56 protein-coding genes and 1 pseudogene (2 of these 57 running past the window's edge) are annotated in these 56035 nt (G+C 50.6%); 33 read left to right on the forward strand and 24 right to left on the reverse strand.

Going from position 1 to position 56035, the window contains the following annotated elements; translation table 11 throughout:
- Window positions 1-381 carry the end of an alanine/glycine:cation symporter family protein gene (locus ACSZLD_RS13395; RefSeq protein WP_444685525.1) on the forward strand. It extends 1026 nt beyond the left edge of the window, so only the last 381 of its 1407 coding nucleotides appear in the window; its start codon lies off the left edge, out of view; it ends in the stop codon at window positions 379-381.
- 227 nt (window positions 382-608) lie between these two features.
- Here the strand turns inward: ACSZLD_RS13395 and ACSZLD_RS13400 are convergent, their stop codons facing one another.
- Window positions 609-1055, reverse strand: a complete 447-nt coding sequence (locus ACSZLD_RS13400; protein ID WP_444685464.1) for a hypothetical protein — start codon at window positions 1053-1055, stop codon at window positions 609-611.
- A gap of 105 nt (window positions 1056-1160) precedes the next feature.
- On the opposite strand from ACSZLD_RS13400, the gene ACSZLD_RS13405 reads away from it, so the two are divergent.
- Window positions 1161-1727: a sugar O-acetyltransferase gene (locus ACSZLD_RS13405; RefSeq protein ID WP_444685465.1), complete on the forward strand. Its 567-nt coding sequence runs from the start codon at window positions 1161-1163 to the stop codon at window positions 1725-1727.
- 31 nt (window positions 1728-1758) lie between these two features.
- Here the strand turns inward: ACSZLD_RS13405 and ACSZLD_RS13410 are convergent, their stop codons facing one another.
- Window positions 1759-2082, reverse strand: coding sequence for a hypothetical protein (locus tag ACSZLD_RS13410; RefSeq protein WP_444685466.1), 324 nt, complete (start codon window positions 2080-2082; stop codon window positions 1759-1761).
- A 98-nt stretch (window positions 2083-2180) separates the two neighbouring features.
- Window positions 2181-4166, reverse strand: a complete 1986-nt coding sequence (locus ACSZLD_RS13415; protein WP_444685467.1) for a penicillin-binding transpeptidase domain-containing protein — start codon at window positions 4164-4166, stop codon at window positions 2181-2183.
- A gap of 234 nt (window positions 4167-4400) precedes the next feature.
- Between ACSZLD_RS13415 and rlmH the strand changes: the two genes are divergently transcribed.
- On the forward strand, window positions 4401-4880 hold the full coding sequence (gene rlmH / locus ACSZLD_RS13420; protein ID WP_444685468.1) for a 23S rRNA (pseudouridine(1915)-N(3))-methyltransferase RlmH: 480 nt from the start codon (window positions 4401-4403) through the stop codon (window positions 4878-4880).
- 250 nt (window positions 4881-5130) lie between these two features.
- Here the strand turns inward: rlmH and istA are convergent, their stop codons facing one another.
- Together istA and ACSZLD_RS13430 are read right to left on the reverse strand one after the other, a co-directional pair.
- A complete protein-coding gene (istA, locus tag ACSZLD_RS13425; protein WP_444685469.1) occupies window positions 5131-6180 on the reverse strand; it encodes an IS21 family transposase in 1050 nt (349 codons plus the stop codon).
- Window positions 6181-6448: 268 nt separating this feature from the next.
- On the reverse strand, window positions 6449-6799 hold the full coding sequence (locus ACSZLD_RS13430) for a hypothetical protein (RefSeq protein ID WP_444685470.1): 351 nt from the start codon (window positions 6797-6799) through the stop codon (window positions 6449-6451).
- A 686-nt stretch (window positions 6800-7485) separates the two neighbouring features.
- On the opposite strand from ACSZLD_RS13430, the gene ACSZLD_RS13435 reads away from it, so the two are divergent.
- Window positions 7486-8769 (forward strand): sigma-70 family RNA polymerase sigma factor, encoded by a 1284-nt coding sequence (locus ACSZLD_RS13435; RefSeq protein ID WP_444685471.1) that lies wholly within the window; start codon window positions 7486-7488, stop codon window positions 8767-8769.
- A complete protein-coding gene (locus ACSZLD_RS13440) occupies window positions 8759-12052 on the forward strand; it encodes a DEAD/DEAH box helicase (RefSeq protein ID WP_444685472.1) in 3294 nt (1097 codons plus the stop codon). The genes ACSZLD_RS13435 and ACSZLD_RS13440 overlap by 11 nt, the downstream gene beginning before the upstream one ends.
- 629 nt (window positions 12053-12681) lie before the next feature.
- On the opposite strand, the gene ACSZLD_RS13445 is transcribed toward ACSZLD_RS13440, so the two are convergent.
- From ACSZLD_RS13445 to ACSZLD_RS13455, 3 genes are all read right to left on the reverse strand, one after another.
- Entirely contained in the window at window positions 12682-13461 is a 780-nt protein-coding gene (locus ACSZLD_RS13445; protein ID WP_444685473.1) for a hypothetical protein, read from the reverse strand.
- Between the two features lie 205 nt (window positions 13462-13666).
- Complete coding sequence (gene adhP, locus ACSZLD_RS13450; protein WP_444685474.1) at window positions 13667-14683, reverse strand: alcohol dehydrogenase AdhP; 1017 nt, start codon at window positions 14681-14683, stop codon at window positions 13667-13669.
- Between the two features lie 138 nt (window positions 14684-14821).
- Complete coding sequence (locus ACSZLD_RS13455) at window positions 14822-15190, reverse strand: hypothetical protein (RefSeq protein WP_444685475.1); 369 nt, start codon at window positions 15188-15190, stop codon at window positions 14822-14824.
- 152 nt (window positions 15191-15342) lie between these two features.
- Between ACSZLD_RS13455 and ACSZLD_RS13460 the strand changes: the two genes are divergently transcribed.
- Together ACSZLD_RS13460 and ACSZLD_RS13465 are read left to right on the forward strand one after the other, a co-directional pair.
- On the forward strand, window positions 15343-16035 hold the full coding sequence (locus ACSZLD_RS13460; protein WP_444685476.1) for a response regulator transcription factor: 693 nt from the start codon (window positions 15343-15345) through the stop codon (window positions 16033-16035).
- Window positions 16028-17356 (forward strand): sensor histidine kinase, encoded by a 1329-nt coding sequence (locus ACSZLD_RS13465; RefSeq protein ID WP_444685477.1) that lies wholly within the window; start codon window positions 16028-16030, stop codon window positions 17354-17356. The genes ACSZLD_RS13460 and ACSZLD_RS13465 overlap by 8 nt, the downstream gene beginning before the upstream one ends.
- 49 nt (window positions 17357-17405) lie before the next feature.
- On the opposite strand, the gene ACSZLD_RS13470 is transcribed toward ACSZLD_RS13465, so the two are convergent.
- Genes ACSZLD_RS13470 through ACSZLD_RS13480 form a run of 3 tightly spaced genes read right to left on the reverse strand, consistent with a single transcriptional unit; the run spans window position 17406 to window position 19820 of the window.
- Complete coding sequence (locus ACSZLD_RS13470; RefSeq protein WP_444685478.1) at window positions 17406-17813, reverse strand: hypothetical protein; 408 nt, start codon at window positions 17811-17813, stop codon at window positions 17406-17408.
- Window positions 17813-18928, reverse strand: coding sequence for a DUF58 domain-containing protein (locus tag ACSZLD_RS13475; protein WP_377908942.1), 1116 nt, complete (start codon window positions 18926-18928; stop codon window positions 17813-17815). The genes ACSZLD_RS13470 and ACSZLD_RS13475 overlap by 1 nt, the downstream gene beginning before the upstream one ends.
- On the reverse strand, window positions 18894-19820 hold the full coding sequence (locus tag ACSZLD_RS13480; RefSeq protein ID WP_444685479.1) for an AAA family ATPase: 927 nt from the start codon (window positions 19818-19820) through the stop codon (window positions 18894-18896). The genes ACSZLD_RS13475 and ACSZLD_RS13480 overlap by 35 nt, the downstream gene beginning before the upstream one ends.
- Window positions 19821-19957: 137 nt before the next feature.
- Here ACSZLD_RS13480 and ACSZLD_RS13485 point away from each other — a divergent pair, with 137 nt between their 5' ends.
- From ACSZLD_RS13485 to ulaA, 6 genes are all read left to right on the forward strand, one after another.
- Window positions 19958-20758, forward strand: coding sequence for a hypothetical protein (locus ACSZLD_RS13485; protein ID WP_444685480.1), 801 nt, complete (start codon window positions 19958-19960; stop codon window positions 20756-20758).
- Window positions 20698-21348, forward strand: a complete 651-nt coding sequence (locus ACSZLD_RS13490; RefSeq protein ID WP_444685481.1) for a hypothetical protein — start codon at window positions 20698-20700, stop codon at window positions 21346-21348. The genes ACSZLD_RS13485 and ACSZLD_RS13490 overlap by 61 nt, the downstream gene beginning before the upstream one ends.
- A 190-nt stretch (window positions 21349-21538) precedes the next feature.
- Window positions 21539-23386 carry a PTS sugar transporter subunit IIA gene (locus ACSZLD_RS13495; protein WP_444685482.1) on the forward strand — a complete coding sequence of 616 codons (1848 nt, stop codon included), beginning with the start codon at window positions 21539-21541 and terminating at the stop codon, window positions 23384-23386.
- A gap of 12 nt (window positions 23387-23398) precedes the next feature.
- Window positions 23399-23857 (forward strand): PTS sugar transporter subunit IIA, encoded by a 459-nt coding sequence (locus ACSZLD_RS13500; protein WP_444685483.1) that lies wholly within the window; start codon window positions 23399-23401, stop codon window positions 23855-23857.
- A 17-nt stretch (window positions 23858-23874) separates the two neighbouring features.
- Window positions 23875-24144, forward strand: coding sequence for a PTS sugar transporter subunit IIB (locus tag ACSZLD_RS13505; RefSeq protein ID WP_377908947.1), 270 nt, complete (start codon window positions 23875-23877; stop codon window positions 24142-24144).
- Window positions 24145-24167: 23 nt separating this feature from the next.
- Window positions 24168-25436: a PTS ascorbate transporter subunit IIC gene (gene ulaA / locus ACSZLD_RS13510; RefSeq protein ID WP_444685484.1), complete on the forward strand. Its 1269-nt coding sequence runs from the start codon at window positions 24168-24170 to the stop codon at window positions 25434-25436.
- 123 nt (window positions 25437-25559) lie between these two features.
- On the opposite strand, the gene ACSZLD_RS13515 is transcribed toward ulaA, so the two are convergent.
- Both ACSZLD_RS13515 and ACSZLD_RS13520 read right to left on the reverse strand, forming a co-directional pair.
- On the reverse strand, window positions 25560-25865 hold the full coding sequence (locus ACSZLD_RS13515) for a nucleotide pyrophosphohydrolase (RefSeq protein WP_444685485.1): 306 nt from the start codon (window positions 25863-25865) through the stop codon (window positions 25560-25562).
- Window positions 25862-27505 (reverse strand): DUF2075 domain-containing protein, encoded by a 1644-nt coding sequence (locus ACSZLD_RS13520; RefSeq protein ID WP_444685486.1) that lies wholly within the window; start codon window positions 27503-27505, stop codon window positions 25862-25864. The genes ACSZLD_RS13515 and ACSZLD_RS13520 overlap by 4 nt, the downstream gene beginning before the upstream one ends.
- A 272-nt stretch (window positions 27506-27777) precedes the next feature.
- On the opposite strand from ACSZLD_RS13520, the gene ACSZLD_RS13525 reads away from it, so the two are divergent.
- The 7 genes and pseudogenes from ACSZLD_RS13525 to ACSZLD_RS13555 all read left to right on the forward strand — a co-directional run bounded on the left by ACSZLD_RS13525 (window position 27778) and on the right by ACSZLD_RS13555 (window position 34074).
- Window positions 27778-29283, forward strand: a complete 1506-nt coding sequence (locus tag ACSZLD_RS13525) for a malate:quinone oxidoreductase (protein WP_444685487.1) — start codon at window positions 27778-27780, stop codon at window positions 29281-29283.
- A 66-nt stretch (window positions 29284-29349) separates the two neighbouring features.
- Window positions 29350-30147: a carbon-nitrogen hydrolase family protein gene (locus ACSZLD_RS13530; RefSeq protein ID WP_444685488.1), complete on the forward strand. Its 798-nt coding sequence runs from the start codon at window positions 29350-29352 to the stop codon at window positions 30145-30147.
- Between the two features lie 68 nt (window positions 30148-30215).
- Complete coding sequence (locus ACSZLD_RS13535; protein WP_444685489.1) at window positions 30216-30875, forward strand: MBL fold metallo-hydrolase; 660 nt, start codon at window positions 30216-30218, stop codon at window positions 30873-30875.
- An 80-nt stretch (window positions 30876-30955) separates the two neighbouring features.
- Window positions 30956-31534, forward strand: a pseudogene (locus ACSZLD_RS13540) (M15 family metallopeptidase); the annotation flags it as partial.
- Window positions 31531-32661: a hypothetical protein gene (locus ACSZLD_RS13545; RefSeq protein ID WP_444685490.1), complete on the forward strand. Its 1131-nt coding sequence runs from the start codon at window positions 31531-31533 to the stop codon at window positions 32659-32661. The pseudogene ACSZLD_RS13540 and the gene ACSZLD_RS13545, both read left to right, overlap by 4 nt.
- Window positions 32662-32818: 157 nt before the next feature.
- Entirely contained in the window at window positions 32819-33049 is a 231-nt protein-coding gene (locus tag ACSZLD_RS13550) for a hypothetical protein (protein WP_444685491.1), read from the forward strand.
- A 35-nt stretch (window positions 33050-33084) separates the two neighbouring features.
- Window positions 33085-34074 (forward strand): glycoside hydrolase family protein, encoded by a 990-nt coding sequence (locus ACSZLD_RS13555; protein WP_444685492.1) that lies wholly within the window; start codon window positions 33085-33087, stop codon window positions 34072-34074.
- A gap of 151 nt (window positions 34075-34225) precedes the next feature.
- On the opposite strand, the gene ACSZLD_RS13560 is transcribed toward ACSZLD_RS13555, so the two are convergent.
- Complete coding sequence (locus ACSZLD_RS13560; RefSeq protein ID WP_444685493.1) at window positions 34226-35614, reverse strand: RQC-minor-2 family DNA-binding protein; 1389 nt, start codon at window positions 35612-35614, stop codon at window positions 34226-34228.
- A gap of 222 nt (window positions 35615-35836) precedes the next feature.
- Here ACSZLD_RS13560 and ACSZLD_RS13565 point away from each other — a divergent pair, with 222 nt between their 5' ends.
- From ACSZLD_RS13565 to ACSZLD_RS13585, 5 genes are all read left to right on the forward strand, one after another.
- Complete coding sequence (locus tag ACSZLD_RS13565) at window positions 35837-36592, forward strand: alpha/beta hydrolase (RefSeq protein WP_444685494.1); 756 nt, start codon at window positions 35837-35839, stop codon at window positions 36590-36592.
- 26 nt (window positions 36593-36618) lie between these two features.
- Window positions 36619-37662, forward strand: a complete 1044-nt coding sequence (locus ACSZLD_RS13570; protein ID WP_444685495.1) for a 2,3-butanediol dehydrogenase — start codon at window positions 36619-36621, stop codon at window positions 37660-37662.
- 20 nt (window positions 37663-37682) lie between these two features.
- Window positions 37683-37964 (forward strand): hypothetical protein, encoded by a 282-nt coding sequence (locus tag ACSZLD_RS13575; RefSeq protein ID WP_444685496.1) that lies wholly within the window; start codon window positions 37683-37685, stop codon window positions 37962-37964.
- 185 nt (window positions 37965-38149) lie between these two features.
- A complete protein-coding gene (locus tag ACSZLD_RS13580) occupies window positions 38150-39793 on the forward strand; it encodes a flotillin family protein (protein WP_444685497.1) in 1644 nt (547 codons plus the stop codon).
- Window positions 39794-40002: 209 nt separating this feature from the next.
- On the forward strand, window positions 40003-40884 hold the full coding sequence (locus ACSZLD_RS13585) for a glycine betaine ABC transporter substrate-binding protein (protein ID WP_444685498.1): 882 nt from the start codon (window positions 40003-40005) through the stop codon (window positions 40882-40884).
- Window positions 40885-41082: 198 nt separating this feature from the next.
- On the opposite strand, the gene ACSZLD_RS13590 is transcribed toward ACSZLD_RS13585, so the two are convergent.
- Window positions 41083-42522, reverse strand: coding sequence for a protein adenylyltransferase SelO (locus tag ACSZLD_RS13590; protein ID WP_444685499.1), 1440 nt, complete (start codon window positions 42520-42522; stop codon window positions 41083-41085).
- Window positions 42523-42586: 64 nt separating this feature from the next.
- Complete coding sequence (locus ACSZLD_RS13595) at window positions 42587-42742, reverse strand: hypothetical protein (protein ID WP_377908978.1); 156 nt, start codon at window positions 42740-42742, stop codon at window positions 42587-42589.
- A gap of 192 nt (window positions 42743-42934) precedes the next feature.
- On the opposite strand from ACSZLD_RS13595, the gene ACSZLD_RS13600 reads away from it, so the two are divergent.
- The 4 genes from ACSZLD_RS13600 to ACSZLD_RS13615 are packed head-to-tail and all read left to right on the forward strand — an operon-like array spanning window position 42935 to window position 44985.
- A complete protein-coding gene (locus tag ACSZLD_RS13600; protein ID WP_444685500.1) occupies window positions 42935-43516 on the forward strand; it encodes a DedA family protein in 582 nt (193 codons plus the stop codon).
- Between the two features lie 56 nt (window positions 43517-43572).
- The gene (locus tag ACSZLD_RS13605; RefSeq protein ID WP_377908980.1) at window positions 43573-43818 is read left to right on the forward strand and encodes a glutaredoxin family protein; all 246 of its coding nucleotides are present in this window, start codon (window positions 43573-43575) and stop codon (window positions 43816-43818) included.
- Window positions 43815-44240 (forward strand): WapI family immunity protein, encoded by a 426-nt coding sequence (locus ACSZLD_RS13610; protein ID WP_444685501.1) that lies wholly within the window; start codon window positions 43815-43817, stop codon window positions 44238-44240. Before ACSZLD_RS13605 ends, ACSZLD_RS13610 begins: the two co-directional genes overlap by 4 nt.
- On the forward strand, window positions 44230-44985 hold the full coding sequence (locus tag ACSZLD_RS13615) for a VOC family protein (RefSeq protein ID WP_444685502.1): 756 nt from the start codon (window positions 44230-44232) through the stop codon (window positions 44983-44985). Before ACSZLD_RS13610 ends, ACSZLD_RS13615 begins: the two co-directional genes overlap by 11 nt.
- A gap of 66 nt (window positions 44986-45051) precedes the next feature.
- On the opposite strand, the gene ACSZLD_RS13620 is transcribed toward ACSZLD_RS13615, so the two are convergent.
- The gene (locus ACSZLD_RS13620; RefSeq protein WP_377909159.1) at window positions 45052-45501 is read right to left on the reverse strand and encodes an Lrp/AsnC family transcriptional regulator; all 450 of its coding nucleotides are present in this window, start codon (window positions 45499-45501) and stop codon (window positions 45052-45054) included.
- 156 nt (window positions 45502-45657) lie between these two features.
- Here ACSZLD_RS13620 and ACSZLD_RS13625 point away from each other — a divergent pair, with 156 nt between their 5' ends.
- Window positions 45658-46254, forward strand: coding sequence for a hypothetical protein (locus tag ACSZLD_RS13625; RefSeq protein WP_444685503.1), 597 nt, complete (start codon window positions 45658-45660; stop codon window positions 46252-46254).
- Between the two features lie 46 nt (window positions 46255-46300).
- Here ACSZLD_RS13625 and mgtE read toward each other — a convergent pair whose 3' ends face one another.
- The 6 genes from mgtE to ACSZLD_RS13655 form a co-directional block, all read right to left on the reverse strand.
- Window positions 46301-47659 (reverse strand): magnesium transporter, encoded by a 1359-nt coding sequence (gene mgtE, locus ACSZLD_RS13630; protein WP_444685504.1) that lies wholly within the window; start codon window positions 47657-47659, stop codon window positions 46301-46303.
- Between the two features lie 129 nt (window positions 47660-47788).
- Window positions 47789-48502 (reverse strand): FadR/GntR family transcriptional regulator, encoded by a 714-nt coding sequence (locus ACSZLD_RS13635; protein WP_444685505.1) that lies wholly within the window; start codon window positions 48500-48502, stop codon window positions 47789-47791.
- Window positions 48503-48596: 94 nt separating this feature from the next.
- Window positions 48597-49298 carry a LutC/YkgG family protein gene (locus tag ACSZLD_RS13640; protein ID WP_444685506.1) on the reverse strand — a complete coding sequence of 234 codons (702 nt, stop codon included), beginning with the start codon at window positions 49296-49298 and terminating at the stop codon, window positions 48597-48599.
- Window positions 49282-50709 (reverse strand): LutB/LldF family L-lactate oxidation iron-sulfur protein, encoded by a 1428-nt coding sequence (locus ACSZLD_RS13645; protein WP_444685507.1) that lies wholly within the window; start codon window positions 50707-50709, stop codon window positions 49282-49284. The genes ACSZLD_RS13640 and ACSZLD_RS13645 overlap by 17 nt, the downstream gene beginning before the upstream one ends.
- Window positions 50706-51440 (reverse strand): (Fe-S)-binding protein, encoded by a 735-nt coding sequence (locus tag ACSZLD_RS13650; protein ID WP_444685508.1) that lies wholly within the window; start codon window positions 51438-51440, stop codon window positions 50706-50708. Before ACSZLD_RS13650 ends, ACSZLD_RS13645 begins: the two co-directional genes overlap by 4 nt.
- Window positions 51441-51458: 18 nt before the next feature.
- Entirely contained in the window at window positions 51459-53207 is a 1749-nt protein-coding gene (locus ACSZLD_RS13655) for an L-lactate permease (protein ID WP_444685509.1), read from the reverse strand.
- A gap of 263 nt (window positions 53208-53470) precedes the next feature.
- Here ACSZLD_RS13655 and ACSZLD_RS13660 point away from each other — a divergent pair, with 263 nt between their 5' ends.
- Window positions 53471-54169, forward strand: a complete 699-nt coding sequence (locus ACSZLD_RS13660) for a Na-translocating system protein MpsC family protein (RefSeq protein WP_444685510.1) — start codon at window positions 53471-53473, stop codon at window positions 54167-54169.
- 52 nt (window positions 54170-54221) lie between these two features.
- Here ACSZLD_RS13660 and ACSZLD_RS13665 read toward each other — a convergent pair whose 3' ends face one another.
- Entirely contained in the window at window positions 54222-54416 is a 195-nt protein-coding gene (locus ACSZLD_RS13665; RefSeq protein ID WP_168007144.1) for a hypothetical protein, read from the reverse strand.
- A 338-nt stretch (window positions 54417-54754) separates the two neighbouring features.
- Between ACSZLD_RS13665 and ACSZLD_RS13670 the strand changes: the two genes are divergently transcribed.
- Entirely contained in the window at window positions 54755-55768 is a 1014-nt protein-coding gene (locus ACSZLD_RS13670) for a zinc-binding alcohol dehydrogenase family protein (RefSeq protein ID WP_444685526.1), read from the forward strand.
- A gap of 200 nt (window positions 55769-55968) precedes the next feature.
- Window positions 55969-56035: the 5' end (the start) of a sulfate adenylyltransferase subunit CysD gene (gene cysD / locus ACSZLD_RS13675; protein WP_444685511.1), read on the forward strand. 824 nt of this gene lie beyond the right edge of the window; the window shows 67 of its 891 coding nt (coding positions 1-67); the start codon lies at window positions 55969-55971; its stop codon lies beyond the right edge, outside the window.

Genomic DNA, 56035 nt, shown 5'->3' on the forward strand with positions numbered 1-56035 from the left:
TTAGAAGGAGGCGCGCTCACAAGCGCAGCATTCGCCTCCGTTCTCGGCGGCATCGGGGAATACATCGTTGCCTTCTCCGTCATCTTTTTCGGCTTCTCGACGATCGTCGGCTGGTACGTGTACGGGGAAAAATGCTTCGAGTACATTGCAGGACCAAAAGGAATCGCGGGCTACCGCGTCGTCTACGTCGCAGCCTGCGGCATCGGCACCGTCGCGAACCTCGCGACCGTCTGGGCATTTGCCGACATGGCTAACGCACTCATGATGATCCCGAACCTGATCGCCCTGCTGCTACTCTGGAAGGTCATCGTCGCCGAAACAAACGACTACTTCCAGCGCTTTTACGAACAAGCCGAACAGGCTGTACGAAAAGCAGGATAAGATGAAAAACTGCCTTTGCGGGCAGTTTTTTTGCTTCGAGAGCGTTATTCGCAAGTGAAAGGGACTAATCGCAGAGGGGAGGGCGTTTATGAGCAGGGAAAGCCGCTATGTGAGGAGGCAAACGTCGTTTACGAGGAGGTTTTTGCTCGTTATGAGGAAGCAGACCGCATTTATGAGAAACTGCCAAACAGAAAAAAAGGCTTCCGGTCCGTGCCGGAAGCCTTTCGTTACGTCTCTGCCTGCCGTTTTTGCCCGGAGGACTGGAAGACATTGCGATACAATCCTCGTCCAAGCCGCAGCAGCACATAAAAGCAGAAGACGTTAAGCGCCAGAGCAAGCATATCCACTGAGGTGCGGCCGCTGATCGGCTGAATGAAAATCCATTGAGCAGGGATTCCGTAGCTGCTCGCGCTTAGGTGGCTTGACGGGACATAAATAAACGCTGTAACGAGCGTGAGTATATAGCCGATAAAGGGGAGGTTTGTGTGCAGGCGCATATTGCCACCAAACACGTAGACCCCTAGAACACCTGTCAGAAAAGCCACGATAAGACCGATCGCCGCAAATAAACCGAATGGCATGTCAAGCGGGCCGAGCATTGCGATAAAAAGTAATCCAATCACGAGCAGAAGATAGAGAAGCTGGTGAGAGAATTTCATAAAAGCAGCGAACATCCTTTCCTCTTCCAGTAGTATGGTAATTGTAACATAATTGGGAAATGCCTGCAGGCCACTGTCTTTGCTATACTGAAGGCAGCTTGAAGAAAAAGGAGACCGCCTATGCAATCAGAAAAGGAATTAATGCTGGCAGGGGAGATGTACCGCCCGGAGGACCCGGAGCTCGTGCGGGACCGCGAAACCATTCGCCAGCGTGTACAGGATTACAACGCGACAACGGTTTATGAAACGGAAAAGCGGACGGCGATGCTAAAAGAGATGCTCGGCTCGACCGGAAGCACAGTCGTGATGGAGCCGAACATTCGCTTTGACTACGGCTATAACACCCACGTCGGTGAGAACTTTTTCGCGAACTTCGACTGCACGATTCTTGACGTGTGCGAGGTGCGTATCGGCGACAACTGCATGATGGCGCCGAGCGTGCATATTTACACGGCGACGCATCCGCTTGATCCCGTGCTGCGCAATTCCGGCCGCGAGTTTGGCAGACCGGTGACGATCGGAGACAACGTCTGGTTCGGCGGCGGAGCGATCGTCAATCCGGGTGTGACGATCGGGGATAATGCCGTGATCGCCTCCGGTGCTGTCGTCACGAAGGACGTGCCGGCGAACACTGTTGTCGGCGGTAATCCCGCCAAGGTTATTAAACATATCGCACCGAACGAATAAACAGCCGGGGGGATGCCCTCCGGCTGTTTCCTTATGACTCCACGTGCAATTCTCCGCCGGATGTGTCCAGCTGGGTGATCGCGCCTGATTCATCCAGGCCGTAGCGGTACCATTCGCGCGGCTCATTGTAAAAGGAGACCTTCGTTACGTGCGCCTTGCGCTCTTCCAGCACGTAGTCGTATTTCGTGTGGATCACCGTGTAGTCCCTGGCTTCGTAGCCCATTTCCTCTTCCAAATAGCGCACCGTTTCCGCCTCGACCTTTTCAAGCTCCGCGTCTGTCGATTCCACAGTAATCGCATAAAAGTTGACGGCAGCGAGGCAGAGGACGAGCGCTGCTATGATTACCTTCTTCATCCGCATCTGACCTTTCCGAAAAACATCTGTCCATCCTGTACGTAATCAAGTAAGCAACTGCAACAACCGGAGCGGAAAAGCCTATTCGTTCACGACTATCAGTCGATCGTTTCCCAGAACGATTCCGCAAGATCAACTGCGTAGCTGCTGCCGCCGACGTCCTCGGCGTTTTGGATCATAAAGGTGGCTACATATTCATCGTCGTAGCTCGTAAACCAGCCGATCTGCTCGCCGTCCTCGACAGTTTGATCGCTCTTCAGCTCCGCGGTACCGGTTTTTCCGGCAATGTCACGCGCCCAGCTGCTGCGATAGGCCGTGCCGTCTTCTTCCTGCGTCACCGCCTCGAGCGAGTCATGCACGACCGCGGCCGTTTCCGGACTGAACAGCTCGGTTTCGCCGCCGTCGCCGAACAGCACCGGCTCGATCATCGTACCGTCATTGACGAATGCGGTATAAAGAGCCGTGATATGCACCGGAGCTATTTCAACTTCCCCCTGGCCGTAACCGGAGTCCGCCAGCAGAATCTCGGTATCGAGTCCGTCATTTGCCAGCTGGGCGTCATGTACCGGAAAGTCATAGCTGAAGCCGCCGTCCATCCCGAACGTTTCCCCCCAGCTTTCCATTGCATCCGCTCCGATTTCAAGCGCCTCCTGAGCAAAATAAATGTTGTCGGACAGCTGCATGGCGGTCGTGAGATCTACCTCGGTTTCGCTGTCATTCACGCGCGTAATCGAATAGCCGCCCCAGCTGTCGTCCGCCTGCCACTGCTCGCCTTCGATCGTGCGCGTCGCTGACGGATCGAGCGTTTCTTCCTCCAGCCCGATCGCGGCAGTAAACGGCTTCCAGATTGACCCTGGCGAATACGCGTTTTGGAAACGGCGCTCAAACAAGACATCGGTCGTCTCCAGCTCATCGGCGCGCGGGTCCGGGAGCTGCAGGTAGCGCAGGTTGGCGTCAAAGGCCGGAGTGCTCACAAGCGCGAGCGTGTCGCCAGTTTGCGGATCGAGCACAACCGCCGCACCGGAGTCTTCCTCTAAAATCTCATGGACGTCCGCCTGCAGCTCCGCGTCAATCGTGAGCGTTACGTTTTCACCGTTTACTGGCGCTTCTTCCTGAATCACGTCACGCACGTCGCCGTCCTCATCGGTCACCGCAAGCCGGAAGCCGCTTTGTCCGCGCAGCTCTTCTTCAAGCAGAAGCTCCACGCCGTTTTTCCCGATATAGGACTCCGACTGGTAGCCGGTCGTCTCCTCCATCTCCTCTCCGGTGATCGGCCCGATGTGACCGACCAGATGCCCGGTTTCTGCCCCGTACGGGTATTCCCGGCCATCTTCACGGTTTAAGAGCACCCCGGGAATGTCCGTCAGCTCGTCAACACGGTCGTCGGTGAGCGCGATCGTCTGAATCGGTGCGAACCATTCCGGGTTATCCGGATACATCTCCGCCCGGGCGAGCGCGTCGTCGGCGTCAATGCCAAGTACGTCCGCAAAGGCTTCAGCGCTCTCCTCAACATCTTCTGCTGCTTCCGGCACGATGCCCGCTTCATAAATCTCACCGTTGACCGCAAGCGCTTCGCCGTTTCTGTCCAAAATCTCGCCGCGGATTGGTTCCTCACGGCTGATCGCAAGCCGGTCGTTTGGCTGCTGCATTCCGTAAAAGAAGTGCGCCGGCTCCCAGATGACTTGCCACTCGGTTTCCTCCTCAGCTACTTCCACCTGCTCCACGAGCACGTCTGTTGTAACAGAAATATCGCCGGCTTCTGTCGTAAACACCGTTTCGACTTCGTAGGTGATGCTGTCGATTTCGCCGTAGTCCGGCGGCTCTTCCTCTGTGTACTCCGGTGTTGTGATGCTGCCGGTTTCCACTTCAATACCCGCGTCCCCGTACACCGTTTCATAGCGCTCCGCAAATTCCCAGTCAATATCGGCTATCGAATTCGCATCAATTTCTGCTTCCATTGCCTCGAAGTCACCGGACGACCAGGCGTTTATGTAAGGCGTAAGCGTCGTTTCCTGCGGGTTTTCCGGCTCCTCCGAGCAGGCCGCAAGCAACACGACCAGACCAAGTGCTGCAGCTTTCTTCATGCTAAATGCCCCCTTAAAGCGATCTCTACTACGTACTATACAGGAGTATAGACGGAAACTCGATGCAGAAGGGTGCGCAAATCCGGAAGAAAAAGGAACATTTTTCATGCAAGTAGACGCGTCTACATGTAGATCCGTCTACAAGTAGCCCACCGGGAAACGTGCTGTTTCACGTGAAACAAGAAACTTCCAATATGATAAGCTGGAGAAAACAAACGGAAAAGAGGGACGGTCATGCAGATCACGATTATCAGCGTCGGCAAGCTGAAGGAGAAATACTTAAAGCAGGGAATAGCGGAATTTGAAAAGCGGCTCAGCGCTTACTGCAAGCTGCAGCTTGTGGAAGTGAGCGACGAGCAGGCACCGGAGACGATGAGTGAGAAGGAAATCGAGCAGGTGAAGGAGAAGGAAGGGGAGCGGATCTTACAAAAGATCAAGCCGGGGCAATACGTGTACGCGCTCGACCTTGGCGGCAATCAGCGCACATCGGAAGCCTTCGCCGATGAACTCGACAAACTCTCCATCCACGGCAAAAGCCAAATCGCCTTCGTCATCGGCGGCTCCAACGGCCTAAGCGAAAGCGTGCTTAAGCGAGCAGACGCCAGCATCAGCTTCTCAAAAATGACCTTCCCGCACCAGCTCATGAAACTGATCCTCATCGAGCAAGTGTATCGCGCGTTTCGGATAATGAAGGGAGATCCGTACCACAAGTAGATGAGGTTTCTGTTATTGAATTACCAGAAATAATGTTATGATTATACTTTCAAATTATGATTAAGTTTGTGCGCCGCAAAACAATTATGCTTCTATTATTTTAAATAATTTTTGCGTAGCTTATAGAGAACGAACGTTCGCTTTATGTTATAATGAATTAAAAAGGGAGGGTTTTTAGTGAGTGAAATTGCACTAAATACTTTAACAAAGCCTGAAGCAAACGTGCTTTTAGATTTTATCACAGAGAAATCTAATCGAAATAAGGAATTAGAATGGAAGCGCCCCACTCCAACGCATGTTGTGGCGTTTGTTCGGTATACTGCCGATGCGTGTCCGGCATATGTTCCGGCACCGTCCGGTGCTGGCCATACGTTCCGATCAAGGTGGGATGAGAAGCAATTCTCATATGATTAAAATAGATTTCTAAGCTCTCTTCCGATACTTTGACCTCTACCCAGTATCCAATATAGTCATAGGGAGCGGAATAAAACATGCCTTTCTCGGCAATGTGATAATCCGGCTGTACTTTCGCTGTCCGCCATTCGGCAAGCGAGTATCGTGTTTCTGGCATAGGAAGGAGGGCAAATTGTTCTTCTTCGAGAAATGCTGACCAGCGCGATCCTTCTTTTTTGGTAAATGGGTGGTGGTTGAAAGCCTCCAGTTTTGTGCGGATCTCTTGATTGAGTTCGTCTAATGAAAAGCAAGTCGTCGATCGAAGAGCAGCGATGATCCAAGTAAAAACGGCCTTGACAGAGCTTTCCACAGAAGCCTTGTCATGCGGCGAACGGACTCGTGTCGGCATGACCACAGTCCCATAGTGCCGAGCCATCTCGGCATATGTTTTGTTAATGACTAATTCTTTGGAGGTATGTTTGGTAATGCCTGTCTTTAAATTATCAGGAACGAGGATGTGGGAAACGCCGTTGAAATAAGCGAAGTAGTTCTGATGAAGCTTGATCCAGGCAGGTAAATCCATTGAAAAAGAACCTTCAACATAGGCAAGTTGGGAACAAGGGAGGGACGCAACGAAAACATAAACGGGGATCCTTTCTCCAGAATCTGGATCCTGAACGAACAATGTCGTTCCAGCCCAATCCACTTCAATCAATTCTCCTGGTTTTCGTCGGATCCGCATGGTGGCCTTATGCTTTCGTGCAAAGTTGTGATAATGTTCGGTGAACGTTCGATAGGCATATGGAATAGCACCCTCTTCCTGTGCCTGACGGAGATACACCTCATGAAGTAGTGTAAGTGTCACGTGGGGCTTGGCCAGTTCCGTATGAATGTAATCAAAATCCATCCGGTGACGACCTGAAGCTTCGACTTTCTTTTCTGGATACAGAAAATCTTCTAACCAGGGGGTCGGTCATGTCATCATCCAATGGCAACGACAACCCCTGCTTTTCTGCCAACCGAATGACTTCTGTTACTTTCTGACGGGAATGCCTAGTCATGGCCGCGATCGTCCGTAGACTTCGCTCTTCTCCGTGTAGTTCCAGCATATAGCGGTATGGAAATATAAAAAACCTCCTGTAAACAAATGTCACACCGAAAAAAAGCAGGCATGCTCATTTAGTATACAGGAGGTTGGTACACGACTCCGCAAAAGGCGGTACAAAGCTCTGCAAGGACTGGTACAAATCAAATGCAGTATTCATTCGAAAAGGCCGATCCAGCCACTCAACATATTTGTACCGGGAATGGGACAAGATGAAGGCAATAAAGTAGAGGCGTTTCCTTCCGCCTATCGTTGTTTCGACGACCGTTTGGCCAAAATCCACCTGGGCCTGCTGGCCCGGCAAACTTTCTGGAATTGATGCATACTCCCGCTCTCTCACCGTTTTTGGAATGTGGTAGATCTCCCGTAACTCCTTAACGTAATTTCGTACCGTATTCTCTGTTGTCTCGTTGAACTGCATTCGTTCCTCCAGTCAGTCATAAATTTGAGCGCTCTTAGATCTGGATGCTCCTGCAGCCACTTGAGAATCTCATCCCGAAAGGGATCCAACTTCTTAGAACGTGTACGCAGGGAAACAAGAAAATCTTCAAACTCCTCTGGCTCCATGCCTATGTATTCCTTCACCGTATTTCTCGACATCTTCAGTTTCTTAGCAATGGCATTAATAGAAAAACCTAGATCTTGCAGCTTACGAACTTCTGCATATTTCATGAATCTGCTCACTCCAATTTCCTCACCTTCAATAAACTAGGATAGCCTATTGAAAGTGTCATATTTGTAAGGAAATTGGTCAATCTTATTTGTGGAATATTGCTCTCCCTTAATTGTGATAAATTGCTCTCTCTAGTTTAGCGTTTACAACCATCGTAGCCATACTGGATCCAACTTATATCAAAACAGCCAAGGAAACAGGTTCGTTTACCATGCTGTTTATCTTTATTTGCCTATTCTAGTTTCATCACATGTAATATAATCGATCTCGAAGCAAAACATCAACCATTAAGTGGTTAGTTAACTATAAGATGTATAAAGTGGTAAAATTGACTTAGGAAGTGCTGAAGTAATCCCATTTAAAAATACTGACCATTATATGTTTGAGAGCGATTACATTATTACTGCTAGTCTTGGTGTAAAGGAGGTGATGCAATGAATAAAGAGCTAGATGATCTACTTTCACATATTAACGACAATTTTCGTTTTGGTAGTCAAATAAGACAGGGGATTGTGGACCAGTGGTTTAAAGAATATTCACTTAAAATCGAAGAAAAACTTACTATTTATGATGAGCTAGATGCTTTACAAATTAACATCGTTGATCATCCCAAAACTGTATTAAAGGCAAATTTATTGAAGTTGTTTAAATGTATCGAACTAGAAAATGAAATTAGTAGAAGTCTTCTTATAAATTGGTTCAATCAAAATAATATGGATAAAAGTATTCGTGAAAATATTCTAATCAATCTAACAAGCAAAGGATATAAAATAATTGACGATACACAGCAAGAGAAAAATAAAATTGACTTTGATTTGGCTCTGCCAGATGATTTATTCGACAATGATTTGAATTCTTTATTGGATAGTGACAGTTTTATTAGTCATATTGATTCACTAGAAAATGTTATCGATAAATCATGGAATATAAAATATTTAAACCAAATTAATTCAGGTGATGAATTAAAACGAAATAAATCACTTAGTAATCTAGTAGAAGCAAATAGCAAATTAGTTTGGAAGATTGTAAAGAATTATTCAGGCTTAGCAACTGTTGGATTCAATGAAAAAGATATGTATCAAGTTGGCGTTATTGGATTACTAAAGGCTGCAGAAAAATTCGACGTTTCCTTGGAATACCAATTTTCAACTTATGCAACCTGGTGGATAAGGCAGGCGATTACTAGGGGGATAGCAAATTATTCAACCTTAATACGAATTCCGGTTCATTATCGTGAGAAAATGAATAGATTCATAAAAACGGAGAATGAATTGTGGGATGAATTAGCTAGACCAGCTACCACATTTGAAATTTCTAAAGCAATGGAAGCACCAATTAATGTCATTGAAGATTTGCGGTTTTATATTTTGCAAAGTAACTTAGACAGTCTCGACCGTTTAGTTGGGGAAGATGGAAGTACAGCATTAGGTGAACTAGTGTTAGATGAACATTTAAATTCACCAGATGAAGAGTATTATAAGGTTGAGCTAAGAAATGTAATTGATGATATTTTTCAGGGAGAATTAACAGAGAGGGAAATCCAGGTTTTATATCATCGTTTAGGCTTTAATAATGATGAAACAATGACACTAGAAGAAATCGGACAATTATTCAAGGTAACAAGGGAAAGAATTCGCCAAATAGAAGCAAAAGCGCTTAGAAAGCTTCGAAAATCAAAAGCGATCAAAGTTCTAAAGGAGTATATGTATGAATATTGAGAATAGAATTGAAGAAATAGTGAAGGAAGAGGGTTCATCTATTGTTGTATTAAAAGGCTTTAATACAAGCGAATTAAAAAAAGACAAAAAGTATTTTTCGTTTAGTATAGACTACTTCGATAAAGTGGATTTGTTAACGCTACAAAAACAGGTAATAGATGATATTATTAAACATCGTGCGTTTACTGATGCTTATTTGTGGATGACAATTGAAGAATATCAATTATTTAAAGACCATGAGGATATTAGTAAAATGCCTTTATTAGTAATCGAAAATAATCTGTTCGATAAACAATATCCATTCAGAGATACACTATCAAATGTAGATAGTATTTACCATTATTTATATTATCAAGAAGATAATGAATTAGAAAATGATCAGTTAAAAGTATTAGAGAATGTCTCGAAATTTTACGGACAAATAGATTATTCAAAGTACAGCGGAAATTATTATGTGACGTATCCAGAATTTGATAAAAAACCTTTGACGTTCAAATATTATGATGAGATGGAATATGAATTTAATTTCAGTGAGGATTACCCGACGGAACATATTGTACAAATAGAATTATCAGATGATGAACTTCCATTTTTAGATCTTATTATGAATATGGTTTTAAAAGGAGATACTAAGAATGTTTTATTCGTTTTATCAGGGGCAAGTGAGTCACTACCTCATAATTATTTAGCACGTATTAATATTATCGCTAATATTTCTGATATTAAAATTCACTTTACAATGCTATCAATAAGAAGAAAAGTATTAGAGAATGAGGATGCCTATGTAAAAATATTGAATAGTATTTATGGTTACGATAATTACAAGGAAATTGAGTTTTATAAAAATATAGAGAGTCAATCTAAAGAAACGATAAAAATTTCTCAAGCTCAAATTATAGATGATATAGTCATACAAGCAGAAAAAGCAATGTATGGTGAAGATTTTCGTGATATATATATAACTGCTGCAACTGGAGCTGGAAAGTCAGTAATGTTTCAAGTGCCTGCGTTATATTTATCAAATAAATATTTAGATGATAAGCCTTTAACTTTAGTTATATCGCCATTAATTGGTTTAATGAATGATCAAGTTGGAAGTATGCATAGAAAAGGTATTCATAATTCAGCTACGATAAACGGGAATACTCCACCTTACCAAAAAGAAAGCATCCTTGATAAAGTTCAAAGTCAGCGTGTTGATATCTTATACCTATCACCTGAAACGTTACAAGCTCGATCCGATATTAAAATGCTAATTGGCAATAGAAATATTGGTGTGGTGATTATTGATGAGGCTCATATAGTAACTACTTGGGGGAAATCATTTCGTTCAGATTATTGGTATCTAGGTATTTATCTAGCTAAATTGCGGAAGGAATACAAATTTCCTATCGTTACTTTCACTGCAACGGCTATATATGGTGGCCGAGAAGATATGTATTTAGATACGAGAAACAGCCTTAATATGATTAGTCCTATTTCTTACTTCGGAAAGGTTCGTCGTGATGAGTTAATTATGGTTGTTCAAAGTAGTGATAAAGATCTGGAGAAAGAAGGAAGGGATTATCGAAAAACTAAGCACACATTAGCGTTGAAACATCTAAAAATGGCCCATAAAAACAAACAAAAATCGTTGGTTTATTTCCCAACAGTAAAATTGTTAACGGATTTCAGTAATTTTTTAACACAAAACGAACCATATATAGCTAAAATTACAGGTAAATATTACGGAAGCCTTCTTAAAGAGGAAAAAGATGAGGTTTTATATCAATACAAAAGTGGAGATTTGCAATTTGTTTTAGCAACTAAAGCTTTTGGAATGGGTATCGATATTCCTGATATTACAAATGTGTACCATTATGCTCCTACTGGAAATGTTGTTGATTATATTCAAGAAATCGGAAGAGCAGCTCGTGATAAGGATAAAATAGCTAATGGATTTGGTTTAATTGATTTTTTAAACCGAGATATGAACGAAGTTAAACAGCTATACGGTATGTCAGCGATCCGAAAGAGTCAAATTATAGAGGTCATGAAAAAAGTCTTATCAGTACATAAAGAAAAAAATAATAACCGTAATTTAATTATTAGTCCAGAGGATTTTAAATATATCTTTGTTCAAAACAAACGAGACGAAGATTCATTAGATAATAAAGTGAAAACAGTGTTACTTATGATTGAAAAAGACTTTTCATCTCCAAACAAGCTTGGATACTCTCCATTTGTAGCAAGACCAAGAAGTCTATTTGGAAATGATTTAATATTTGTTACCCCAAAATTAGAAAGGACATTCATTCAATCCAATTTAGGGAAATATTTTAGCAAACTACACAAAATACAAAGTGAGACTTATTCTGCTATATATCAGGTTAACTTGAGTGGAATATGGGAGAAATATTATAGACATATTTCTTATCCAAGCTTCAAATTTGCATTGCACAAAATGGAAGAAAGGGAGAAACTGAAGCATAGATCTATTTTTGAAAAGTTTACATATGCTTCAGGAGTACATGTAGGATTAAATAGCCATGAAACAGATGAGTCAATTATTTCTAATTATAACTTAATATTACAGGCATTTGAAACATTCGTTAATAGTTATAAAATATCTGGTAAACATTTTTCAGTCGATAATCTTGGATACCATTTTATGAAAGCATTAAAAATCTCTGATAAATTTGAAGCATTGACGTTTGCACAAACGATTATTAACGCAGCGTTTGAATATTCAAAAATAAAAGAGGTTAAATTCATATCTGAGCGTGCAAGCAGTGTAGATGATAAACCGAGGTATATCATTCATCTAGATGGAGATTTATTCACAACATTTATTAAAAGAGGTTTGGTAGCAACATTGAAGCCGAATGACAACTTTGTTCAGAGCGATGGTGATATACTCACATTTTATATGAGGGCAAATAGTATTGAATTGGATGCTAAAATAGCAGCACTGGGAATTGGAGAAAGTCGAAGGTTATTGAACTATCAAGTTGTTGGTGGAAATAACCCACAAATATATTTAAGAATGAACTCTATTTATCCATTAGAAAAAGCTATTAAACAAGGTGATTTTTATCAGAATAGTATATTAAAAGATGTCCAAGATAAACATTATACAAGCGTTGAAATGTTGAAGTATCTTTTTACTAAAGAACAAAAAGGGAATTCCCCAAAAGAGAAAATTTTAAATTATTCAAAGTGGTTTTGGGATAATATAGAATACTATTTTATGGGGATTCTACCAAGCGAAGTAAAGAACGCTTTAAGTAAACTGAAGAAATAAATTTTATCGTTTTTTAAAAGTTGAGCTTTAAACCGCCTGCACTTTCTAAATAAAAGAAAAAAGTCTGTCCCCACCTAGAAGATAATTCTTTAGCGTTGAGGAGGGACTGCCTTTTCTGTTATGAAAATAATATCAATATGGGAGATCTAATATTTAGTTTGTTCTCTTCAATAATTGCTACAGAATTAAAATCTAATTATTTCTAAAACCGAGTTCACTTGATGTTTATGAAATGAGGTCAAACTTTTATTAATGAGCAACACCTAATACATCTATCGCCTTTTTTATGTTATTGCATCTGCAGTGTCAGAGTGAAAATTTTAAAACAGTATATACTTTGGATTGATCAAATAGTTCTAATAACCCCTGTATACTAACTGAATATTGCATCGCTGTTAGAGCCAAAAGTGCGAAGTTTAGAGCCATTGCTTGCTGGGGAGAAAGTCGTCTATTACGGATAAAGTTCCAACCGTACTTCCTGCAATAGCGCATCAAAAGTTAGATAAAAGCCTTAGATTTTCCCCACTAATTGCGATGAATATGGCTCTATCTTTACGAGAAATTTAACAGTCTGTATTATTAAGATCTGAAATATATAAATAACATTTTAAAAATTGGAAGTGTAGCAATTACTTTTTATTACCTTCACAAATTTTAATCAAATCTCTCATGTTATTTATATAATTTCCTATTTTATTCCAATCAAACGAGAATGGACGAGCATGAGCAATTTCATTTCTTAAATCAATTAAGCTGCTAGTCATTTTAGTATATTGAGTCTTTGAAGAAAAATTTAAGATAGCTAAAAGGTTTTCATTTCTTTTGATTATATTTATTTTGTCAGTAAAAGTGAAATACCAAACAAAGCTAATTTCTTGATTTTTTAATTGCTTTTCATTATACCGCTCTTTAGCCATAGCATAATTAATATCATTAATATATTTAGAGTAGTCGGCTTCATATACGTGTGTATGAATCAAATAAGTTAATTCCGTTTCCAGTAAGTTCAGTATACTGAAAATCATCATTCTTACAGGGGGTTTTTCTAAATCAGCGATAGTTGCGATTGAAGCCACATTATTTTTATCTAAAATAAATATTCGCTTTTGTACTGAAATAATCGTAAGAGCAAGAGAGAGAGGGGTATTCGCAGATATTAAATCAATACTTTGGAAGTTCATAATCGGGCCTAAAACAGAATTATCGGATTTATCATATTCGATATATCCAATAACCTTTTCTTCCTTAGTTACACCGATAAGATCATAGTTATTTTGTTCCATAATACCAATGGTATGCCCTTTTGGTGTTCGAATATCGATTGTATTCAATGGTTCTGCTATGTGGTTGACCGTAACGCCATCGTCCAATAACGTTAAAAGCTGATTATAATTAGGAGATATACTCAATCAAAATCTTCCTCTCTATTGAAGGTTAATCTTATTATATTAAGGTTATTTTACCATTATTCTCAACAATCCGCATTAATAGTCTGAATATTATGAATTTATTATAGCGTTCTCATTCGTATTGAGGAAGCTTCAATAGTCACTCTTTAAAGAAATCACAGACAATAAAAAGACAGCTCCCGCTCTGGAAGCTGTCTTCTCTTCTTTACATCTTAAAGTCGATGACCATCCGGCCTTGGATTTTACCTTGCTCCATCTCTTCGAAGATGTTTTGTACGTCGTCGAGCGGTCGGGTTTTGACGACGGGAACGACTTTGCCTTCAGCGCCGAACTGGAAAGCTTCTTCGAGATCTTTGCGGGTGCCGACGAGGGAACCGATGACCTCGATGCCGTCCAGCACGAGCCGCGGGATGCTGAGGTCCATCGTTTCCGTCGGCAGGCCGACAGCGACGACTTTGCCGCAGGCGCGTACGGCGTTTACAGCGGAGTTGAAGGCGGCTTTAGAGACGGCGGTTACGACAGCGGCATGGGCACCGCCGCACTGCTCCTGCATGATTGCCGCGGCGTCTTCTGTTGCAGGATTAATCGTCATATCCGCGCCGCTTTCTTTAGCGAGCGCCAGCTTGTCGTCGTTGATGTCTACCGCAACGACATTTGCGTTAAATACGTGCTTCGCGTATTGAATCGCCAGGTTACCAAGGCCGCCGCAGCCGTAGATCGCGATCCATTCACCCGGCTTGGCGTCTGCGACTTTGATTGCCTTGTACGTCGTGATGCCTGCACACGTGATGCTGCTTGCCTGCGCCGGGTCCAGTCCGTCCGGCACCTTCACGGCATAGTTTGCGGTCACGATGCATTTTTCCGCCATGCCCCCGTCGACGCTGAAGCCGGCGTTCTGCACGCTGCGGCAGAACGTTTCGCGACCGGTGGTACAGTATTCACAGCGTCCGCACGCTTTATACAGCCAGGCGATGCTGACCCGGTCGCCGACAGAGAGACTCGTCACGTCATCTGCAATTTCCGTGACGATCCCGATGCCCTCGTGGCCGAGCGTGCGGCCGGCTACGTCGCCGAAATCACCGGCAGCTACGTGCACATCCGTATGGCAGACGCCGCAGTACTCGATTTCGACTAGTGCTTCCCCGGACTCAAGCGGACGAAGTTCCTTTTCCGTGACTTCCACATTGGCTCTGCTCGCTGGATTAACCGTAACTGCTTTCATTGGTGATCACTCCTTTTTTAGGTAGAAAACACGACAGCTTTTACACCTTTACTATAGCACGCAATTGGTAAAATATGATTGTGAAATATTGAACAAATTCGTAACGTTCAGTCGTGTTTTCCCACAAAAAAGAGCCGCTCACTGCGGCCCTCCGTTTGCCTCGTGGCAGGCTTCCATGCGCTCATACATGTCCTCGTGAAAGGCCTCCCAATCTGCGTCCTCCATGTGGGTTTCCCAGTCATCTCCGTACATCATCGGTCCGAAACGCTCTCCCATCATGCGTCCGTAATCCTCATCCATCATGTGGCCGCGACCGTTCATCATCCCGCCGCCCTGCATCATCTCACCAGGCTCTGCGTCCTCCATCATGTCGTCATTCATCATTTGCCCGTGTCCGCCCGTCATCCACGGCATGCCGAACGTTCCATTTTGCTGTGCAGCGGTTGCACCAGCTGCAAGCAGACCAATCACAACAATCACAACGATGGCAATGATCCAGTTTCGCATGCTGACCGCCTCCTTTTTTAATTTCAGGAAGGGGATCCCTTCCTTCTGTCTCCAGTATAGAAAAGAGTTATGTAGATCGTATGAAGATGCGGCCGCTTTTTTCATTTGCATGCTATACTTTTGCTAACAACTCAGCGGGGGAGGGGAGCGGCATGCACGTGCTTGTGATTGAGGATGATCCGACGATGGCCGAGGTGATGGAAGCGTATCTGAAGCGGGAAGGGCATGAGGTAACGTGTGCCGCTAACGGGCAGAAGGGTCTCGACCTGTTTCGAAGCCTCCACCCGGATTTTCTTATTTTGGACTTGATGCTTCCGGATCTGTCCGGAGAAGCAATCCTCACCGCCGTGCGCAAAGACTTTGACACACCGGTGCTGATTTTAAGTGCCAAATCGGCAGAGGAGGAGCGCGTGCAGGGCATGGTGCTCGGCGCGGACGATTATGTCGTGAAGCCGTTCAGCCCGCGTGAGGTGATCGTACGCATGCAGGCAATCATGAGACGCGTCGGAAAACGAGATACAAGTGAGGTCTGGTCTTTTGCCGGCAAAGCACTCGTCATCCACCTGCAGGAGCGGAGTGTCAGCGTAGAAGGCAGCGAGGTCCACTTGACCCCGATCGAGTACCGGCTCCTCACCGCGATGGCGGCGCATCCGGGCTGGGTGTTTGAACGGGCAGAGCTGCTGGAGCGCGTGCAGGAAGATCTGTTTTTTGACGGCTATGAGCGGAGCATTGACGTGCATATAAAAAATCTGCGTAAAAAAATCGAATCTGACCCAAAGCAGCCGCAGTTTATTGAAACGGTGTTCGGCATGGGCTATCGCTTTAAAGGTGAGCGCGATGTTTAATACCGTGCAAAAACAGACCTTTTTCTTTGCTATGCTGATCGCCGTTTCCGGCATTCTGCTCATGGGAGCGGTGCTGCTTTGGGCGGTGGAGCGAAACTTTGGCGACTACGTCAGCGACCGGCAGGAGCAGCTCGTTGAGGAAGCGGCAGCTCAGATCGAATCAGAATACAGCGAGCGGGGATCGCTTGAGAACATCCCGCCGATGCTGTTTCATTCGCTCATGATGGAAGAGGGGATGAGTGCAAGACTTTATGATGAAGCGGGAAATCCGGTGCAGACGGGCATGATGCATCAGCAGATGATGACCCAGGGAGACGGGGAAGAGAGGGCCTACCGCCTGGAAGCAGACGGTGCTCTGATCGGCGTGCTTGAAGTGAGGTATCCGTCGGGGCTCGGCGGAGCGGAGCAGCAGTTTCTGGAGGACATGGTGCTGTCGATGCTGATCGTTCTGCTCGTGCTGATCGGTGCCGCTGCATTTTTCAGCCACGTCGCTTCGCGCCGGATGACGCGCGGACTGCGAAGCGTGGGGGAGGATGTCCTCGCGCTGCAGCATAAAGAGCGGCAGATTCCAAACAGGACGTACGGCGTTCAGGAGCTGGATGATCTGGCGGCCGGTGTCGCAGCACTCGCCCGCTCGCTCGAGGAGGAGGAGGAGCGCCGCCGCCGTTTTACCGGAGACCTGGCACACGAACTGCGGACACCGCTTGGGGCGCTGCGAAGTCAGCTTGAAGCATTTCAGGATGGCGTGCTAGAGCCGACGGAGGAGCGGCTCGAGCGCAGCCACGACGAACTGATGCGTCTCGTCCGTCTCGTCGGAGAAATGGAACAGCTGTACGAATCGGAGCGGGAAGACAAGCCGCTGCAGCAAAAGCGCGTTGACCTTCCTGCTTTTATCCGGTCACTGGAGGCCGACATGGAAGCAATGTTTCAGGCAAAGGGAATCGCGCTGCAAACAGTCTGTGACGCTGATGCCGTGCAGGCCGACCCGGATAAGCTGAGGCAGATCGTGACCAACCTGCTGCATAACGCCTGGAAGTTTACTCCGGTATCAGGAACCGTCGTGCTTGAAGCAACAGACGAAGCAGACCGCGTCGTGATACAAGTAGCTGACGAAGGTCCAGGTCTGTCCCCGGAGGAGGAGCATCGCGTTTTTGACCGGTTTTACCGCGGCGACGCCTCGCGCAGCCGCGAAAAGGACGGTCTCGGCATTGGTCTCTCCATCGCCGCTGCACTTGCCCGAGCCCAAGGCGGCACGATAACTGCTGAAAACAAAGCAGCAGGGGGCGCTGTGTTCCGACTCAGCCTGCCGAAAGAAACGTAAAGCCCCGATCATTCGCTCAAAATGATCGGGGCTTTTTTTTAGGAGTGTTTCACGTGAAACGCGTTTCATCCTGCATGGCCTGTTTGACCTCTGTGACAGCCTTCCGGAACAAAGCGGCTTCTTTTTTCGTAAGGGTGGCGCTGCTGTAACGTACTTTTTCATACATTAACGCTGCTTCCTGCATGGCATGCAGAGGAGCTTTTATTGCGATAAGAGCGAGCAGAAGGAACAGCCCGCTGATTGCAAACGACAGCCACCCAGCGGCCAGGTAGAGTACGAATGTCCAGCCAAGCAGGAGCAAGACCGCCTGTTTTCCGAAGGGTGGAGTGTTCTGCTTTATGAGCGGAAGAATCGTTCCAGCGAGCAGGATAATCAGACCGGCTGCGACTGGCGGAGACAGGGAGAAAGCAGCCGTGGCACTCCAGGCAAATAATAAAGCTCCGTAGACAAAGCGCATCAGCGGTCACCTCCAGCCGCGGAGTAAACAATGGTCTGAGGAGAGAGCGGTCCGGCGGGCTTTTCTCCAATATAAACCATGACTTTATCGGGCGGGAGCTGTTCTAGTATGACGGACACCGGCGACAGCGGCAGTCCTTTGTGCAGCGTGGCCAGCAGCTCTAAAAAAGCAGACAGCTGACCGGTCCCCTGTGCTGCTGGCAGGTGCAGCCAGTCTCTGCCGGCGGACGCATCATTGATATAGGCTTCAAACGTGACGTTCCGCTTTGTAAAAGACTCAGCCAGGCCAGCAGCACGCTCCAAAAGGCTCTCTGCATGAGGCGTCCACTTTCGTTCCTCTCCTTCCATATGCAGTGCAACGACCAGACAAATCTCTGTTTCACCAGGAGCACTGCTCTTCCAGCTGACTAATTCGTCTTTGGCCGCGAAGTCGCGCCAGGAAATCCGCCGTCCTTTATCACCAGGCTGATACGGACGGACGTACAGCTTCTCCTCTTCTACCTGTCCCGCATGTGGTGCGTGGTTGTCCGCAGCTGCTGCCAAGGTCTGAACTGGTGCGGGGAGCGGAAACACGGTTAACTGGATCGAAGGGGAGAGAGGCTCTTCCACCTTGCAGACCGAGAAAGAGAGCCAGTCCCGTACGTCCATCTCCATCGACGTCATTCGTGCCTGTCCGCGCCTGGAACCCGTTACCACAAAGCGCCAGGAGGATACAGTGGCAGGTGCTGCTGTTCGTGCTTCGTCCGGCACCGTTATCTTTGCACAGTCGTGTGCAGACAAACTGGAATAAAGCGCAGTCATCAAAAGCGGATAGCGGCTCCTGTTCTCCACTGTCACTACCACAGCAGCCGACTCGCCGGGGAACAGCGCACTCTTTGTTTGAACAGCGGTCAGCCGGCTTTGTTGAATCGCTGCCTGCAGCGTAAGGCGGGAAGCGGCCGGAAGCATAAGTAAAAACAAGCCGGAGCCGCTTAGCAGCAGATCGAGCCGCAGCAGACTGGCTAATAAAAAGAGGATCCCGAGCGCGGCTGCCGTTTTTCCTGCTGCTGTGTAGCGGAAGGTTACTGCAGCCAAGCCTTGATCAGTCTGCCGGAACGGAAAGGGAATCGAGCGCATGCTGCACCACATCTTTCGGATCTGTCGTCAGCACGGCCCGGCTGTTGAGTATAAGACGATGAGCAAGCACTGGTTCTGCAAGCATGACGATGTCCTCGGGTTTCACATAGCGGCGGTCCTGAATAAGCGCCCGTGCCTGTGCGGCCCGGAGCAGGGCGACGGCTGCACGCGGACTTGCCTCGAACAATGTTTCTTCCACTGTGCCCGTTGCTTCAATCAGCTGAAGCAAATATGTTTCAACGTCCTCATGCACCTCCACGTGACGAACCTTATCACGAAGCGTACGAATCTCCTCCATAGAAGTCACCGCTGTGACAGGTCGCACGGGACCCCGGTGCTGCTCCAGCATGGCACGCTTCTCGTCAAATCGGAGCGTCTTCATCGGAAGCTTCATCATAAAGCGGTCAAGCTGTGCCTGCGGGAGCTTAAAGGTTCCTTGCTGAACATCGACAGGGTTTTGTGTCGCGATTACAAAAAAAGGATCGGTCAGCGCATGTGTGGTGCCTTCAACTGTCACTTGCTTCTCCGCCATCGCTTCAAGCAGACCTGCCTGTGCGCGGGGCGAGGCTCGGTTAATTTCGTCCGCCAGCAGCACGTGGTGAAAAACGGGCCCTGGACGAAACGTAAAGGCGCCTGTCTGTTTATTGAAATAGTCGAAGCCGGTGATGTCAGCAGGTGTGACATCAGAAGTACCTTGAATTCGTCCGCTCGTTGCACCGATCGCGGCTGCAAACGTACTGGCAAGCTCTGATTTTCCTGTGCCGGGAAGGTCATCGAGCAGCACATGCCCCTCAGCGAGCAAGCTGATCCAAAGTAATTCGACTGTCTCGTCTTTGCCGATCAGTTTCTGTTGGATTTCATGTTTCATTTGAGTTGTTAGTTGTTCGGTCATCGTGGTTCCTCCTGTCTGACTATCCACTGTTTTTAGCTTAGCATGAGAGGAAGGAGGAGACAATAATTGGAAAGTGTTATGGGAGAGACTTTCCTGTATGATACACATATACACATGAAAACGAGGGGGACGAGGCGATGGCGGACAAGAAGGCTGCGGAGCTGGTGGGAAAGCTGAAAAAAGAAGAACTGCTGGATCTCGTGCGAATGTGGATGCATGCATATCCGGAGCTTGAAAAGGACGTGGAACTGCGGCTGGGTGACGGAAAAGATGAGGTGAAGCTTGCGGGGGAGCTGATTACGAAGCACTTTACCAGTGCCAAGGGCTCCTATGGCTTTATCACTGCTTCCCGCTCTCATGAGGCATTTTCCGGTATTTACCAAGTGCTGGAGCATGCAAAGGCCCTTGCCGATCAAGGGGAATACGAGCGGGCGGTGAAGCTGGGACTAAAGGTGCTCGGCCGTGCGGTTGATTCCCTGCAGTTTATGGACGACTCCAATGGAGAAGTATCGACTGCAGCCAGTCTGACGATGAATCAGTTGACGCGCTGTGCCGAGGAGGCAGACGACAGCACGGCAGGCACGCTCTTAACGCTAATACTGAAAGAGGCACGCTTGAAACGCTACAACGGCTGGAGCGATTTCCGCATCGAGCTGCTCCGAGTTTCCCTGCCTGTGATGCGTGGCGAGAAAAAACGGCACGAGAAAGTAGAAAAGGCGCTGGATGACGCGGCAGAGGCGGCGAGGCAAACGTCTTATCCGGATTACGAGCTGGAACAGCTGGAGCTGCTACGCGCCTGTATCCTTGATGAAGCGGAGGGAAAAGAGGCAGGAAATGCCTTCCGTCAGGAGCGGATCAGAATGAGCATCCGGACTTCGTGCTGGAGCTCGCTGCCTACTACCTGGATCGGGAAGAGTGGGACAATGCCGAGGCGATGATCGAAACGGGAAAACGTCATAAAAAGCTCGTGCACATTCAACAGTCCCTGCTGGAAACGGAGCGCCGGCTTTACAGTCTTACCGGCAACCGAGAGAAAGAAAAAGAAGCACTTCGGAACATGCTCCTGGCACGAAACATGATGCTTGAGATTGAAAAGACGTATCAGCAGTGGAAGGAACTGCACGAGGATAGCGAGTGGGATACTGCAGTGAAGCAGCTGTTAAACGAGCTTTCTGCCAGTGATCCGCTCGCGATTCATATCGGTATGGAAGAGGACAAGCCGGAGGTGCTGCTTGCTGCCTGTGAAAAGGATTTGTGGAAGATTCGGGAGCTCGGTCCACGTCTGCAGCCGGTTTATCCGGACATAGTGCGGGAAATGTTCAGCCAGCTAGTTGATCACGGGGCTAGGATGGCAACGAACCGCAAGCAGTACCGGGCGCTCTGCCGGCTTGTGAAGCAGTGTGCCAAAGTAAATGGCAAGGCGCAAGGAATCGAGCTGATCGCCAAGCTTCGAAACGAGTACCCAAGGCGGTCAGCCTTAATGGAAGAACTCGCTAAAATAGAACAAGCTGTCGCCCGTTTCACGTGAAACGGAAACATTGCCCGGGGAAAATCCCGGGCTTTTTCGCGCTGAATGAATTCCAGTAAGAAGCCTTTAATGACAAGGGTTTCCACCGTTCAGAATCTTGCAGACAATTCTGAACCTATTCGGAATGTAAGCGTATTCATTTTTTATGAAAGCCCTTGTATACTTTGATTACAGCAGGGAGGTGAGCAACGTGAATGCAAGAAGGCGTCAGCTGGTGCAGATGATGATCAACGGCCAGACGCAATTTAAGCTGAAGGACTGCGAGGCGATGTTCAACGTCGGCGAGCGGACGGTCCGCTACGATTTAGAGCATGTAGCCGGGTGGCTGGAAGATTATGACGTGACGTTTACGCACGCATCGGGACAAGGCTACTGGGAGCTTGCCGGAGCACTTGATGCCGATAAACGGCGCGAGCTGGATGAAGCGATGAATTTGTACGGAAGATCCGACGCAGCAGAGGAACGATACCTGTTAATCGCGTACGAGCTGCTGATCGAAACGCGCAGTCAGTCGCTTAGGGAGCTGGCAGAAGAGCTGGAGGTCAGCCGCGGAACAGTTTTGCAGGAAATGGAAAAGGTCGAGCAGCTGACAGACATGTTTTCATTAACGCTGGAACGAGGGCGCAAAGGCTTTGCCATTCTCGGCTCTGAAAAAGCAAAGCGGCTCGCGCTTCTAAGTGTGATGAGCAGGTTGGAAGCAGCTTGGAACAGCATGAATCCGGTGCCGTACCTGAACTGGTCGGAAATTTCGATGAAGGAAATGGAGAAAGCCGTGGCGCTGACAGAGGAACTGCCGGAGACGGTCAGTCCGACCGCCTTTTTAAAGGTATGGATGCTGCAGCTGCAGCGAATGCGGACAGGCGAGATGCTGCAGGAGGAACAGCCGAAAGCGGAACCTTGGTTTGAAGAGGTGTGGCACGAGTTTTGTCAGACGGTCGGTGTGGATACGACAGAGCGGAATATGGCGTTTGCCTGCTGTTATTTGAAAGCGACTTCAAACCTGTATCCGAAGAACGTGCCGGACTACAACGACGATCCAGTGTTTCTTGCGTTCGTTGAAGAAACCAGTACGCGTATGGGTTTAACCGGTTACAGCGACGAACAGATCCGCTACATTTACCGCGAATGGCAGGCGTTTCACTACGCAGGTGAGTGCGGCATCCGCTATTTGCACCCGCTGAAAAAGAAAGTCGAAGAACAGTATCCCTTCATCGTCTTCCACGTGCAGGAGGCGCTCGGCACCGGTCCGGAACGAACAGCTGATGACATTATTCCTATTGCCATGAGCTTTGCGGCGATTTATGAAAAGGCTTCCTTTGACAATGAGCGTTACCAAATCTGGGTTATGTGCCCGGGCGGTATCGCAGCGGGACGATTGTTAACCGCGTCCCTCATGAAGCATTTTCCGCAGCTGGACGTCAAGCGCACCGCAGCGGTGTCGATGCTGCATAAGGATAACGGCTGGGACAAGCCGGACTTTATCGTATCTACGGTGACGCTGCCCGATTCTCCGTACCCGTACGTGACGATCAATCCCGTCATGACGCGTGACGAGATCACGAAGGTTGAACACTTTATGAAGGATCTTGAAGAGAAAAGAGGCGCGGCCAAGCTGACGGAGACGACCCCTTCTGTGCAGGCGCTCATTCCGGCGTCGCGCACGGCGGTGATGGACACGACAGATCTGGACAAAATCCTGGAAACCGGCGTTGATCTGTTGAAAGAGGACGAGGTCGTTGAAGTGGCTTTCCTTGAGGATATACGCAAAACGGTGATCGACAAGGCGTACTTATATGAAATTGTCCCGGGGCTCTTATTCGTTCACACGCACTCGGATCATGTGAACCGGCCCGGATTCAGCCTCGTGCAGCTAACGGCGCCTTACCGATCGGAAAAATTGCATTCACACGCGGTCCTGTTTATGGCAACACCTGACAAGTATGCACACCTTCCGCAGCTGCAGTATTTGTATCAGCTGCTTACAAACAGCGATAGCATGCAGCAGCTGCTGCACGGCGAAATAAAACATGAACAATGAGGTGGAACAATGATGACAGATTTTCAAGTGGATACGCGCTGTATCCAATGGCAGAAGGAAGCGGTCAACTGGCGCGAGGCGATTGCCGTAAGCGCAGAGCCGCTTGTACAGAATGACTACATCGCCGACTCCTACGTCGAGGCAATGATCTCCAACATCGACGAGCTCGGACCGTATATTTTGATCGCGCCGAATGTGGCACTGCCGCATGCCCGTCCGGAAAACGGCGTGAGCCGGGCAGGCATCTCGCTTACGGTGTTTCAGGAGCCGGTTCCATTTCCGGCAGACAGCGAGGGCTCGGTGAAAACGGCGCGGGTGTTTATCTGTCTCGCGGCAGTCGATTCCGACTCCCACCTGAACATGCTCCAGAAAATATCCGGATGGATCGATGACAGCAATCTGATGAAGGACCTGCTTCATGCAGGCTCCGAAGACGAAGTGAAACAGCTGCTCACAAGCAGCCAAAATTAAACGAAGAGGTGACGAACATGAAAGTATTATGTGTATGTGGAATGGGATTTGGATCAAGCTTGATGCTGAAAATGACGGCAGAAAAGGTGCTGAAAAACAAGGACGTAAAAGCAGACGTGGAGGCAGTAGATTTTGGAACGGCGCAGAGCGTTACGGCGGACTTGATTTTGACGAACAATGAATTTGCATCCCAGCTGCAGGGCGGCCAGGCGTTTGTAAAAGCGATTGTCAACATGGCAAGCGAGCAGGAAGTAGAAAGTGCGATTGAGGAGTTTTTGAACAAATAGGCTTTAAGGGGGCATGATCGAGGATGGGGTTCTTTGAATTTTTGATGAATGAGATTTTGAGCCTGCCGGAAGTGCTGGTCGGTCTGATCGTCATGACCGGGCTGCTTCTGCAGAAGGCTAATTTCTCGAAGGTGTTCGCAGGTACAACGAAAAGCATCATCGGCTTCCTGATTCTTGGTGCTGGTGCCGGCGTCGTAATCGGCTCGCTCGATTCACTCGGCGGCATCATTCAGGACCGGTTTAATATCCAAGGGGTTATTCCGAACAACGAGGCGATCGTCGCGATTGCCCAGCAGACGCTCGGAACGGAAACGGCGCTGATCATGGGCTTTGGTTTCCTTGCTAACATTTTGTTCGCGCGTTTTACACCGCTGAAGTACATTTTCCTGACTGGTCACCATACGTTTTTCATGGCGGCACTGTTATCCGCGGTGCTCGGAACAGCCGGCATGAGCGGGATTACGCTTGTGACGACCGGGTCACTGATTCTCGGCGGGGTGATGGTACTGATGCCGGCACTTGCGCAGCCGTTTATGCGTAAAGTAACCGGCGGCGATGAAATCGCGATGGGCCACTTTGGCACGATCGGCTACGTTTCTGCAGGACTTGTCGCAAAAGCAGTCGGCAACGAGAAGAAGACGACAGAGGACATAAAAATTCCAGAGCAGTGGTCCTTTTTACGTGACTCCCTCATTTCAACAGCGCTCACGATGGTTGTCATGTTCCTGATTCTTGTTCTCATTGCCGGTCCTGAGGTTGTCGGCACGTATGCAGGCGACCAGAACTATATTATGTTCGGATTGATGCAGGGGATCACGTTCGCAGCAGGCTTCAGCATCATTATGTACGGGGTACGCATGATCCTGACAGAAATCGTACCAGCGTTTAAAGGGATCGCTGAAAAGCTTGTTCCCGGTGCGAAACCGGCCCTTGATGTACCAATCATTTTCAACTACGCGCCGACAGCTGTTATCATCGGCTTCATCTCCAGCTTCATCGGCGGACTGATCGGCATGGCGATGCTTGGCATCTTCTCGCTGGCGCTCATCATTCCAGGACTCGTGCCGCACTTCTTCACAGGTGCCGGAGCTGGTGTCTTCGGAAACGCCGTCGGCGGACGTGTCGGAGCCGCGGCAGGCGGATTCACAAACGGGATTCTTATCAGCTTCATCCCGGCCTTCCTGCTCCCGGTTCTTGGCGGACTGGGCATTGAAAACACCACGTTCGGCGACTCCGACTTCGGTGTCATCGGGATTCTGATTGGCTCACTCGCTAACTTGTTTGGCGGATAATAAAAACGACCGGTTCTGCATGAAGCAGGCCGGTCGTTTTTTATGACGGACTGTATGTTATGGATACAGACCAGGTGACAAATAGAAAAGCGGTCGTTCGGCGGAGTCGGGGAGCCGGCGCAGTCAGCTCTGTTCCGGATACTTCTTGCCGTTTTTCTGAATTTTGTCCTGAATGATCTCCTGCACGTCGAGCTCGAGCTCGTCGCACATCATTAGGGCGTAGATCATGACGTCGGCAATTTCATCGCGTATGTTGTCGATGTTTTTTGTTACAGCGTCCTCGCTTGAAAGCCACTGAAAATCCTCCAGCAGCTCAGCTGCCTCAATCGAGAGGGAGAGGGCAAGGTCCTTTGGGTTGTGGTACTGTCTCCAGCCGCGGGCATCGCGGAAGTCGTTGATCTGATTGATTAACTGCTGCCAATCCTTCATTGTCGCTCCTCCTGTAGTTCCAGCATACGTTCGCGCAGACATGGATCGGTCGGATAGATGCAGAGACCATGAATGCCTCGCTTCATGAGCACGTTCAGGGAGTTCAAAATGATCTGCTCCTTCACCTGCGCGATCTCCTCCTGCGTCATGTCGTTTCTCGACTGAAAGGCCCCGGTATCCCGGTAAGCGTTCGTGTCGATGCGGATGCGGTCGTTTTCTTTATCATAGCGGATAGATGGTCCGAGCACGACCCCCGTGTAGTTCAAATCAAAGCCCTGCACCGTGTAAATAGAGCCTACTTCATAAATCGTCTCCGGCTGTTCGGCCCACGTTACGTCGTCCTGCGTGCGGTTCCACGGCATGTTAAGTCCGGTTTCATCGACGAGATAATCTGCTCCGTCTTTTTTATGCAAGTAGTCAAACGTCGAGACGATACGCGCCAGGCCATATGCCTCATTGTGCGCTTCGATCTCCTTGCGAAACGCATCCGGTTCGGCGAATACCTGCAGCTGAAAGGAGCTATCAGCGCGATCCGGGATCGGCTTCAATTCTTTCGCGACAAACGCGTCGATCCATGCCTTAGCGGGAGCGTCAATGTTCATACGCATCTGATTGGTCAGCCGCATTCGCTCTGCCCGGTATGTGCCCGTAATTTCCTCCATCAGCCGGTCGTTCCAGTAGCTTTTCAGCTTCAGCACCTGCATCCGGTCAAAAATGACGATCGTGACGCGGCTCCGTTTGATGATTTCCTGCAGCTGATTGTCATAGTGAAAATTGTTGTAGGCGTCGGGCTTTGAGAGCAGCAGATGCGCCTCGTCAACGAGCACAATGTCAGCATTCGTGTGGTGCTTGTCCATCTTGTTAATAAATGACGTCGGCTTGTCGAAGTGCTTTTTCTTCAAGTTCGGCAGGCTTCCGGTCATGCTTTTATAGGTTTTCAGCATTTCCCCGTGATTGACGAGCAGCCGGTTTTCCGTCTGATGCAGCGGGGAGGAAGGTTCATTTGCAGCATCTTGAATCGTGTTAAACAAGGAGCTTAGCAGCACACTTTTTCCCGTACCGGCATCGCCTTCGACGATAAACACGCGATGCCCGTCCGTCTGCGCGTGCTTCCGGCAGAAGTCCAGCACACGCTCCTTTACATCCAGCTGCTCCGGCGTCAGCTCTTTATAAGGGGAGAGCTTGTAGACGTCTTTGTTCTCAAGCGCATCAATCGTTCCTTCGACAATATCTTCGTTGCGGAGCCGCTCCCAAATATCGCGGAACAGCGTGTCGTTGTAATACACTTTGTCGTAATAATTATGCATTTGCCGTGACGCCGTCTGGCTCACATTTTGCAGCTCATAGCGGCTGTCGGCGATAAATAAATTAATCAGCCTCGACTCAATGTTATACGTCGCCGACTGATTCAGACGGCGGTGGCCGATTAAAATCTGCTGGTCGAGCTTGCTGCGGCGGTCGTCTGCCAGGTGCTGCCGCAGCCTGCGCGCCGCCTGTACCGTCTGCCCGATGTAGGCAGCCGGCTTTTTGCGATTGTTATGCAAAATATAGACGATCGGGTAGTTCGTCAAATGCTCCGATTCAATCCCGTTCACCGCACGCTCCTCGAAAGGTCCCGTTTCAATAATCAGTTCATCCATGGAAGAAGTCTCCTAGCCGGTTTTTGTTTAGCTTATCATACTGATCATAGAATCTTCACCTGCTTTCGACAAAAGCGTCGACAGCAATGTCGCACTTTTCTTCCTATTTAAACTATCGAAAGCGTTTTATTATCGTGCTATCAGTGATAAACTATTACGTGTAGCAAAATGAACTGGAAAAGGTGTGGAACCTGGTCGAATGTCATTGTTTCGCTGTCGTCTTTTGAAGCGGCTGCATCTTTTCCGAAAAACGTAAGGAGTAGGAAGAGATTATGAGCAGAGAGCAAAAACAAGCAGATGTACTATTAATAGGTGCCGGTATCATGAGTGCGACGCTTGGTTCCCTGATGAAGGAGCTTGCTCCGGATTGGAACATCAAAGTGTTTGAAAAGCTCGGCAGTGCCGGTGAAGAAAGCTCGAACGAATGGAATAACGCAGGAACAGGACACGCGGCGCTGTGCGAGCTCAACTATACGCACGAACAGCCGGACGGCTCGGTTGATATTACGAAGGCTGTGAAAATAAACGAGCAGTTTAACGAGTCAAAGCAGTACTGGTCATACCTCGTTAACAGCGGCAGAATCACGAACCCGCGCGATTTTATCGGGGCCCTTCCGCACATCAGCTTCGTGCAGGGAGAGGACAATGTTCAGTTTCTGTACCGCCGCTTTGAGGCGATGAAGGCGAATCCGCTGTTTGCCGACATGGAGTTTTCCGATGATCCGGCTGAGCTGAAGAAGTGGATTCCGCTCATGATGGAAAACCGGAAGCTTGACATGCCGGTAGCGGCTACGCGCATCGAAGGCGGAACGGACGTGAACTTCGGAGCGCTCACGCGCGTGCTTTTTGAGCAGCTTGAAGAAAAAGGCGTGGAATTAAACTACAACCGCACGGTAGAAGACCTCGCCCAGCAGGAAGACGGCCGCTGGGAAGTGAAAGTCACCAATCACGAAAGTGGTACTGTTGAGCATCACACGGCGCGCTTTGTTTTTATCGGCGGCGGAGGCGGAAGCCTTCACCTGTTGCAGAAGTCCGGTATCCCGGAAGGAAAAGGCTACGGCGGATTTCCCGTGAGCGGCATATTTATGTCGTGCTCGAACCCGGAAGTCGTCAAAAAGCATTTCGCCAAAGTATACGGGAAAGCACCAGTCGGCGCACCGCCGATGTCCGTGCCGCATTTGGACACGCGCTTTATCGATAATAAGGAATCCCTTCTTTTCGGTCCGTTTGCCGGCTTTTCACCGAAGTTTTTAAAGGAAGGATCCTACACCGATCTCATCACGTCCATTCGTCCGAACAACCTGACGACGATGCTTGCCGCTGGTGCAAAAAACACGGCGCTTACTGCGTACCTGATCAAGCAGGTGATGCAGACGAAAGAGAAGCGGATCGAAGCGCTGCGTGAATTTATTCCGGACGCGAAAAGCGAGGACTGGGAAATGATCACAGCCGGTCAGCGCGTGCAGGTGATTAAGGATACGGAAAACGGGAAAGGCACGCTTCAGTTTGGCACTGAGGTCATCAACTCTGCCGACGGGTCCATTGCCGCCCTGCTCGGCGCGTCGCCTGGAGCCTCCACTGCTGTATCGGTGATGCTTGATATCATCGAGCGCTGCTTCCCGGACCGCGTGAAGGAATGGGAGCCGAAGATTAAAGAAATGGTGCCGTCCTACGGATTAAAGCTGTCAGAGCATCCGGAGCTGATCCGCGAGCTGCAGGCGAAAACCGACAAGGCACTCGGTCTGACAGTAAATGAACAAGCAGAATCGACGTTATAAGATGAAACGGGAGCCAGTCAGTCAGCCGCTGACTGGCTTTCTTCCGTTAAGAAGGAGGCGTCACCCATGAAAATCGCGATATACCAGCCGGAGATTCCTGACACAATTGTGACAGCGGACGCTCGAAATGAGCACGTGAAACGGCTCGCCCAAGCCATCCGCCTTCACGCAGCCAAGGAGCCGTTTGACATGATCGTCCTGCCGGAGCTTGCGACGATCACGTACAGCCGCGAAGCGTTTCTCGCTTTGGACGAGCTCGCTGAACCAGCAGACGGGGCGTCCTCAGCTGTCTTTAAGCAAACGGCGAAAGACATAGAAGCGACGATCGTTTTTGGGCTGCCGATCAAAGAGGACGGCCTGTTTTTTATCGCCCAGGTCGTCATCGATCATACTGGACACGTTGCTGCGGTCTATCGAAAACGGCACCTAGCTCAGTTTGGCGCTTCAATGGAGCGGGATTTTTTCAGCCGTGGCACAGACATCTGCACGTTTGACTGCAAGGGCGTCCGCATTGGCCTGATGATCTGCTACGACATCCGCTTTCCGGAGTACGTCCGCCGGCTCGCATGGGAAGAGGGCGCTGATGTCCTGCTACATCCGTCTGCGTTCTCAAAGGATGATACGTACCCGAGCTGGCACGCGTTCGTTCTGACGAGAGCGCTGGAAAATCAGGTGTACCTGCTGAGCGTGAACCGTGCAGGTGCGATGTGGGGGGGGTCCGTCATGCAGCCGCCGTGGAGCGGATGGAACGTGCAGGCAGACGTGTTCGCTGAAGCGGAAGCGATCCGCGTTTATGAAATCGATGCCGGCGTTTTAGAGGACGTTCGCCGGACGTACAGCTACCGGGAGGACGCCGACTGGTAAAAACACTCGCCCAATACGCCTGAACCGGCTATACTGATTTTAATCAGAGGAAAGCGGGAGGGATCGGCATGAAATGGAAGCACGTATCAGATCACGCGGGCAAACTGGAGACATGGGTCGTGCTGAAGATGAGCGCCTGGGCCATTCGCGGCGACGACGGCATTTACATCGTTGACACGGGGCTCTCGTTTATGGCCCCGAGACTGCTGAAAGAAGCGGAAAAGCTCGGGCCGGTAAAAGGCATTTTGCTGACACATGGCCACCTTGACCACGTCGGCGGCCTGAAAAAGCTGCTGAAAAAGCGGCGGCTTGCCGTCTATGCGCACGAGAAGGAAATTCCCTATGCAGAAGGAAGGCTCCCGTACCCTGGACGGAAAAAGCCAGAGAACATCGTTCCCGCAGGCACGCTGACCCCGCTGCCAGAGGAAGACGGTGAGCTCCTTCCCATCGCCGGTTTGCAGCCGGTGTTTACGCCTGGACACACACCGGGACACGTCTGCTACTACGAGCCGGAGACTCGCGTCATGATCACCGGTGATTTATTTACTTCTAAAAAAGGGCAGCTCAACCGGCCGATTCCGATGTTCACTGCCGATATGGATCAGGCGATCAAGAGCGCAGGAATGCTCCGTGATTATGACATCGACGTCATCAGCATCTGTCACGGGGAAGACGTAGCGGAAGGAAATGAAGCACTGGCGCAATACAGGAAAAAAATGGATAGATAATCGTGTTCAGGTCTTTCGGCGTGGTATAATAAGTCCTATCATGAATCGAGGAGGACAGACCATGACGCAAATACGCGACTGGCGGCACGTTCCGATCGATGATAATCGGGAACCGCTCGTTACACCTGCGCACGAACGAATCGTCTGCCGACCGTCTTTATACCGCGGCTTCGCTGCTGCCGGAAGGCTATCGTCTGCTCATCTGGGACGGCTTCCGTCCGGATCACGTGCAGCGGGGACTGTATGAAGCCTTTGAAGCTTCGATCCGCCGTAAAAATCCGGAATTAACCGGTCCAGCGCTTAGCGAGAAGGTAACGACGTACGTCTCGTACCCGTCCCAGAATCTATCTGCTCCGGCTCCGCATGCAACCGGCGGTGCGGTGGACTTGACGATTTTGGATGAGAACGGAGACGAGCTGCCGATGGGTACGGTGTTTGATGATTTCAGTGAGCTCGCACGGACCGATGCCTTTCACGACAAACCGGGGGACGTGCAGGAGTCGAGAAAACTGCTGTTAGCTGTGATGGAAGCTGCAGGCTTTTCAAACTACATAGAGGAATGGTGGCATTTTGATTACGGAAACCAGTGGTGGGCGCTTCGCACTGGACAGGAAGCCGCGGTCTACGGAAAAGCCGCGGTGCCGGAGGGAGCACGATGAGCCGGTTTGACGTACGCTCCGAATCGGCCAGCTCCTACCGCAACGTCACTGCGTTATTTATCACCGTGCTCCTGCTGTTGTTCGGCATTATCATTTTAACGAACGTGCTGCTTGGAACCATTTCATGGGAAAGCTTTTACATGGACGTGATGACGTCTCTGATCGGGATCATGCTGCCGCTCGTCCTTTTTAACGTGATTTATGAAAAAGTGACCCGGCGCCACCAGAAAATCGAGACGGCGAACAGCGTCGCAGAGGCGCTGATGCTGGATAAGGGCGTACTGTCGCGCTTTTCAGAAGGGGCGCGTAAAGGCTTTATTAAAAACTCGACCGAGTCGCTCCTCGGTGAACGGGCCGGCGGCATGCTTTATATGACATTAATTCGCCCGTATCTGGAAAACAAGTATCATTTCCGCCGCCGCTTTCGCTATCACATCAGCTACTCGCTGAAGCGGAACGGTATGGAAACATCGTTTCCGGAAGAGGACTATTACTGGGTGGAAGAAGATTTATCGTTTTACAGGAGCTTGAACATCTTTCAGCTGAAAAAGCGCCGCGTTACCGTCGGTTTTTCCTATTGGGAGAGTGATCTCGAAGAGCTGTTTAAAGGGGAAGGGGTCTTTTTCCGTGAAAATTTGTTCATTGGCTCCAGTCAAAAGGAGCGGATGCAGCAGATGACGAATGAAGAGCTGCAGCAATTTGTCGAAGAGGTGATGCAGTTTTCCTTCGCGCTTGATGAGAAGAGCCTCCCGTTCATAGTAGAAAACAGCGAGAACGGCTTTTACCTGCAGTTTGACATGTCTGGAACGATTGAGGCAGAAGCAGACCGCGAGTATAAGTTTCACTACCACTTCCATATGCCACAGTTGAAAACGATCCGTAAATTCGTATCGATCGTATCAGAGCCGACCCAGCAGGTGGATATCCTCTTCACCCATGCCGATCCGGACGTACGTATCGTACCGGTACCGTTTTTTGACGACAGCGAAGCCGTCTCCTACTTACCGAACAACATCGTCAAAATCGAGCTCGACCAGTGGGTGCTGCCGCGCTCCGGCTGCGTATTCATCTGGGACGAGCCGGAAGCAGAGAGCGTGAGCCATGTGCAGGAAGAGCGGATCGGATAACGAGCTGTAAGAGTGAGCTGATCAGTGTTGCCATCTGATCAGCTCATCTATCTCTACTGGCGATCATAAGCAGCTGCGAGCTTACGGAACGTCGAAACGAATGAATAGAGAAAAGAAGGGAATCTTGTGCTAAGCTCTAATCAGGAGGTGCTTTGCTATGGATCTTTTTGTATTCGTTCCAGTCGGTTTTTTCTTCATTGGCTTGCTCATTATCTTTACCATTAAACAGCGAATGGGTTTATCGTGGAACCCGGCGAATGCAGAAGGAAGTGAAGCTGAAAGTCCGGAGCTGACGAGAAAAATCATCGCGTTAATCGCCGCCACAACCGTATGGGGTGTGATCAGCATCTTTCTTGTCGTTTTGTTTTTTAACCGGTTTGGGGCGTAATAAAAGTAGGCGAAGGCAGGAAAGGGGGAGAATGAATGAGAAATCAGCTATCGCACTATAATCCGCTTCATCGAACGTTTTGGTCGAAGGAGAGTCATGCATCACGCAGCTACCGAGTGAATAAACTATTAGCATGGGGGCGTCTGCAAAGCAGGAAGCAGCTGAATTTTGACCAATACCCGAATGGCGGGGTTGCCTGGGTGCATCCATCGGTGCTACACGTACCTGAAAAATGGAATGGCTATGCTTATTGGATGGGGATCAATGCTTATCCGCAAACAGATGGATCATATGAAAATCCCTACTTCTTTTTCTCGCAGGACGGAGTGGCCTGGCATTCTCCAGCTGGTATGAAGCAGCCGTTATATGAGGTGCTTGACCATACCGTTCATAACTCTGATGCTGAATTAATTCTCGTTCCGGACCGGTCAAAGATGTATTATTTGAACAGAGCAGTCCTGGAAGGAGGAGGTTCCCGGCTTGAACTGAGTGAATCAACAGATGGCATCAGCTGGACGGGACCGACTACCGTGTTTCCAGGGCCTTTTCCTGACTTGTTATCTCCAACTGTATGTGAACATGAGGGCTTTTACTATTTATTTGCGCCTGCCGTCAGATGGAATGAAGGGGAGGAAAGAGCGTTTCAAAAACTAAACGTGTGGCGATCCTGTCAGCTGGCTAGTGGCTGGGAGCATGTCAATTCGATTGCCACAGGGCCACTGGGAAACATCTGGCATGCCGAAGTCCGAAAAACGAAGGACCGGTTTATCGTGTTAGCGCTCTGCGGCGACCTGCAAGGAGGGACGCTACAATTCGGAACCTTTTTAAATCCTTATTCAACACACATGAATAGGGAAACATATATGGTCGATCGGTCATTGTTTAACTATAAATCATCTTTCGTTGTCAACGGTAATCACCTGGAAGTATTCGCAGGGTTCAAAGGGGTGGGGCTCGGTCAGGATACGCTCTGGCGAATTACCCGAAAAACCCTGAAGCTTGGGACCGTGTTGAAAAAGCTTTGATCATTGCTTTAGCAGTGGTACAGATATAAGCAAGCACATAATTGAATCTAGTGAACCCCCTGTCAGCTGGTGACAGGGGGTTCAACGTGATTTGCGTATCCACATTTACTCACAGAACTTGCAGCGCCTTTTGAAACAGGCATTTAATCCGTTAGACAAACAACCGGTGCACGGCTTTGACGACCTGCTTTTCCGGCCAGGACTGGAGCAGCCCAAAGATCGGTGTTTCGTGCAGGCCGAGTGAGCGCACTTTGTTCGTTGGGATACCAGCGAGTGTTTTCGCAAGCTGGTGAGCCGACGGTCGGAAGTCGTGCATGTCAAGGAAGGCGTCAATCTCGTCTTTTTCACCCTGCGTCAGCTTACATCGTTTCACGTGAAACACGACGTCATCCGGCTTCGGTTTTTCCTTTTCAGCCTGTTCCTCGTAGCGGTATATCGCCTCATGCATGCGTGTTTCCACCTGTCCGAAAAAATCATGATCGATCGCTAGCACCGCAGTATCATGCAGGTGAACACCGGCAAGCGACTGAAGCTCAGGCTGCACGTCAGCTGTCGGGAACGTTGTACGGATCAGTGCTTCGTACGTATCCACGACCGGCACCGCAGGCGGATGCTTGAGCTGCTGCTTGAAACGGCTCAGCTGTTCAAGCTCGGTCTCAAACGGAAGCAGCTGTTTTTTCAGCCCCTGCAGCCGTCGCAGCTGACCGATCACATCGAGGCTCTGCTCGGCGATCTCATTCAGCTGCCGTTCAATCGTGGCAATACGCTTTATCGCTCGAGGCATCAGTACCTCTTCTTCGAGTTCAGCGTTGCCGTCGGCAGGATGGTAGTAAACCGTAAACGCGCACGTCGTGCAGTGGCAGACGAGTTTATCCGTCGTCGTATACAGCTCTTTCTCGTGCTCGCATAGGCCGTTTCGCCACGCCTCAGGCAGCGCCCGGTAAGGCCGCAGCACAATCTCCACCCGGTGGCGCCAGTAGGCGATATCTTCCGGGTATTTTAAAACGGCAAGCAAAGAGGAACGATTCATTTGCTCGACCGCCTCGACAACGTCTGCTTTTTGACGGGCAAGTGTTAAAAACGGATGGCGGAGATAAGCAGCTTCCACGTCAGCAAGCCAGGCCGAACGAGGGCGTTCTTGCAGCGCTGCAGCAAGCAAATACTGCCGAACGACTTGCTCGAGATGGCGGCGAAGCTGCGCATCGGAGAGCTTCGTCGTATCCCGCTGGAAAAACGAACGTCGATCAAGTGAAAGCTGTGTCGGCGCAGTTCCCCATAAAAACACGTCCGGCCGAACGAGCACCGGAACCGCCTGGCCGTTCGCTTCCATACCGACAGGAAGCCGGCAGGCAGACTGCCCGGTAAGACGGCACCAGGCTTCTTTTTCAGACGCTGAAAGAGCAGAAAGCAGCTCAGCGGCCGCTTCGTGCAGCCGGTTCAGTCCGCGGCTGCGGACGATATAAGGGGCCCGGCGGCCAAAGCCTGCCGGAAGAAACGCCAAATACGGATACGGTTCAGGCTGCTGCTGTGCGTGTGACATGGCACATCCCTCCAGACAACGGTAGTGCCCTCATTATAAGCGATCCCGGATCTTCCGAAAAGCACGGAGACTTGTGTTAAAAGCTGAGTACGAGCATGAGTGATACGGCTGTTTATCTCAACGCTTATTAAAAACAGAATCAATATAAAGGCAGGAAAATGCTGGGCTTTTGTCGAAGTAATGACACGTTTGGACTGTACGCTACCATCAGGAGGGATGACGATGCAGGAGACGTATCAGGTCATGAAGGGAGCGGAGCCGTTTAAGATTGAGGGGTTCCGTGTCGGCGTTCTCGTTTCGCATGGATTTACAGGCACGACGCAGAGCATGCGGCCGCTCGGCAAAGCATTTGCGGATGCTGGCTATACGGCATGCGGGGTTCGCCTGAAAGGGCATGGGACCCACTACGAAGACATGGAGCAGTCAACGTATGAGGACTGGATTGCCTCGGTCGAGGAAGGCTATCAGTGGCTGAAGGAGCGCTGTGACAGCATTTTTGTCGTCGGTCTGTCGATGGGAGGCACGCTCGCGCTTTATATGGCCCAGCACCATCCGGACATAAGCGGAATCGTCACGATTAACGCAGCGGTGGATGTACCGGATATGGAGCAGGTGAAGCATAGGCAGGAGCGGTATATCGATGCGATTGGTTCCGATATTAAAAAGCCGGAGGTCGTCGAGCTTGCTTATGAAAAGACGCCGGTCGCTTCAGTGAAACAGATCCTGGAGCTGATGAAGCAGGTGAAGCTCGATCTGCCCCGCGTCGCTTGTCCGGCCCTCATCATGGCTTCCACTGAGGATCACGTGGTCCCGCCGGAAAATTCTAATTTAATATATGATCAGATCAGCTCTGATCAAAAAACGTTTCTTGAATTGAAGAACAGCTATCACGTCGCTACGCTCGACAACGATCAGCAGCAAATTATTGAGGAGTCGCTTACGTTCATGAAGCAGCACGCCGTGTTTAACCAGGAGTAAATCATTCTGAAAAAGGAGTGGAAAACATGAAAGCTGCTGTCTGGTACAAAGCAAAGGATCTGCGCGTGGAACAGGTGGAGGAACCCCAGGTCAATGGAAAACACGACGTAAAAATCAAAGTCGGCTGGTGCGGGATCTGCGGAAGCGATCTGCATGAATACGCTGCGGGCCCGATCTTTATTCCGGTCGGCACGCCGCATCCGATCAGCGGGGGCCAGGCGCCGATCGTCATGGGGCACGAGTTTGCCGGCGAAGTGGTGGACGTTGGAAGCGCCGTAACGAAGGTGAAGCCTGGGGACCGGGTGGCGGTCGAGCCGATTCTCGCCCCGAACGAAAACGGCCGCTACGTAGATGCGAAGTACAATCTCTCCCCGCAGCTCGGGTTTCACGGACTGTCCGGCGGAGGAGGCGGCTTCTCCGAATTCACGGTTGTCGGCGAGCATATGGCGCATAAGCTGCCGGATGAACTCTCTGATGAGCAGGGAGCGCTTGTTGAGCCCGCTGCGGTTGCGGTGCATGCCGTCCGGCAAAGCTCCTTTAAGGTCGGAGATACGGCCGCGGTGTTCGGTGCCGGTCCAATCGGCCTCATGGTCATCGATGCGCTAAAAGCAGCCGGCGCTTCTAAGATTTACGTAGTGGAATTGTCCGAAGAGCGTCAGCAGAAAGCGCGCAATCTTGGCGGGATTATCGTGGATCCGGAGCGCGCCGTCGAAGACATTCATGCCGACTGCGGCGGGGTGGACGTCTCGTTCGAGGTAACGGGCGTACCAAAGGTGCTCAACATGGCGCTGCACAGCACGCATACCGGAGGCGAAGCGATTATCGTAAGCATCTGGGAAAGCGAGGCGTCGTTTCAGCCGAACGATCTCGTCATTGCTGAGCGGACGATGAAAGGGATTATTGCCTACCGCGATATTTATCCGCAGGTGATGGAGCTGATGAAGTCCGGCTTCTTTTCAGCGGATGATATGGTCACGTCCCGCATCGGCATCGACGATGTAGTCGACAGCGGATTTGAGGCGCTGCTGCACGATAAAAGCCACGTCAAAATCATGGTGAAACCCTCGTAAAACGACTGGAGGTGTCGAGCATGGAGATAGGCAAACCGGATCTGGCCGATTACATCATGGCGCTTGTGACGAGCAATCTCTTTGCGGTCGTGTTTGCCGTTTCGTTTGCGGTAAGCTCTGATGACGTCTACTGGACGAGCGGAATCGGGGAAGCGATGGTCGTACTGCCTGCTTTATTGGTACGGTTCGTGATCGCGTTTGCCGTCATCAAGCTGGTGATGCTTCTCATCGCAAAACTGTTCAGGTTCCGTATTCACCCGGCAGCGAAAGCAACGTTTCAAGTAAAGCAGGGGAAGGCCTGAGGAAAACGGAAAATACGAGCGAAGCTGAACCCTGTCAGACTTGGGCAGGGTTTGGTTCGTGTTAAGCGGATTTTCGGCATTCAGAAAAAATCCCGGTAAATTTGAACAATTCAGGAACTTTAAGCAGGCACGCTCCGTACAATACAGGTGAGCCATCATTCTTCTTTTAGAAAGGCAGTGAGAAAATGGGTTTTATTTATGCAGGGATTGCGCTTGTCGTTCTCCTTTTTGCTGTAGCGGGCTACTACATATTTATGAAGATCCGCTACCGGACGGCGCGTTCCAATGAAGCACTGATCATTACGGGGCCAAAGCTCGGTGATGAGCAGAAGGAAACGAATATTTTCACCGATAAGGAAGGCCGGTCGATGAAAATTGTCCGCGGCGGCGGGGTGCTGCTCAAGCGGTTCCAGACGTCGACGCCGGTTAACCTGACGTCGTTCCAGCAGAAGCTGACGACGCCGCGAGTGTACACGGAAGGCGGCGTGCCGATCGTTGCGGATGCGGTCGTCATGGTAAAGGTTGCCGATGATCTGAAGGGCATCGCCAACTACGCCGAGCAGTTTCTCGGAAAAGACCAGAAAGAGATTGAAACTGAAATTTCCGAGGTATTAAACGGTAACCTCCGTGCGATTCTTAGTAAAATGTCGGTCGAGCAGATTAACGCAGACCGCGAAGGATTTGCCGAGCAGGTAACGGAAGTAGCGCAGACGCAGCTCGACCGGATGGGCTTTAACATCACGGCGCTGACGCTGACCGATCTGCGAGATGCCGATGAAGAAAACGGCTACCTCGAAAATCTCGGACGTCCGCAGATTGCAAAAGTGCGCAAGGAAGCAGAAGTAGCGGAAGCCGAAAACCTCAGGGAAACGCGGATCAACCAGGCAAAGACAGAAGAAGAAGCAAAGAAGAGCGAGTACGAGAGTGAAATTTCCACGGCTGAGGCGCGCAAGGAAAAAGATATCCGGGCCGCCTCGATCAAAGAGGAAACAGAGCGTGCCCGTGCGAAATCCGAGCAGGCGTACGATCTGGAAAAAGCCGTACTCGACCGTAAAGTGAAAGACGAAGAGTTGAATACGAAGTTTATGGAGCGCGAGCGTTCTGTAAAGCTGGAAGAAGAAGAAAACAAAGTACGCCGCACGAAGCTCGACGCGGACTACTACGAAACGACGAAGAAAGCCGAAGCGAAGGCAAAATCGGACGAGATTTCTGCAGAAGCGAAAGCACGTGCCGACCGTATTGCACAGGAAGCACGCGCACAGATTCGCATCGAAGAAGGAAAGGCCGAAGCCGAGGTTACGCGCGAGCAGGGTAATGCTTCCGCTGAAATTAAGATTCGCGAAGGTCAGGCGGAAGCCCAGATCATCCGCGAAAAAGGGGAAGCAGAAGCAGAAGCACGCCGCCTTCTCGCCGAAGCAATGGCCGAAAACGGCGAAGCGATTATCCGCGAGAAGCTGATCGAAATTCTGCCGCAGGTAGCAGCCGAGTTCGCCCGTCCGCTCTCCAACATCGACTCTGTGAAAGTGATCGACAGCGGCAGCGGAGAAGGCATGAACACGATGGGCAACAGTGTGGCGCGCAACCTGATGAGCATGCAGGAGCCGGTAAAGGAAGCGACCGGCCTCGACATCGCGAACCTCGTCAAGGATTTCGCCGGCAAAAGCTCCGACAAAGTCAAAAGCGGCCTCGATTCGCTGCAGAATCTGCAGGGCAGCACGATGGCCGACGAATCGGCTGACGTCGCGACAGCGATGAAGACGGAAGACGACGACCGTACAGAAGCAGCAGACGATCAAAGCTCTACAGAAGAAAACGACGGTAAAAACTAACGAACATGCCCGGTGCATACAGCTGCACCGGGTTTTTAATCTGTATACCGAGGATATGGGCTTTAAGCGGCGCGCTGGACCGGTGAGACCGTTTTCTTCAGTACCAGGTGGGCAGCGGGACCATGTAACGGCGCTTACGAACATTGAGCCTCCCGAAAGAAAAACGTATACTTAAGCTTGTGTGAAAAACGAGAAGGGATGATGTCTGAATGAAAAAAGCGACCATACTTACCGGTACAGCGCTAGCTTCTGTGATGCTGCTCGCGGCATGCGGCGATAACGATGGCAATACGAACGAAGAAGCAGCACAGGAGGGCGGAGGCGGCTCTATTGAACTCGGCTATAACAACTGGACGGAAAACATTGCGATTACGAATATGTGGAAGCTGCTTCTGGAGGAGCAGGGCTATGACGTAGAAATTACGATGTCAGAGAAATCACCGATCTGGGTCGGTGTCGCAAACGGCGACCTTGATGCTGCGCTGGAAGTATGGCTTCCAACGACCGATGAACCGCTTTACGAGGAGCACGGCGATAACCTGGAGCTGAGCGAAACGACGTGGTTTGAAGGCACTGGTCTCGGACTCGCAGTACCGGAATACGTCGACATCGACAGCATTGACGAATTAAACGACAACGTCGATATGTTCGACGGGGAAATCGTCGGTATCGATGCCGGAGCAAGCTTGACAAGACTGACAGAAGATGTCGTTGAGGACTACGATCTTGACTACGAACTGCTCGTCAGCTCGGAGCCAGCTATGATTTCAGAGCTGGACACGGCCTACAACAACGAAGAGCCCGTTCTGATTACGATGTGGAACCCGCACTGGGCGTTCTCCGATTATGATATTAAGTATCTGGAGGATCCGCAGGGCGTTTACGGCGATCCGGAAGACATCTACTACATGACGCGTGAAGGCTTCCACGAGGAGCACCCGGAAGTGATCGAATGGTGGGACAACTGGGAAATGGACGACGATACGCTTGGTGAGCTGATGTCCTACATCAACGACATGGATGATGAAGTTGAAGGCGCCGAGGCATGGATCGACGATAATCGCGACATGGTGGAGGAATGGATTCAGTAGACGAGAAGCTGAACAGTCCCCAGGATGAACGAGCGTTTTAGCATCTGGAGCTGGGAGGGGACGACGTCGTAAAAGCTGACCTGCTCATCAATGACGTACGATTCCGTGGTAGCAGTGCAAAAAGAACAGATGACGCTTACGTCGGTACCGTCAAATGAAAAAGTGGCCTCTGCGGCCACTTTTTTCGTATATTAAGGCTTACGTCCCGCAAAACGTGCGGTAGCCGCCTTCATCATCAGGCGGAGCGCAGAAGCGTGCCGGCTTTTCAGCCTGATACGGATCTGATAAAACGGCAAGCAGCTCGTGGAACGGTTCCATATCATCTTCCTGCACCGCCGCACGCAGGGCTTCTTCCACGAGATGGTTTCGCGGAATGACGGCGGGGTTATGCTGTTTCATAAGCGTCTGCGCTTGTTCCAGGGAGGTGTTTTCCTCCGAGAGCCGCGCATGCCAACGCTCCTGCCAGCGGCCGAATGCGTCGCCGGGCAGGCCGCCTTCTGCAAGGGTGCGGAACGTATTCGTAAAGTCGGCTTTCTCCTGTTCCATCAGACCAAGCAGCTCATCGGCAAGGGCGGCATCGCCGGCTTTTGCCTCATGAAGGCCGAGCTTGCGGCGCATGCCGTCCTGCCAGGCGGCTTCATAATGAGATCGGAACGAATCGATCGCCTGCTGGGCTTTTGCGAGTGCCTCTTCATCATCTTCAGCAAGGAGCGGCATCATGGACTCAGCCAGGCGCGCCAGGTTCCAGGCGGCGATATACGGCTGGTTTTGATAGGCGTAGCGGCCGCCGGCGTCAATGGAGCTGAACACCGTTTTTGGATCATAGGCATTCATGAACGCACAGGGGCCGTAATCAATCGTTTCGCCGCTGATCGTCATGTTGTCGGTGTTCATCACGCCGTGAATGAAGCCGACCAGCTGCCAGGAAGCGATCAGCTCGGCCTGGCGCTTTACAACGGCGTGCAGCAGCTGTTCATAGCGGTCGTCGCTGCCCGAAGCCTCCGGCAGGTGCCGGCTCACTGCATACTCAGCGAGAGCTTCCCAGTCCTCGTATGAGCCGCCGCGACGGGCGAATTCAAACGTTCCGACGCGCAGATGGCTGGAAGCGGTCCGGGTCAGTACAGCGCCGGGGAGGGCCGTCTCCCGATAGACGTCCTCTCCTGTTTTCACGACAGCGAGGCTGCGGTTCGTGCGGATGCCGAGATGATGCATCGCTTCGCTGATCAAATATTCCCGCAGCATCGGACCAAGCGCAGCCCGACCGTCTCCGCCGCGTGAATATGGCGTCGGTCCAGATCCTTTCAGCTGTATATCAATGAGTTTGCCGTCAGCGGTCAGCTGCTCGCCGACCATCAAGGCGCGTCCGTCTCCAAGCATGGTGAAATTGCCAAACTGATGACCGGCATAAGCTTGAGCGAAGGGGACCGCCCCCTCCGGCATCCGGTTTCCGGCAAGCACATCCGCCTCTTTGCGGAGTGCTTCCGGGTCAAGGCCGAGCTCCCGGGCATGGTCGTCGTTGAGCAGCAGCAGGCTGGGAGAGGCGACCGGCTTCAGCGTCAGCTGCTGATAGAACAGGTCGCGGAGCTCCAGATAACTGTGCTGGAGCTTCCAGCCGGTGTGAAGCTTTTGGTCTGCCATGAAACATCCGTCCTTTCAAACATGTCTTGCTTTTATGATACGCCCGTGCTGGAAGGAAATGCAATTAGGAGGGCCGCCGCTGGAGTAAAAACAAGACGACGAGCAGAGCAGGGATGAAATAATTCAGCGGGTTCGTTTCCAATCGTAAGCCGAATACATATTGAAAAAGCAGGTAGCTGCCAAAAATGGCGGTGAGCACTAGAAGGAACGCTCTGGTCATTCGTTTTTCTTCCCTTCCCAATTGTTATATCCTCTCAGGCTGAGCATACCCAATTTACCTGGCAATAGGCCTGTTTTTGATGAAAAAGGAGGACTGTGTGATGCTTTTCCATAATTGCTTAGCAGAAGCGGCTTTTTCTCTCGTCATCGAGGGTACATAATAGAAAGAGACAGACGATGGAGGAACGTGCCAATGATTGACATGATACTGACAACTTTGCGCGAGCTGGGATGGATGGGCCTTTTTCTCGGCGTGGCGGTTGAAGCCTTGTCGATTCCCTTTCCAGCAGCAATTATTTTTTTGCTCTATGGTTATTTGATAGACCCGACCGGAATGGATCTCGTCTGGCTGAGCCTGGCTTCTGCCGCGATTTATACAGCCGTGGCGTTTTTGCCGTACGCCCTTTCCGTCAAATTTAAGTATGTTGTAGAACGGCGCATCCGCACCGGCCGAGCCCAGCGGATGGTCCGTTTCATGCAGAAATACCGAGGCTGGACGATTGCCGCCGGGCGGGTGCTCGGGATGGGGTATATCGTTTATGTAGCCGCATTTTGCCGCATCAGCCCGGCAAGATACGGCATCTTTACGTTTATCGGCGTGCTGCCGGTTGCATTTCTCATGCTGTACTTAGGCGGGCTCGGCAATGTAGAAGCCGTTTACGCGGCTTTTCAGCAGGTGCAGTACGTCATCACTGCCGTGATTGTTCTGGCGATTGGCGGCTATGTGTACTATCGGATCCGCCAGCGGAAAAAACATCATAAGCGCCAGCTCTAGCAGCTGGCAGAAAGTTTTAGTAGACTGAAGAAAAGAGAAAACAGGAGGATGACAGCATGGCAGACGTAATCGTTTATTCTGCGCCGGACTGCGTAGAATGTTCTTTTGTAAAACAGATGCTCGATCGAAAAGGCGTTTCCTATGAAGTAAGAGATATTATGGCGGAGAAAGCCTACCGCGAAGAAGTGCAGGAGCTCGGACTGCTCGGGGTTCCGGTGACCGTTTATGAAGGCGAAGCAGTCAAGGGCATGAATCCGGAGCTGGAGGCGCTCGTCAATCGTGCAGCAGGCGAACGAACGTGACTGTATCTATCGAAGCCGCAGGGGCAAACGGGTTCCTGCGGCTTCACGTCATTAAACGTACTTATCCGACAGCCGCCTTTGCGGAAGACCGGGACTGGCTGACGGCGGACGTCACGCTCACTGCAGACGGCCGGTCGGCTCGATTGACCGATACCGTGCTGCAAAGCGGCGAGCTCGCCGTATGGGCAAGGCAGCTTGAAAGCTCGAACAAGATACTCGTCCTCAGCAGTGCAGAGCCGATCGTCGAGCTCGTTATCGATCGCAAGGCAGGAACCTGCCTCGTACAGCTCGATCCTGTACCGGGAGAGAAAGAGCCGGTACGCGCCGTGCTGAAAGAGTTGGATCTACAAACGCTGCTGCAGCATATACGTGCGGCCCTGCTCGTTTATCCGCCGCAGAAGGAGGAAGCAGATGAAGCTTGAGTGGGATCATGTTGTCCACTACGTGAATGATCCGGAGCAGGCGGCCGAGCAGTGCCGCAGCGCCGGTCTTACCGTGAAAGCGGGAGGGTCTCATGAGAAGTGGGGCACCTGGAACCGGCTGCTCTATGCGGACCTCACGTACATGGAGTTTATTGGCATTGAAAATGAATCCATTGTCAGAGAGCCGGAGGAGCGGAACCTTATTTCGCTCGATTCCTTAAAGCATTTACCGGACGACGAAGTCATGAGCCGGATCGCACTGCGGACGAACGATCTCGATCAGGCTCTGGAGCAGCTTCGTGACAACGGCATCGAGGCCTCGATCAAATCCGGGGAGCGCCGTACAGCGGATGGCACGCTGCTGACGTGGCGCATGCTGCCGATCGAAGGGGAGACGGCAGGCGTTCCGTACCCGTTTTTAATGGAATGGGGCGAGGATGAAGCGTCACGCAGACAAATGCTCCACCAACTGGGAGCGCTGACGCATGAGAGCGGGCCGCTTGAAGCGGCTGGTGCGGTCTGGGAAACGCCGGACCCGGAAGCAGTCACAGCAGAGTGGAGCCGTCTGTTTGGCTTTCAGCAGAACGGCACGGATCTCTGGTTGAACGGCTGCCGGTTTTCCTTTCGGAAGGGGAGCCGGGCCGGCCTGAAAGAGGTGCAATTGACAGCCTCATCAGGGCTTGCCGGAAGAACGCTTACGATCGGGAAAGGCCGATATGTTTTTCTGACCGAAGGAGCGAAATGAAACATAATCGCTCCTTCGACCATGCCATGAGAAGAACCGCTCCTGACTTCAGGAGCGGTTCACATTTTACAGCTTCATGCCGGTACGGCTTTTAAAGCGGCGCAGCAGAATATGACTCTCTACGCGGGTAATGCCTTCAAGTGCATAAAGCTCTTCGTTAATAAAATGCTCCAGCTGAATGAAATCTTCAACAAGCACGTGCATGTGCAGCGTGCTGGGACCGGTCATCTGGTAGCAGCTGGCGACCTTTGGGTTTTCGGCGAGCGTTTCCGCTACCTGGACAAGTGCAGTCGGCTCGCAGTCGACTTCAAAGAAAGCGGAGACGCCTTTGCCTACTTTTTCCGAGTTGATAACGACGCTGAATTTTTCAATAATGCCTTCATCCTGCAGCATCTGCATCCTCTCGCGGACGGAAACACGCGACATACCGACTTCCTTTGCCAGATCGACGTAGGACATACGGCCGTGTTCGCTGAGAATATTGAGCATTTGAATATCTGTTTTGGTTAGTTTCATGGACATCGCCTCGCTCTTCATCAGAATAGGTATTTCTATCGTACCACTCTCCACGGTTCAGCACACCTATTTTCACGTTAATTGGAAAAATCATGAAACCATCCGAAGGCCGGTGCGTATGATAAGTACATGTATACCGAGAGAGGGGGAGAGTTGATGAAGCTGTTTGATAAAATGGATCACGATGACGTCGATAAAGTGGTAATCGTCACAGCGATCATCACGACGATTTGCGCAGTCATTCTTCCGGTCGTGATTCTGCCGATCGTGCAGGGAACCGTGCTGTTTGACCGGGGCAATTGGTTTGTGAATCATACGGGTGCGGCCTACCTTGTCGTGACAGGAGCATTTCTCATTGTCACAGCGGTGTCGCTTTTATATTTTTTTACAAAACGGTACTGGATCAACAAGCATCCGATCGTACCGGCGCTGATTGTCTTTTTCCTCATGCTGCTCTCGTTTCCGGCGGGCTGGGTCGGGGCGATGAATTACTACTATTTTACGGATGAGGGCTTCACTGTCAATGAAATGTTGAGCTTAGACGAAACGTTTTACGCGTGGGAGGACGTCGAGCTGCTTACATTGACGATCACCGATGATGAGACAAGTGCGGCGTACGATACGATCGAGCTTACGTTTGAGAACGGTGACCGGTTCGAATTCGATGCGAGCGACCCGAATTTCCTCAACCACCGTCGCAATATCATGCAGATGGTGGAAGCACACGGCGGAGAAGTGGACCGCGGCAGATAGACAAAAAACGCCTGTTCCGAACGTGCGATTCGGAGCAGGCGTTTCGTTATGAGAGATTAATTAAAAACGTTGTCGCGATGCCGAAGTAAATCAGCAGCGATAAAATATCGTTGATCGTCGTGATAAGCGGACCGGAAGCGATGGCCGGGTCGACGTTCAGCTTATACAGAATAAGCGGAATGATCGTTCCGGCAAGCGTGCCGATAATCAGTGTCAGCAGAAGGGACGAGCCGACGACAAGTCCGAGCTGCAGATCTCCTTGCCAAAAGAAGGCGACGAAGGTGATCAGAATACCGCACGTAATACCAATTAAAATACCGACCCAGAACTCACGCAATATGAGCTGTGCGGTCTGTTTAAAGGTTAAATCCTCCTGCACAAGCCCGCGGACGACGACAGCGAGCGACTGGGTGCCGGTGTTTCCGGTCATCCCGGCGATCATAGGCATGAAAAAGGCAAGCGCCACCACTGCATCGAGTGTTCCTTCAAAGCCGCTGATAATCCCTCCGGAGACGAGGCCGACGAATAACAGGATGATCAGCCACGGAAGGCGTCTGTAGGCTGCAACGATCGGTTTGGTGGAAAAATCGATGTCCTTACCGGATGCAGAAAGACGTTCAATGTCTTCATTCGCTTCCTGAATCACGACGTCGATAATGTCGTCGACGGTGATCACGCCGGCTAGCGTGTTGTCTTCTTTGACGACAGGAAGGGAAACGAAGTCGTAGCGGCTGATCAGCTTCGCGGCTTCCTCCTGATCCTCGGTGACCTCTACTTTCACCACGCGTCCGTACATGACATCTTCAATTTTGGCGTCAGCCTCCGCAAGCAGCAGGTCGCGATAGGAAACCACGCCCACGAGCTTGCGCTCCTCGTCGATGACGTACAGGTAGTTTAAGTATTCAGCGAGCTCGGCGAATTCCTTCAGCTTATCAACGGCTTCGCCGATCGTATAATGCTTTTTGATCCAGACGAAGCGGTTGTTCATGAGCCGTCCAGCCGTTTCCGGCGGATAGTTCATAATATCCTGTACCATCTGTGATTCTTCCCGCTTCATATCCCCGAGAAGCTCCTTCATCTTTTCTGGCTCAAGATCTGTCAGAAAAGAGGCGAGCTCATCGTTTTCCATGAGGTCGAGCACTTTTGTGGACCGTTTGGCGCCGAGGCGGTCGAGTACGTCGAGCTGGTCATCCTGATCGAGCTCGCCCATGAGGTCGGTCAATTCCTCAATCGTCATGTAGGCTAAAAATTTATAGCGGTGCTTCTCGGGAATTTCTTTGTACTGCCACGCCATATCGTATGGCTGCAGTTCTTCCATCAGCTCTTGAAATGCCTTGCGGCGGCCTTCTTTCAGCGTTTGAATGACGGCAAGCGTCAATTCGTTTTCGGTCATGTTGATCGGCATGGCGTTCCCTCCATTCCTGCTGCTGTTTCTATCATCCCATACCACTTGTGAAAAGAGAATAGGGTGGGGGCTGTTTCACGTGAAACACGTGCAAGCTAACGATCTGCTTTCTGGCTAAGACAGGGGTTGTTAAGACTGGCTGATGCCGTCGATAATCGCCTTCTCCACGTTGGAGAGGTGGGTGAGCATCGCTTGTCTTGCTGCGTCTGCGCTGCCGGATTGAATCGCCTCATAAATCACCACATGCTCTTCATACAGCCGTGTGAGCGTCTTTTTTTCAGAGAAGAGCCAGACGCGCCGCGCTTCGTACATCGTACGCCTGAGTGTATCGGCGAGCTGTGCCATCATGCTGTACAGCGTTTTATTGCCGGCAGCCGCCGCAACGGCTAGATGAAAAGCAACATCGGACGCTTCGCCTACATCTTCCCCGGAAGCTGCGGCCATATCGTCGAGCGCTTCCTGCATGACGCGCAGGTGTTCGTCGTTTCGCTTCCCGGCAGCAAGCTCCGCGGCCCCGGCTTCCATCAGCTTGCGAACCTCAAAGAGCTCGAGCATCTCCTGTCTGGAAATCACCCGCTCCGATTTGAGTGGATCTGACATACTGGAAAAGTCATAGTCGTTTACAAACGTTCCCTCTCCCTGGCGGATCGTAACAGCGCCAACCGCTCGAAGCGCACTGAGTGCCTCCCGGACGGCAGAACGGCTCACTTGAAACTCCTCGGCAAGATGTACGACAGAATGAAGCTTTTCACCGGGCTTCAGCTCTCCGGAACGCATTTGTTCTTCGATCTGTTCGCGAACGATCTCAGAAATTTTTTTATTTTTAATCTGCTTAAAGCTCATAGCGGCAATCTCCTTCTTTTAGCTGACGGTCTTTTCAAAACATACCATTCCAACCGGCAGGATTCAATTCCGGCAGCAAAAAGACGCCCGAGGTTCAGGCGTCTTCAATAATAATATAGTGGGCGCTGATTGGACCGTGGACTCCAACGATCAGCCTCATTTCAATATCGGCTGAGTTGCTCGGGCCGGAAATGAAGTTGACGCATGATGGCACCGTGCCGTTTTCCTTGCGGCGCCTGTGAATTTCAGCGGCTGCCTGCGTCATGCGCGGCACGATGGTCGAACGGGGGATAAGGGCAATATGCACTTCCGGCAGCAGGCTGACGGCACGCCCTTTTCCCGGCGCGCTGAACAGCACAACCGTGCCGGACTCAGCGAGGGTGATGTCGGAGAAGGTGACACCGATTTTTGCGCGCTCGGCAAATCGGGTCATCTCCTCGCGGTTTTCATCCGTCCACGCTTTGCTTTCTTCGAGAGAATCCATCACGTGATCAATCCCGAAATCCGCAAACCGCTCATCTGACCAGTATACGGCAGGGAAGGAGCCGAACCGCTCCAGGGCTGAAGCAAGCACGTCCGGAAGATCTGCCTTTTGCGTTGTGTCGACAGACGTGTGAATCGCATCGCACTGCCGGATGAGGATCTCCTGCAATTCTGCCGGAGAAGCTCCTGCGAAGACCTCATACTGCGGCTGTTTGCTCCAGACAGGGCGCTTCACGCCTTCTGTGCGCCGGCTTCGTCCGAGACGATCGGCGATGTTGGCTAAAAACGTATCCTGATTATGAATCGTTCCCACGGCGTTTCCTCCTTTCCCGTTCCTCAAACCAGTCGCGGAACCGATCTTCTTTTTGCGACGGCAGTGTGCGGATCTGCGTCCAAAGCTTCACAGGACCGGGACCGCTTTCCTTGGTACTGAATTTATCGACGAAAGGTCCTGCTGATTTTCCTCCCAGCTGAAACAGTTTCGGATGGCTGGCTGCGTAGGCGAATCCCTGCATCGCAAGCTTTTCTGCAAACCCGGAGCCGCCTTCGTGCTCGACGATGTCCTTGCGGTGCTCAATTAACAGCTCGTGCAGCGGAATTTTAACCGGGCAGGCATCCGTGCAGGCAGCGCAGAGCGACGAGGCAAACGGCAGCTCTTTGTTGTTCTCATAGCCTTCCAGAAGGGGAGTGAGCACTGCTCCGATCGGACCCGGGTAAATCGAGCCGTAGGAGTGGCCGCCAACATGCCGGTAAACCGGGCAGACGTTAATGCAGGCCGCACAGCGAATACACTGCAGCGCGCTCTGATATTTCGTTCCGAGAATCTTGGATCGCCCGTTGTCGACGATGACGATATGAAACTCCTCCGGCGCGTGCTCATCCGTTGCTTCCGATGGTGTCAGTCCGGTGACATAGCTCGTCAGTTTCTGACCGACGGCGCTTCGGCAGAGCATGCTGACAAGTATGTCAAGCTCCTCCCACGTCGGAACGATCCGCTCCATACCCATGACGCTGATCTGCGTTTTTGGAAGCGCGGTCACCATGCGGGCATTTCCTTCATTTGTAACGAGCGAGACGGAGCCCGACTCGGCAACTGCAAAGTTGCAGCCGGTGATGCCGACGTCAGCGCTTAAAAAGTCCTGGCGCAGCTGCTCGCGGGCAAACCGTCCGAGCTCCTGCGGGTCGGACGATTTATCGTACGCGCGTTTTTCGTGGAACGTTTCACGGATCTGTTCTTTATTTTTATGAAGGGCCGGGACGACAATATGCGACGGCGGATCGTGATCGTCAAGCTGCAGAATCCATTCGCCGAGGTCAGACTCAATCACCTCGCAGCCGATATCGCGAATGGCCTCGTTCATGCCAATTTCTTCCGTTACCATCGACTTTGCCTTCACGACCTTTTTCGCTTCCTTGCGTTGAATCACCGACTGAATATAGTCATTTGCTTCCTCCTTCGTTTCGGCGAAAAAAACGTGGCCGCCCTGGGCGGAGGCATTTTCAGCAAACTGCTGTAAATAGAAGTCAAGGTTATCGAGCGTATGCTGGCGGATCTCTTCTGCATGATCGCGCCAGTCCTCCCACGTGCCGAGTTCAGCAGTAGAAGCAGCCTTTCGTCCTTCCAGTCGATCCTGAGCACCGGAGACCGCGGAGCGCATGAACGTGTTTTCGATTCCTTTGCCGACCCGGTCAAAAAACGGATCGTTGCTGATACGGATACTCATGAAACCGTCTCCTCTCTGCTGTTTAAAATCTCTGCGATGTGACGGACTTCCACAGGTTTGCCGGTCCGTTCGATACGGCCCCCGATGTTCATCAGGCAGCCAAGATCCGAGCCGACGAGGCAGGCCGCCCCGGTTTCTTCAATATGCTGGACCTTTTCATCGACCATCTGCTCGGAGATCGGCATCATTTTCACTGAAAATGTACCACCGAATCCGCAGCAGTGTTCCTTATAAGGAAGCTCGGTCAGCGTCAGTCCGGATACATGTTTCAGCAGCCGGTAAGGGGCTTCTGTCACGCCGAGAAGGCGCGTCATATGGCAGGAGGAGTGGTAGGTGACGCTCCCATGAAACGTAGCACCAACATCCTCTATTTCCAGCACATCGACGATGAACTGGGTGAGCTCAAACGTTTTGGCAGCGAGCTTTTCTGCTTTCTCTCTCCAAACGTCGTCCTCAGCAAACAGCTTCGGATACTCGTGAATCATCGTTGCGCACGAGCCGGAGGGGGTGACGACCCATTCTTCCTCTTCAAACGTCGTAATCATATGACGGGCCACTGTCTGCGCCTCTTTGTGAAAGCCGCTGTTAAAGGCAGGCTGACCGCAGCAGGTCTGTTTCTTCGGAAAGGAAACGTTGCAGCCAAGCCTTTCAAGCAGTTCAACCGTACTCCGTCCGACAGATGAAGGATAGACAGCATCAGCAAGGCAGGTAATAAAAAGCGATACGTTCATAAATAGTCCTCCTGAAAGTTAAGCAGATTTGGAAACCGCCTCCTGTTCGCTCACCGGCCGTGAACCGCGGTAGATTGCATAGGCGAGCCCGGAAATAACAAGTATGAGGAGCAGGCTTCCAATGTTTAAACCAAATCCATAAAACCAGACGGAGCCGAGTGCTCCGGCAAATACGAGATAGTACGTCGTTGGAATGAGCGTCTTGCGGATCAGCAGCCCCTCTTTGCCGGTTAGTCCGGCAGCGGCGCTTGCCGCGACGACGTTATGGACGCAAATCATGTTCCCGGCGGCACCGCCGATCGCCTGCAGTGCAACCGTCGTTGTGCCGGTGACGCCTATCAGCTCAGCCGTCTCATATTGAAAGCCGGAAAACATCATGTTGCTGATCGTGTTGCTTCCTGCAATAAACGCGCCGAGGGCACCGATGACAGCGGAGACGAGCGGCCATTGGGATCCAAAGACGGATTCAGCGCCGAGTGCAAGCTGAAACGGCATCGTGCCGAACGTGTTCGCTTCGACACCAGTGTTTATAAACACCTGTACCATCGGCACCGCGAAAATCAGTGCAGCTGCAGCGCCAATGGTCGTTTTAAAGGAAAGCGAAGCAGCGCGGCCGAAGCGGGCGACGGGCATCTTATATAAAAGAACAGCCAGCACAGATACGAGGATTAAAATCGCAGCCGGCAGGTAAAGCGGCTGAAACGATACGGCGATCCCCGCATTAAACGGTTCTCCAAAGCTGACAACAACACTTTGCAGCCACGCCTTCACTGGCAGAGCGTCCAGGCGGGTGACGACAAGCAGCAGGCCGACGATGATGTACGGCACCCAGGCTCGGATCATGGACACCTTCGGAAAGCTGCCAACTGCTTCTGTTTTCAGCACGCCTTTCCATTCCGGATCCCAGTTCGATTCTTTCTCAAACTGCCAGTCATCCTTTGGAACGAACAGACCGCGCTTCGCAGCTGGGATGACAATCGCAAGACCGATCAGCCCGCCGAACAGCGACGGGAATTCGGGTCCCATGAAGACGGCGATCAGCATGTACGGAATCGTAAAGGAAACCCCTGCAAACAGAGCGAATTTCCATGCTCGCAGCCCTTCTGTAAACGAGCGGTTTTTTCCGAAAAACTTTGTCAGCATCGCGATCATGATCAGCGGAATAAACGATCCGATAATTGCATGCAGAATGGATACGTGCTGCGTAATTTCCATAAGCGTTGCCGTGCTGAAGCCTGCTGTGTTCTGGAGACCGTCGTTGATGCCGACGAGGACCGGTGTTCCGATCGCGCCGAAAGTCACCGGTGTAGACTGGATCGTAAGGGCAACCATGACGGCCGCCATCGCAGGAAAACCGATGGCTACGAGCAGCGGAGCCGCAATAGCAGCAGGCGTTCCAAAACCGGAAGCCCCTTCGATAAAGGAACCAAACAGCCAGCAGATAATAATCGCCTGAACACGACGGTCCGGAGAGATGTCCGTAAAGCCGCGGCGGATCGTATCAAGTGCTCCGCCTTCCCGCAGCGTGTTCAGCAAAAGCAAAGCGCCGAAAACGATAAGCAGAATCGTGAGAGCCGAAACGAGTCCGTTAACGATCGCGCCGCCGATTTGATTAGCCGGTACGTTCCAGAAGATCATTGCTGCCGCAATGGTGATCAGCAGCGACACCGGCATTGCACGGCTGGCGGGCCAGCGCAAAATAACAAGAAAAAGCAGGACAGCAAGGATCGGGGTAAGTGCAATCAGTGCCAGCATTCCAGTTCCCATTCATATTCCTCCATTCCATTGTAAAACAAGCGTTTAACACATCCAAGAAAAAACAGCTGGTCATCAAGAGAGCAGGTCATCAGATGACTGATTATGTAAGTGCTTACATTATAAGCGGATAAGGTTGCTGAATGCAACTTGTTTTTTCAGAAAATACTCATAAATGCGACTGGAAAATGAGTGCGGCAGTGCTGCCAGGAATATTAATATGGATTTACGGGTAATAGACAAACAGAAATTCATTATGAAAAGAGGAATTCAGCATGACACAGAAATCAAAATCGATGGAGGCGGAGCTGGGCAGCTACTTTTCCTCTTTGCTTCGCGAACACTTTGGCAGAGGACCAACTTCTGTTTATGTCACCATTGAGCCGCCATTTTTTACTGTTCATATACGAGGATTTCAGCCTCCGATGGAGAAGATTTTGCTGAAACGGAGAGAATATCAGCGAATTCTGGATACACGGGAAATGATGCTGTCCGAGCTTCGCATCGATATTTGCGAAATGCTTGAGCAGACTGCCGGTGTGGAGATGAAAGAAATGTACACCGACTGGAACCTGCGCCGGGAAACCGGCCTTATTTTCGGAGAGCTAAGAGGGATACGGGCTGAAGATCAGGAGTGGAAATCCCCTGTTGAAGTGAATGACCGGGCGCTGCTTCGAGAATTAGTCCGTGCGAGCGAGATGGCAGAGAAAGAGCCGGGAGAAACGCAAATTTACTGGCTGAATGAACGGACCGTCCTCTGCCGGCGCAAAAAAATTCTTGTTGAAGTCGAAAAGGAGCTGATCCGTCACGGCATGCTCCGTGAACTAAAGCAGGCGAAGCGGCCGCTGGAACACCGGATGCTTCAGGAGGTAGACTTGGAAAGTGCTGTGGGAAAGCCGGTGCTTGATCATTTCGTTTCCTGGGATTTCTATACCGATAAGGGGTACATCGTGCTGGTTATGGATGCCCAGTGAACAAGCAAAAAGCCGTTCCTGAATAGAGGAACGGCTTACGTTATGGGTTTACTTATTTTCCAACAAGGGTAAAGGCTTCACAGTGCGAACACTTATGATAAGCCATGTCGCGAACGAGACGGTCGATTTGTTCGCTGCTGTTTGTAAACTCCCGCTGATCTGCGGGTGTTTCGTTAAATCCACATTTGTCACCTGCGCATAGTACACGGTGAACTCGTTTTTGTTTGTGATCGATGAAAAATGTCACGCTAATACCACCTTTCTAGTCGAAAGCGGACAGAAAAAAAGCCGAAAAGACGTACCTCTGGCGGGTTCGTCTCTTCGGCTTTGCGAAAACAGCACTATTGTCTGTCACAGATTGCCAAAATATGATCGCTCCGGCTGTTACACGGAACGGTTGTCTAATAAGGGAGTACAGCAGGTTCTAACGGAAACACTATTGTTTTCCGAGTAATGCCCATGATACGCACCTTTCTGGTATATGTCAAACAGATCTTTGTATAAGCATACAAAGTCCCGCCATGGCAGGGTACAGACTCGTTCAAATGATAATCATATGATGAAGGAGAGAAGACGATGACGACGATGAGAGCAGTTGGACTTTATGAATACCTTCCGGCTGAGGATGAGAACAGCCTGCAAAATGTAACGGTGGAACGGCCAACGCCGAAGCCGCACGATATTGTGGTACAAGTAAAAGCTGTTTCGCTTAATCCGGTTGATACGAAAATCCGGGCGCCAAAAGACGGTAAAGAAGAGGAGCCGAAAATTCTCGGCTGGGACGCGGCCGGAGTCGTTGTTGAAACCGGAGCGGAGGTAACGCTTTTCCAGGAAGGCGATGAGGTGTATTACGCCGGCTCTGTCGGCAGACAGGGAGCCAACAGCGAATACCACGCAGTCGATGAACGCATCGCGGCCAAAAAGCCCTCATCGCTCGATTTTGCAGAAGCAGCTGCGATGCCGCTGACCGCGATCACCGCCTGGGAAGGCATGTTTGACCGGCTTGGCATCGCTCAGGCAGCTGAGAAAAATGAAGGGAAATCGATTCTGATTATCGGTGCTGCCGGCGGTGTCGGGTCGATTGCGCTGCAGCTGGCAGCACAGGCAGGGCTGCACGTCATCGGGACAGCCTCGAGGAAGGAAACAACGGACTGGGCCCGTGAGATGGGAGCGGACACGATCATCAACCACCACGACGATTTCAGGCCGCAGCTGGAGCAGGAAGGCATTCATGAAGTCGACTATATTTTCTGCCTGAACGCAACCGACACACACTGGGATAAAATGGCGGATGTCGTTAAGCCGCAGGGCATGATCTGCTCCATTGTCGAAACCGGGGAAAAGCTCGACCTCGGATTATTAAAACAGAAAAGCGCAGGTTTCATCTGGGAATTCATGTTTACACGCGCGCTGTTTGAGACAGAGGATATGATCGAACAGCACCGGCTGCTGGAAGAAGTCTCATCCAGGCTGGATGCCGGAACGCTGAAAACAACGATTACCGAGCGCCGCCGCGGGCTGGATGCGTCCGTGTTCAGGGAAGCTCATCAAAAACTGGAATCCGGCACCATGATCGGCAAGCTTGTTATCGAGTTTTAAACTTTATTATTTAGGGGCGTCTCCATTAAGGAGCTACGCCCCTTCCACATTTAATCTGGTTTAACGCTGTTTCGAACTCTTAATTACAGTGAACAAGTAAAAAAAGATTGGAAAGTCAGAAAAGACTGGCGATACATTGTTTTAACCTAATTTGTTGAGTGGTACGATGAGAAAAGCAAGAATTTAGAGGGAGGCAATCGATGTTAACACACTTGGAGCAACTGGAAGCTGAAGCAATTTATATCATGCGCGAGGTTGCAGCGGAAT

The sequence above is a fragment of the Alkalicoccus luteus genome, from assembly GCF_052061695.1.
GTDB lineage: Bacteria > Bacillota > Bacilli > Bacillales > Salisediminibacteriaceae > Alkalicoccus > Alkalicoccus luteus.

What these genes read in the sequence shown, in the direction of transcription:
- ACSZLD_RS13670 (WP_444685526.1), top strand. Translation starts at nt 54,755, where the DNA reads ATGAGAGCAGTTGGACTTTATGAATACCTTCCGGCTGAGGATGAGAAC.
- ACSZLD_RS13485 (WP_444685480.1), top strand. Translation starts at nt 19,958, where the DNA reads ATGGCGGACAAGAAGGCTGCGGAGCTGGTGGGAAAGCTGAAAAAAGAA.
- ACSZLD_RS13525 (WP_444685487.1), top strand. Translation starts at nt 27,778, where the DNA reads ATGAGCAGAGAGCAAAAACAAGCAGATGTACTATTAATAGGTGCCGGT.
- ACSZLD_RS13480 (WP_444685479.1), bottom strand. Translation starts at nt 19,820, where the DNA reads ATGACCGAACAACTAACAACTCAAATGAAACATGAAATCCAACAGAAA.
- ACSZLD_RS13560 (WP_444685493.1), bottom strand. Translation starts at nt 35,614, where the DNA reads ATGTCACACGCACAGCAGCAGCCTGAACCGTATCCGTATTTGGCGTTT.
- ACSZLD_RS13590 (WP_444685499.1), bottom strand. Translation starts at nt 42,522, where the DNA reads ATGGCAGACCAAAAGCTTCACACCGGCTGGAAGCTCCAGCACAGTTAT.
- ACSZLD_RS13460 (WP_444685476.1), top strand. Translation starts at nt 15,343, where the DNA reads ATGCACGTGCTTGTGATTGAGGATGATCCGACGATGGCCGAGGTGATG.
- ACSZLD_RS13565 (WP_444685494.1), top strand. Translation starts at nt 35,837, where the DNA reads ATGCAGGAGACGTATCAGGTCATGAAGGGAGCGGAGCCGTTTAAGATT.
- ACSZLD_RS13595 (WP_377908978.1), bottom strand. Translation starts at nt 42,742, where the DNA reads ATGACCAGAGCGTTCCTTCTAGTGCTCACCGCCATTTTTGGCAGCTAC.
- mgtE (WP_444685504.1), bottom strand. Translation starts at nt 47,659, where the DNA reads ATGCCGATCAACATGACCGAAAACGAATTGACGCTTGCCGTCATTCAA.
- ACSZLD_RS13570 (WP_444685495.1), top strand. Translation starts at nt 36,619, where the DNA reads ATGAAAGCTGCTGTCTGGTACAAAGCAAAGGATCTGCGCGTGGAACAG.
- rlmH (WP_444685468.1), top strand. Translation starts at nt 4,401, where the DNA reads ATGCAGATCACGATTATCAGCGTCGGCAAGCTGAAGGAGAAATACTTA.
- istA (WP_444685469.1), bottom strand. Translation starts at nt 6,180, where the DNA reads ATGGATTTTGATTACATTCATACGGAACTGGCCAAGCCCCACGTGACA.
- ACSZLD_RS13435 (WP_444685471.1), top strand. Translation starts at nt 7,486, where the DNA reads ATGAATAAAGAGCTAGATGATCTACTTTCACATATTAACGACAATTTT.
- ACSZLD_RS13440 (WP_444685472.1), top strand. Translation starts at nt 8,759, where the DNA reads ATGAATATTGAGAATAGAATTGAAGAAATAGTGAAGGAAGAGGGTTCA.
- ACSZLD_RS13600 (WP_444685500.1), top strand. Translation starts at nt 42,935, where the DNA reads ATGATTGACATGATACTGACAACTTTGCGCGAGCTGGGATGGATGGGC.
- ACSZLD_RS13650 (WP_444685508.1), bottom strand. Translation starts at nt 51,440, where the DNA reads ATGAACGTATCGCTTTTTATTACCTGCCTTGCTGATGCTGTCTATCCT.
- ACSZLD_RS13575 (WP_444685496.1), top strand. Translation starts at nt 37,683, where the DNA reads ATGGAGATAGGCAAACCGGATCTGGCCGATTACATCATGGCGCTTGTG.
- ACSZLD_RS13515 (WP_444685485.1), bottom strand. Translation starts at nt 25,865, where the DNA reads ATGAAGGATTGGCAGCAGTTAATCAATCAGATCAACGACTTCCGCGAT.
- ACSZLD_RS13580 (WP_444685497.1), top strand. Translation starts at nt 38,150, where the DNA reads ATGGGTTTTATTTATGCAGGGATTGCGCTTGTCGTTCTCCTTTTTGCT.
- ACSZLD_RS13625 (WP_444685503.1), top strand. Translation starts at nt 45,658, where the DNA reads ATGAAGCTGTTTGATAAAATGGATCACGATGACGTCGATAAAGTGGTA.
- ACSZLD_RS13615 (WP_444685502.1), top strand. Translation starts at nt 44,230, where the DNA reads ATGAAGCTTGAGTGGGATCATGTTGTCCACTACGTGAATGATCCGGAG.
- ACSZLD_RS13415 (WP_444685467.1), bottom strand. Translation starts at nt 4,166, where the DNA reads ATGAAGAAAGCTGCAGCACTTGGTCTGGTCGTGTTGCTTGCGGCCTGC.
- ACSZLD_RS13620 (WP_377909159.1), bottom strand. Translation starts at nt 45,501, where the DNA reads ATGAAACTAACCAAAACAGATATTCAAATGCTCAATATTCTCAGCGAA.
- ACSZLD_RS13470 (WP_444685478.1), bottom strand. Translation starts at nt 17,813, where the DNA reads ATGCGCTTTGTCTACGGAGCTTTATTATTTGCCTGGAGTGCCACGGCT.
- ACSZLD_RS13655 (WP_444685509.1), bottom strand. Translation starts at nt 53,207, where the DNA reads ATGGGAACTGGAATGCTGGCACTGATTGCACTTACCCCGATCCTTGCT.
- ACSZLD_RS13535 (WP_444685489.1), top strand. Translation starts at nt 30,216, where the DNA reads ATGAAATGGAAGCACGTATCAGATCACGCGGGCAAACTGGAGACATGG.
- ACSZLD_RS13585 (WP_444685498.1), top strand. Translation starts at nt 40,003, where the DNA reads ATGAAAAAAGCGACCATACTTACCGGTACAGCGCTAGCTTCTGTGATG.
- ACSZLD_RS13405 (WP_444685465.1), top strand. Translation starts at nt 1,161, where the DNA reads ATGCAATCAGAAAAGGAATTAATGCTGGCAGGGGAGATGTACCGCCCG.
- ACSZLD_RS13475 (WP_377908942.1), bottom strand. Translation starts at nt 18,928, where the DNA reads ATGCGCTCGATTCCCTTTCCGTTCCGGCAGACTGATCAAGGCTTGGCT.
- ACSZLD_RS13455 (WP_444685475.1), bottom strand. Translation starts at nt 15,190, where the DNA reads ATGCGAAACTGGATCATTGCCATCGTTGTGATTGTTGTGATTGGTCTG.
- ACSZLD_RS13430 (WP_444685470.1), bottom strand. Translation starts at nt 6,799, where the DNA reads ATGCAGTTCAACGAGACAACAGAGAATACGGTACGAAATTACGTTAAG.
- ACSZLD_RS13465 (WP_444685477.1), top strand. Translation starts at nt 16,028, where the DNA reads ATGTTTAATACCGTGCAAAAACAGACCTTTTTCTTTGCTATGCTGATC.
- ACSZLD_RS13555 (WP_444685492.1), top strand. Translation starts at nt 33,085, where the DNA reads ATGAGAAATCAGCTATCGCACTATAATCCGCTTCATCGAACGTTTTGG.
- ACSZLD_RS13520 (WP_444685486.1), bottom strand. Translation starts at nt 27,505, where the DNA reads ATGGATGAACTGATTATTGAAACGGGACCTTTCGAGGAGCGTGCGGTG.
- ACSZLD_RS13545 (WP_444685490.1), top strand. Translation starts at nt 31,531, where the DNA reads ATGAGCCGGTTTGACGTACGCTCCGAATCGGCCAGCTCCTACCGCAAC.
- ACSZLD_RS13400 (WP_444685464.1), bottom strand. Translation starts at nt 1,055, where the DNA reads ATGTTCGCTGCTTTTATGAAATTCTCTCACCAGCTTCTCTATCTTCTG.
- ACSZLD_RS13605 (WP_377908980.1), top strand. Translation starts at nt 43,573, where the DNA reads ATGGCAGACGTAATCGTTTATTCTGCGCCGGACTGCGTAGAATGTTCT.
- ulaA (WP_444685484.1), top strand. Translation starts at nt 24,168, where the DNA reads ATGGGGTTCTTTGAATTTTTGATGAATGAGATTTTGAGCCTGCCGGAA.
- ACSZLD_RS13660 (WP_444685510.1), top strand. Translation starts at nt 53,471, where the DNA reads ATGACACAGAAATCAAAATCGATGGAGGCGGAGCTGGGCAGCTACTTT.
- ACSZLD_RS13530 (WP_444685488.1), top strand. Translation starts at nt 29,350, where the DNA reads ATGAAAATCGCGATATACCAGCCGGAGATTCCTGACACAATTGTGACA.
- ACSZLD_RS13645 (WP_444685507.1), bottom strand. Translation starts at nt 50,709, where the DNA reads ATGAGTATCCGTATCAGCAACGATCCGTTTTTTGACCGGGTCGGCAAA.
- adhP (WP_444685474.1), bottom strand. Translation starts at nt 14,683, where the DNA reads ATGAAAGCAGTTACGGTTAATCCAGCGAGCAGAGCCAATGTGGAAGTC.
- ACSZLD_RS13550 (WP_444685491.1), top strand. Translation starts at nt 32,819, where the DNA reads ATGGATCTTTTTGTATTCGTTCCAGTCGGTTTTTTCTTCATTGGCTTG.
- ACSZLD_RS13500 (WP_444685483.1), top strand. Translation starts at nt 23,399, where the DNA reads ATGACAGATTTTCAAGTGGATACGCGCTGTATCCAATGGCAGAAGGAA.
- ACSZLD_RS13505 (WP_377908947.1), top strand. Translation starts at nt 23,875, where the DNA reads ATGAAAGTATTATGTGTATGTGGAATGGGATTTGGATCAAGCTTGATG.
- ACSZLD_RS13410 (WP_444685466.1), bottom strand. Translation starts at nt 2,082, where the DNA reads ATGAAGAAGGTAATCATAGCAGCGCTCGTCCTCTGCCTCGCTGCCGTC.
- ACSZLD_RS13635 (WP_444685505.1), bottom strand. Translation starts at nt 48,502, where the DNA reads ATGAGCTTTAAGCAGATTAAAAATAAAAAAATTTCTGAGATCGTTCGC.